Source organism: Nannocystis pusilla, assembly GCF_020073745.1.
Taxonomy (GTDB): domain Bacteria; phylum Myxococcota_A; class Polyangia; order Nannocystales; family Nannocystaceae; genus Nannocystis; species Nannocystis radixulma.
In genome coordinates this window covers 230,216-287,886 of sequence record NZ_JAIRAU010000008.1, presented here as the reverse complement: position 1 = coordinate 287,886, position 57,671 = coordinate 230,216, and the positions used below count along the sequence as shown (strand labels likewise).

The 57,671-nt window shown below is 71.5% G+C and carries 43 protein-coding genes (2 of these 43 running past the window's edge); 22 read left to right on the top strand and 21 right to left on the bottom strand.

Annotated features, from left to right (window positions below; translation table 11 throughout):
* Together K7C98_RS10955 and K7C98_RS10950 are read left to right on the top strand one after the other, a co-directional pair.
* Positions 1-689 carry the 3' portion of a hypothetical protein gene (locus tag K7C98_RS10955; protein WP_224191540.1) on the top strand. Its footprint begins 193 nt before the window's first position, so the window shows 689 of its 882 coding nt (coding positions 194-882); the start codon falls outside the window, past its left edge; it ends in the stop codon at positions 687-689.
* Positions 690-1,122: 433 nt separating this feature from the next.
* Complete coding sequence (locus tag K7C98_RS10950) at positions 1,123-1,287, top strand: hypothetical protein (protein WP_224191539.1); 165 nt, start codon at positions 1,123-1,125, stop codon at positions 1,285-1,287.
* Positions 1,288-1,411: 124 nt separating this feature from the next.
* On the opposite strand, the gene K7C98_RS10945 is transcribed toward K7C98_RS10950, so the two are convergent.
* On the bottom strand, positions 1,412-2,716 hold the full coding sequence (locus tag K7C98_RS10945) for a hypothetical protein (protein WP_224191538.1): 1,305 nt from the start codon (positions 2,714-2,716) through the stop codon (positions 1,412-1,414).
* A 307-nt stretch (positions 2,717-3,023) separates the two neighbouring features.
* Here K7C98_RS10945 and K7C98_RS10940 point away from each other — a divergent pair, with 307 nt between their 5' ends.
* The 3 genes from K7C98_RS10940 to K7C98_RS10930 are packed head-to-tail and all read left to right on the top strand — an operon-like array spanning position 3,024 to position 6,423.
* Positions 3,024-3,506 (top strand): RNA polymerase sigma factor, encoded by a 483-nt coding sequence (locus K7C98_RS10940; RefSeq protein ID WP_224191592.1) that lies wholly within the window; start codon positions 3,024-3,026, stop codon positions 3,504-3,506.
* A complete protein-coding gene (locus K7C98_RS10935; RefSeq protein WP_224191537.1) occupies positions 3,503-4,291 on the top strand; it encodes a hypothetical protein in 789 nt (262 codons plus the stop codon). Before K7C98_RS10940 ends, K7C98_RS10935 begins: the two co-directional genes overlap by 4 nt.
* Positions 4,288-6,423, top strand: a complete 2,136-nt coding sequence (locus K7C98_RS10930) for a caspase family protein (RefSeq protein WP_224191536.1) — start codon at positions 4,288-4,290, stop codon at positions 6,421-6,423. Before K7C98_RS10935 ends, K7C98_RS10930 begins: the two co-directional genes overlap by 4 nt.
* Positions 6,424-6,464: 41 nt before the next feature.
* Here K7C98_RS10930 and K7C98_RS10925 read toward each other — a convergent pair whose 3' ends face one another.
* Both K7C98_RS10925 and K7C98_RS10920 read right to left on the bottom strand, forming a co-directional pair.
* Positions 6,465-7,166, bottom strand: coding sequence for a hypothetical protein (locus tag K7C98_RS10925; RefSeq protein WP_224191535.1), 702 nt, complete (start codon positions 7,164-7,166; stop codon positions 6,465-6,467).
* Positions 7,167-7,445: 279 nt separating this feature from the next.
* The gene (locus K7C98_RS10920) at positions 7,446-9,140 is read right to left on the bottom strand and encodes an IgGFc-binding protein (protein ID WP_224191534.1); all 1,695 of its coding nucleotides are present in this window, start codon (positions 9,138-9,140) and stop codon (positions 7,446-7,448) included.
* A 458-nt stretch (positions 9,141-9,598) separates the two neighbouring features.
* Here K7C98_RS10920 and K7C98_RS10915 point away from each other — a divergent pair, with 458 nt between their 5' ends.
* The 3 genes from K7C98_RS10915 (at position 9,599) to K7C98_RS10905 (ending at position 14,037) form a co-directional block, all read left to right on the top strand.
* A complete protein-coding gene (locus K7C98_RS10915; RefSeq protein WP_224191533.1) occupies positions 9,599-10,729 on the top strand; it encodes a VOC family protein in 1,131 nt (376 codons plus the stop codon).
* A gap of 249 nt (positions 10,730-10,978) precedes the next feature.
* Positions 10,979-12,370 (top strand): DUF2156 domain-containing protein, encoded by a 1,392-nt coding sequence (locus K7C98_RS10910; protein WP_224191532.1) that lies wholly within the window; start codon positions 10,979-10,981, stop codon positions 12,368-12,370.
* A gap of 161 nt (positions 12,371-12,531) precedes the next feature.
* Positions 12,532-14,037: a DUF488 family protein gene (locus K7C98_RS10905; RefSeq protein ID WP_224191531.1), complete on the top strand. Its 1,506-nt coding sequence runs from the start codon at positions 12,532-12,534 to the stop codon at positions 14,035-14,037.
* A 713-nt stretch (positions 14,038-14,750) separates the two neighbouring features.
* On the opposite strand, the gene K7C98_RS10900 is transcribed toward K7C98_RS10905, so the two are convergent.
* Positions 14,751-15,317, bottom strand: coding sequence for a hypothetical protein (locus tag K7C98_RS10900; protein WP_224191530.1), 567 nt, complete (start codon positions 15,315-15,317; stop codon positions 14,751-14,753).
* A 14-nt stretch (positions 15,318-15,331) separates the two neighbouring features.
* Positions 15,332-16,216, bottom strand: a complete 885-nt coding sequence (locus K7C98_RS10895) for a hypothetical protein (RefSeq protein ID WP_224191529.1) — start codon at positions 16,214-16,216, stop codon at positions 15,332-15,334.
* 873 nt (positions 16,217-17,089) lie between these two features.
* Between K7C98_RS10895 and K7C98_RS10890 the strand changes: the two genes are divergently transcribed.
* A complete protein-coding gene (locus tag K7C98_RS10890; protein WP_224191528.1) occupies positions 17,090-18,235 on the top strand; it encodes a hypothetical protein in 1,146 nt (381 codons plus the stop codon).
* A 312-nt stretch (positions 18,236-18,547) separates the two neighbouring features.
* On the opposite strand, the gene K7C98_RS10885 is transcribed toward K7C98_RS10890, so the two are convergent.
* The 3 genes from K7C98_RS10885 to K7C98_RS10875 are packed head-to-tail and all read right to left on the bottom strand — an operon-like array spanning position 18,548 to position 21,478.
* Positions 18,548-19,972: a GH3 auxin-responsive promoter family protein gene (locus K7C98_RS10885; RefSeq protein WP_224191527.1), complete on the bottom strand. Its 1,425-nt coding sequence runs from the start codon at positions 19,970-19,972 to the stop codon at positions 18,548-18,550.
* Between the two features lie 10 nt (positions 19,973-19,982).
* Positions 19,983-20,978, bottom strand: coding sequence for a helix-turn-helix domain-containing protein (locus K7C98_RS10880; RefSeq protein ID WP_224191526.1), 996 nt, complete (start codon positions 20,976-20,978; stop codon positions 19,983-19,985).
* Positions 20,975-21,478, bottom strand: coding sequence for a hypothetical protein (locus K7C98_RS10875; RefSeq protein WP_224191525.1), 504 nt, complete (start codon positions 21,476-21,478; stop codon positions 20,975-20,977). Before K7C98_RS10875 ends, K7C98_RS10880 begins: the two co-directional genes overlap by 4 nt.
* 85 nt (positions 21,479-21,563) lie before the next feature.
* On the opposite strand from K7C98_RS10875, the gene gshB reads away from it, so the two are divergent.
* Positions 21,564-22,538 carry a glutathione synthase gene (gshB, locus tag K7C98_RS10870; RefSeq protein WP_224191524.1) on the top strand — a complete coding sequence of 325 codons (975 nt, stop codon included), beginning with the start codon at positions 21,564-21,566 and terminating at the stop codon, positions 22,536-22,538.
* A gap of 41 nt (positions 22,539-22,579) precedes the next feature.
* Positions 22,580-23,389, top strand: a complete 810-nt coding sequence (locus tag K7C98_RS10865; RefSeq protein ID WP_224191523.1) for a sigma factor-like helix-turn-helix DNA-binding protein — start codon at positions 22,580-22,582, stop codon at positions 23,387-23,389.
* Positions 23,390-23,531: 142 nt separating this feature from the next.
* Here K7C98_RS10865 and K7C98_RS10860 read toward each other — a convergent pair whose 3' ends face one another.
* Positions 23,532-24,716 carry an alpha/beta fold hydrolase gene (locus K7C98_RS10860; RefSeq protein WP_224191522.1) on the bottom strand — a complete coding sequence of 395 codons (1,185 nt, stop codon included), beginning with the start codon at positions 24,714-24,716 and terminating at the stop codon, positions 23,532-23,534.
* A 110-nt stretch (positions 24,717-24,826) separates the two neighbouring features.
* Here K7C98_RS10860 and K7C98_RS10855 point away from each other — a divergent pair, with 110 nt between their 5' ends.
* The gene (locus tag K7C98_RS10855; protein ID WP_224191521.1) at positions 24,827-25,594 is read left to right on the top strand and encodes a helix-turn-helix domain-containing protein; all 768 of its coding nucleotides are present in this window, start codon (positions 24,827-24,829) and stop codon (positions 25,592-25,594) included.
* A 98-nt stretch (positions 25,595-25,692) separates the two neighbouring features.
* Positions 25,693-25,842 carry a hypothetical protein gene (locus K7C98_RS10850; protein WP_224191520.1) on the top strand — a complete coding sequence of 50 codons (150 nt, stop codon included), beginning with the start codon at positions 25,693-25,695 and terminating at the stop codon, positions 25,840-25,842.
* A gap of 1 nt (position 25,843) precedes the next feature.
* On the opposite strand, the gene K7C98_RS10845 is transcribed toward K7C98_RS10850, so the two are convergent.
* Positions 25,844-26,401 carry a dihydrofolate reductase family protein gene (locus K7C98_RS10845; protein ID WP_224191519.1) on the bottom strand — a complete coding sequence of 186 codons (558 nt, stop codon included), beginning with the start codon at positions 26,399-26,401 and terminating at the stop codon, positions 25,844-25,846.
* Between the two features lie 543 nt (positions 26,402-26,944).
* Between K7C98_RS10845 and K7C98_RS10840 the strand changes: the two genes are divergently transcribed.
* Positions 26,945-27,610, top strand: a complete 666-nt coding sequence (locus K7C98_RS10840) for a hypothetical protein (protein WP_224191518.1) — start codon at positions 26,945-26,947, stop codon at positions 27,608-27,610.
* Positions 27,611-27,688: 78 nt separating this feature from the next.
* On the opposite strand, the gene K7C98_RS10835 is transcribed toward K7C98_RS10840, so the two are convergent.
* Entirely contained in the window at positions 27,689-28,315 is a 627-nt protein-coding gene (locus K7C98_RS10835) for an RNA polymerase sigma factor (protein ID WP_224191517.1), read from the bottom strand.
* 496 nt (positions 28,316-28,811) lie between these two features.
* Here K7C98_RS10835 and K7C98_RS10830 point away from each other — a divergent pair, with 496 nt between their 5' ends.
* The 3 genes from K7C98_RS10830 (at position 28,812) to K7C98_RS10820 (ending at position 36,002) form a co-directional block, all read left to right on the top strand.
* A complete protein-coding gene (locus K7C98_RS10830) occupies positions 28,812-31,661 on the top strand; it encodes a serine/threonine-protein kinase (protein ID WP_224191516.1) in 2,850 nt (949 codons plus the stop codon).
* Positions 31,658-34,567: a serine/threonine-protein kinase gene (locus K7C98_RS10825; RefSeq protein WP_224191515.1), complete on the top strand. Its 2,910-nt coding sequence runs from the start codon at positions 31,658-31,660 to the stop codon at positions 34,565-34,567. The genes K7C98_RS10830 and K7C98_RS10825 overlap by 4 nt, the downstream gene beginning before the upstream one ends.
* Positions 34,568-34,787: 220 nt before the next feature.
* Entirely contained in the window at positions 34,788-36,002 is a 1,215-nt protein-coding gene (locus tag K7C98_RS10820; protein ID WP_224191514.1) for a GAF domain-containing sensor histidine kinase, read from the top strand.
* A gap of 226 nt (positions 36,003-36,228) precedes the next feature.
* Here K7C98_RS10820 and K7C98_RS10815 read toward each other — a convergent pair whose 3' ends face one another.
* Entirely contained in the window at positions 36,229-37,491 is a 1,263-nt protein-coding gene (locus K7C98_RS10815) for a sensor histidine kinase (RefSeq protein ID WP_224191513.1), read from the bottom strand.
* A 125-nt stretch (positions 37,492-37,616) separates the two neighbouring features.
* Entirely contained in the window at positions 37,617-39,083 is a 1,467-nt protein-coding gene (locus K7C98_RS10810; RefSeq protein ID WP_224191591.1) for a helix-turn-helix domain-containing protein, read from the bottom strand.
* A gap of 114 nt (positions 39,084-39,197) precedes the next feature.
* On the opposite strand from K7C98_RS10810, the gene aceB reads away from it, so the two are divergent.
* The 3 genes from aceB to K7C98_RS10795 all read left to right on the top strand — a co-directional run bounded on the left by aceB (position 39,198) and on the right by K7C98_RS10795 (position 42,716).
* The gene (gene aceB, locus K7C98_RS10805; RefSeq protein WP_224191512.1) at positions 39,198-40,808 is read left to right on the top strand and encodes a malate synthase A; all 1,611 of its coding nucleotides are present in this window, start codon (positions 39,198-39,200) and stop codon (positions 40,806-40,808) included.
* Positions 40,809-41,023: 215 nt separating this feature from the next.
* On the top strand, positions 41,024-42,301 hold the full coding sequence (gene aceA, locus K7C98_RS10800) for an isocitrate lyase (RefSeq protein ID WP_224191511.1): 1,278 nt from the start codon (positions 41,024-41,026) through the stop codon (positions 42,299-42,301).
* Between the two features lie 208 nt (positions 42,302-42,509).
* Positions 42,510-42,716 (top strand): helix-turn-helix domain-containing protein, encoded by a 207-nt coding sequence (locus K7C98_RS10795; RefSeq protein ID WP_224191510.1) that lies wholly within the window; start codon positions 42,510-42,512, stop codon positions 42,714-42,716.
* Between the two features lie 189 nt (positions 42,717-42,905).
* Here K7C98_RS10795 and K7C98_RS10790 read toward each other — a convergent pair whose 3' ends face one another.
* The 3 genes from K7C98_RS10790 to K7C98_RS10780 form a co-directional block, all read right to left on the bottom strand.
* A complete protein-coding gene (locus K7C98_RS10790) occupies positions 42,906-44,348 on the bottom strand; it encodes a DUF4215 domain-containing protein (protein ID WP_224191509.1) in 1,443 nt (480 codons plus the stop codon).
* A gap of 255 nt (positions 44,349-44,603) precedes the next feature.
* A complete protein-coding gene (locus K7C98_RS10785) occupies positions 44,604-45,890 on the bottom strand; it encodes a hypothetical protein (RefSeq protein WP_224191508.1) in 1,287 nt (428 codons plus the stop codon).
* A 192-nt stretch (positions 45,891-46,082) separates the two neighbouring features.
* Positions 46,083-48,593: a thiamine pyrophosphate-requiring protein gene (locus K7C98_RS10780; protein WP_224191507.1), complete on the bottom strand. Its 2,511-nt coding sequence runs from the start codon at positions 48,591-48,593 to the stop codon at positions 46,083-46,085.
* Between the two features lie 102 nt (positions 48,594-48,695).
* Here K7C98_RS10780 and K7C98_RS10775 point away from each other — a divergent pair, with 102 nt between their 5' ends.
* A complete protein-coding gene (locus K7C98_RS10775; RefSeq protein WP_224191506.1) occupies positions 48,696-51,464 on the top strand; it encodes a serine/threonine-protein kinase in 2,769 nt (922 codons plus the stop codon).
* A gap of 31 nt (positions 51,465-51,495) precedes the next feature.
* The gene (locus K7C98_RS10770; protein WP_224191505.1) at positions 51,496-52,458 is read left to right on the top strand and encodes an ADYC domain-containing protein; all 963 of its coding nucleotides are present in this window, start codon (positions 51,496-51,498) and stop codon (positions 52,456-52,458) included.
* Positions 52,459-52,524: 66 nt separating this feature from the next.
* Here K7C98_RS10770 and K7C98_RS10765 read toward each other — a convergent pair whose 3' ends face one another.
* The 5 genes from K7C98_RS10765 to K7C98_RS10745 form a co-directional block, all read right to left on the bottom strand.
* Positions 52,525-53,619: a ring-opening amidohydrolase gene (locus tag K7C98_RS10765; protein WP_224191504.1), complete on the bottom strand. Its 1,095-nt coding sequence runs from the start codon at positions 53,617-53,619 to the stop codon at positions 52,525-52,527.
* Positions 53,619-54,188, bottom strand: coding sequence for an ureidoglycolate lyase (locus tag K7C98_RS10760; RefSeq protein WP_224191503.1), 570 nt, complete (start codon positions 54,186-54,188; stop codon positions 53,619-53,621). Before K7C98_RS10760 ends, K7C98_RS10765 begins: the two co-directional genes overlap by 1 nt.
* Positions 54,189-55,006: 818 nt before the next feature.
* Positions 55,007-55,669 (bottom strand): DUF4142 domain-containing protein, encoded by a 663-nt coding sequence (locus K7C98_RS10755; protein ID WP_224191502.1) that lies wholly within the window; start codon positions 55,667-55,669, stop codon positions 55,007-55,009.
* Positions 55,670-55,865: 196 nt separating this feature from the next.
* The gene (locus K7C98_RS10750; protein WP_224191501.1) at positions 55,866-56,741 is read right to left on the bottom strand and encodes an ADYC domain-containing protein; all 876 of its coding nucleotides are present in this window, start codon (positions 56,739-56,741) and stop codon (positions 55,866-55,868) included.
* 289 nt (positions 56,742-57,030) lie between these two features.
* Positions 57,031-57,671: the 3' portion of an ADYC domain-containing protein gene (locus tag K7C98_RS10745; protein ID WP_224191500.1), read on the bottom strand. 292 nt of this gene lie beyond the right edge of the window; the window shows 641 of its 933 coding nt (coding positions 293-933); its start codon lies off the right edge, out of view; the stop codon is at positions 57,031-57,033.

Here is a 57,671-nt window from a genome sequence, read left to right as displayed (position 1 = left end):
GCAGCGTGCTGCGCGGGACGATCCTCGAGCTGCACCCCGAGCGCGAGGTCATCATCGCCCTGGCCAGCGGCACGCGGATCATCGCCTGGCACGAGCTCTCGTGGGCCCAGTTCGCCGGCGCGGCGGCGGTCGGCCCCGAGGCATCCACCGCCGGTCCTTCAGGACAGGTCGCTCAGGACAGCAACGGCGCGCCCGCGGCGGACGAGCCGGCGCCGGGCCCGAGCCGGCCGCGGATCTTCATCGAGCTCGAGCGCCCGGCCGACGTCCACCTGTTCGAGGGCACGCCGCCGGAGCTGCGGAACAGCCGCAGCACGCCGGCGTACTCGGCCTCGCGGTCGGTCTGTCGCGCGCCGTGCGGCAAGGTCATCGACGGCAGCGCGGGCTACCCGTTCTTCATCGGCGGCGAGAGGGTCGCCTCGTCGCGGCAGTTCATTTTAAAGGATATGGAAGGCGAGTACGTCGCGCGCGTCAAGCCGGGGCGCCGCGGCCTGCTGTTCGGCGGGGTGTTGCTGGCGGGCTACGGCACCGCCGGCACGCTGGCGGGCGGCGGGCTGCTGGCGGTCGGGCGCGGCGACACTCTGCGCACGGCCGGGGCGACGGCGCTCGGCGTCGGCCTGGCGCTGCTGGCGGCCGGCGTGACGATGGCGATCCACGGGACCACGCGCGTCCGCCTCGAGCGCCGGCGCTGAGGCGCGAATCATCGCACGGGCGCTGCCCTCGGCTCGCAGGAGCGATCGTCGCGCGGCGGCCGCGGCGACGACTGCCGTCATTCACCGAGCGCATGGGCGGGCGCCCGGGCCGCCCTGATGAGGCGGGTGCATCGCCGGCGAGTGCCCCGATAGCGTGTGCGCTCGACCTCTGCCGATCCGGCCCGCTCGCCCGCGAGGTCGTATGCCGGATCTGTCCGTCAGCGACGAACCGCGAGCCGGTCCGCTCCGCCAGCCGGGCTCCCGGTCGTTTCGCCGGAGAAGCGCCTGTGCTTGGGGTCAACGGTGTGGCACCCGATCGGGCTTACACACGAAGGGCGCTGCACGACGCATCGCCATACGAAACGAAGGGATGACTTCCATGCACAAGAGCTTTTGTACCCTCGCAGGAATCGCGCTGGCAATCGGCGCAGTGATGTCCGTGGCTCACGCCGCCCCCCCGGCTCCCATTCGCCGCTGCCCGAGCGGTTGGGACCTGTCCAGGGCCCAGAGGCAGGCGGAGAGGGACGCCGACTTCAACCAGGACCGCTTCGTCTGCGTGAAGAACGAGAACGTCAAGGACAACACTCTCCCGCTCTGACGAGCCGCGACAACCTCGCAGAGGGAAAGTGCACGTGAGGACATGTCCTCACGGACATGAAGTTGAACCGCCGGAGCTCGTCGTCCGCCGATGTGTCGGCGGGCGACGAGCGGCGCGTCGAGGGTCACTTCGGCGGCACGACGAACAGGCCGGCCAGGCACATCTCGTTCTGCGTGCCCCAGCCGGGCGTGATCGGCTCCTTGTCGGCGCGGGTGTCGTACTGGCAGGTGACCTTGAGGCGCGAGCTCCGGTCGATGACCGGCAGCTCGTCGTAGAAGTAGTAGAACTGCCAGCCGAAGTCCCAGCGCTGGACGTCGCCGAGGCACTGATCGTCGGTGTCGGTCACGAGGGACGCGCGCCACTTGGTGCCGCGCTCGTGCATGTGCGGGAAGATCCCGTGGAGCTCGATCCGGTCGAGGCCGAGCTCGTCGAACAGCCACTCGCCGATGGCGACCTCCCACTCGTAGCGCGCGTCGGCCTGGCCGGCGGCGATCGAGGCGGGCTTCTCGTCGAACAGCGAGTCGATGAACAGGTCGACGAGCATGAACATGCCCTCGCGCTCGACCTCGTCGGCGAGGCGGAGGCGCACCTGCGTGCTGTCGGACTCGGTGTTGCCGGGGCCGTCGTGGAGGTTGTAGTGCAGCTGCACGACGACGACCTCGCTCTTGCGCAGGCGCACGCCGGTGCCCTCGGGGAATTCGACGGCGCCCATGCCCGGGGCCCAGGTGACGGGCTGCTGCGCGACGGCCACGCCGTCGCCGGCCGCGCTGAAGCAGGGCCAGCCGTCGCGGTCGGGCGACTCGGCGTCGAGCTTCTCGATGACCTCGCGGTTGGTGCTGCCGTCGCCGATCCACGACTCGGCGTCGAGGTCGACCGGCATGGCGATGACGTGGTGCACGAGCTTGGGGTTGCCGGCGGTGATCTCGTAGCCGGTGATGAACCGGTCGCGGTCGAGGCCGGGCTCGATGAGGAAGCAGCGGTACTCGTCGAAGGCGGTGAGCGGGCCGCCCTGGGCCTCGGGCACGAATTCGGGGGTCTGCAGGTCGAGGCCGGACTCGAGCGTCGGCAGGGCCATCGGCGCGAGGTCGTCGCGCGGCTCGCCCTCGGGCGCGTCCGCGTCGGCCCACGCGGCGATGGTGTCGATCTGCTCCTGCGTGAGCGCCAGCGAGTCGCGGAATTCGCCGCAGCTGTCGTCGGAGGTCATGAGCCACGGCGGCATGGTGCGCGCCGCCACCGCGGCGGCGCTGGCCTGGGCCCACGTGCGCGCGTCCTCGTAGTTGTCGAGGCGGAACGGCGCGATCCCCCCCTCGGTGTGACAACCGACGCAGCTGTTGAAGAAGATGGGCGCGACGTGCTGCCAATAAGTAGTCTCGGTCTCGTCGGCAGGCGGCGGCTCCTCGTCCTTGCACGCGCTCGCGAGCAGGAGCAACGCCGGGGTGAGTTTCCGGAGGTCTCGAAGCATACGCGCTGGAACACCGCGACCCGGAAGAAGTGTCACCGCGCGCGGCGCCCTTGCGAGGCGGTGTGCGCCTGGACGATCATCCGGCCATGCCGCGCGCCGCGATCGGAGTCGACGGGCTGTCCTGCGCGGACGCCCGGACGGTCCGCGGGGGCCGCCCCGAGGGGCCCGGCGCGGCATCGCGCGTGAGGCCTCGGCGCGGCGCAAAAAAAATTCGCCGATGCAGTGACGGGCGGAGCCGCGGGCGGTGTTGGAGGGTCGAGGCGAGCGGGGGCTGATGGCCATCGACGTCCAGGAGACCTACAAGCGCCACGGACCGATGGTCCTGCGCCGCTGCCGGAGCTTGCTGCACGACGAGCAGCAGGCGGTGGATGCCATGCACGATGTCTTCGTACAGCTTCTGGTGCACCGCGAGCGCCTGGTCGACAAGGGCGCGTGCAGCCTATTGTGGCGGATCGCCACCAACGTGTGCCTCAACAAGATCCGCTCGCGGCGGCGGCGGCCCGAGGACCCGCAGTCGGAGCTGCTGGCGGAGATCGCCGCGCACGACGACGCCGAGTCGCGCGGCGTGGCCCGCGTGGTGCTCGACAGGTTGTTCGCGCGCGAGCCGGTGTCGACCGGGACGATGGCGGTGATGCACCTCGTCGACGGGATGACGCTCGAGGAGGTCGCCGAGAGCGTCGGCCTCTCGGTCTCCGGGGTCCGCAAGCGGCTCCGGACGCTGCGCGCCGGCGTGATGGCGCGAGAGGGGGCCGCATGAGCGAGACGGGCACGAGGAAGCGACCGGCGCTGCATGTCGAGGAGATCGCGGCGGGCGAGCGCGCCGGCGCGCTCGACGAGGCCGAGCTGGCGGCGATCCGGGCCTCGAACGCGGCGATCCTGGCGGCGCACCCGGCCGCGGCGGTGGCCGCCGAGGTCGGGCGCCGCGCGGGCCAGCGGATGGCCGAGCGGCGGGCGCGGCGGCAGCGGATGGCGTGGTACGGCGCGCCGACGCTGGCGGCGGCGGCGGCGGCGACGGTCGTGCTGATGCGCCAGGGCCCGGAGGTGACGACCACGCCGGAGCCGTCTGTCTTCGGGGACATGTCCCCGGGGGAATCCAAGGACGGCGTGCGGATCAAGGGGTTGGCGTCGCACCTGGTGCTGCACCGCCAGGTCGGCGAGACGGCCGAGCTGCTGCGCGCGCCGGCGCGGGCCGGGGCCGGAGATGTCCTTCAGGTCAGCTACGTCGCGGCCGGGGCCAGGCACGGGGTGGTCGCGTCGCTCGACGGGGCCGGCGTCGTGACGCTGCACTTCCCGGCCGAGGCCGGCGGCTCGACGGCGCTGCAGCAGAGCGGGGCGGTCCGGCTGGCGCAATCGTACGAGCTCGACGCGGCGCCGCGGTTCGAGCGCTTCGTGTTCGTGACCGCCGAGGCGCCGATCGACGCGTCGCGGGTGGTGGCGGCTTTGAAGATGCTGGCGCCGTTCGCCGACGCCACCACGCGCCCGCTGGCGTTGCCGGCGGGCTGGGCCCAGTCGTCGTTTTTGGTCGAGAAGGTGGTGCCATGATCACGTCGCTCACGCTGGCCGCGGTCGCCCTGAGCACCGCGCTGGGCCTGGCTCCCCGCGAACCGGCCCACGACGACGCGGCCGCGGTCCCGGTCCCGGTGGTGCAGACGCGGCGGGTGGCCCTGATCGTCGGCGCCAACGACGGCGGGCCCGGGCGCGTCAAGCTGCGCTACGCCGGCAGCGACGCCAAGGCGCTGTCGCGGGTGCTGGCCGAGGTCGGCGGCATCGAGCGCCGCGACGCGTTCGTGCTGATCGACCCGAGCCCGACGCAGCTCCTCGACGGGTTCCGCTGGGCGCAAGATCGGGTGCAGAAGGCCCGGGCGAGCGGCGAGCGGGTGCAATTCCTGTTCTATTATTCGGGGCACGCCGACGACCGCGGGGTCCACCTGGGGACGTCGCAGATCGACTATCCCAGGCTGCGCGCGCTGATCCACGGGGTCGACGCGCAGGTGCGGCTCGGCCTGCTCGACTCGTGCTCGTCGGGCGCGTTCGTGCGGAGCAAGGGCGGGAAGATGCGGCCGCCGCTGAGCACCGGCGACGCCAACATCCAGGGCCACGCGTTCTTGACCTCGAGCTCGGCCGAGGAGGCGGCGCAGGAGTCGGACCGGATCGGCGGGTCGTACTTCACGCATTACCTGGTGTCGGGCCTGCGCGGCGCGGCCGACGTCAACCGCGACCGCCGGGTCACGCTGCACGAGGCCTATCGCTTCGCGTTCGACGAGACGCTGGCCGGCACCGAGACGACCCTCGGGCGCGCGCAGCACCCGGTGTACGACATTCAATTGGTCGGCACCGGCGACCTGGTGATGACCGACCTGCGCGAGACGACGGCGACGCTCGAGATTCACCCGACCGTCGGCGGGCGCGTGTACGTGCGCGACAGCGACGGGCGGCTGGCGGCCGAATTGTACAAGGGCGTCGGCGCGGGCGCGGTGTCGCTGGCGCTCGAGCCCGGGCGCTATTCGGTGGTGATCGACGACGGCGCGACGATGTGGCGCGGCACCGTCGACGTGCGGCCGGGGGTGCAGAACGAATTGACGCGCTCGGCGCTGTCGCAGGTCGGCACCGAGATGACGACCATGCGCGGCAGCGAGGTGCCGATCGACCCGTCGCAGTACCGCAAGATCCCGGTCCAGTTCGGGTTCGTGTACCCGCTGACGACCAACAAGATCGAGCGCGAGCGCAAGGTCATCAACCGCTTCAGCCTCAACCTGATCCTCGGGCGCGCGGCGATGATCGACGGGGTCGAGGTGTCGAGCGGCGGCAACTGGGTCGACGAGAACGTGCGCGGCGTCCAGCTGTCGCCGGGCGCCAACTACGTCGGCGGCGACGTGCACGGCTTCCAGTCGACCGCCGGCGTCAACGTCGTCGGCGGCAGCATGCGCGGCGTTCAGGGCGCGGCCGGCGTCAACGTCGTCGGCGGCGACGCCTCCGGGGTGCAGGCGGTCGCCGGCGTCAACGTGGTGCGCGGGCACATGCGCGGGATCCAGGCGGCCGGCGGCGTCAACTGGGCCCGCTCGATCGCCGGCGCGCAGATCGCCCCGATCAGCGTCACCCGCGATGTCCGAGGCGCGCAGGTCGGCGTCGTCGGCGTGGCGGCCGGCAAGGTCAGCGGGGCGCAGGTCGGCGTGATCAACTACGCCGACGAGGCCGACGCGCAGGTCGGCGTCCTCAACATCACCCGCAAGGGCGGTATCTACGCCGACATCTGGACCTCGGACATCGCGGCGATCAACCTCGCGGTCAAGTTCCGCGCCAAGTACACCTATTCGTTCCTGGCCGTCGGCCTGCACCCGGCCGGCCAGGGCCGCGGCTTCATGTCGGGCGTCGGCTTCGGCGGGCACATCCCGATCAAGCAGCGCTTCTACCTCGACGTCGACCTCGCCACCTACTGGGCGCAGCCGCAGTTCAGGTTCCGCAACAACCCGTCGCTCATCAACTCCCTGCGGGTGATGTTCGGCTGGCAGGAGAACCGCCGGTTCGCCGTGTGGGGCGGCCCGACCCTCAACATGGACATCGACTTCGAGGGCGGGCGCCAGCGCATGGGCTACGGCTGGGTGGTCCAGCGCGTGCCGATCGAGGCGCACGAGCTGCGGATGTGGCCCGGCTTCGTGGTCGGCGTCTCGCTGTGATCGTAAGATGAACGCGAGGACATGCGCGAAAGGTCGTGTCCTCAACCCGGCGGTTGGTTCGGCGCCTCCTCGCACACGGGGGCGGGGACGACGTCGGCGTGGACCGCGGAGATCTGGCAATGCAGCTCGAGGCTGCCGGTCTTGAGGCAGCCGGCGAAGGGGCCGCACGGCGGCTCGCCGAGGGTGAACAGCTCGTCGTCGACGACGGCCTGGACGCAGGCGGCGAAGTGGGCGACGAGGTAATTTTTATAGTGCGTGAGCGACTCGATCACGCGGGCCTTGCAGCCGGCGAGGCCGCCGCAGGGGGCGGTCGTCGCGGGGTCGGCGAGCAGCTCGTCGAACCGCGCGATCGCGCCGAGGCAGGCCCCGTGGGCGCAGTCGCTCTTGCAGGTCGCCTTCAGGGCCTCGGCCGACGCTCCCGCCTCGCAGCAGGCTCCCACCTCGTCGTCCCCGGGGAAGACCACCGGCTCGATCGTCTGCTTGACCGGGTGGCCGCAGGCGAGCTTGCACTGGTCGTAGTAGAAGTAAGATTCGGCGAGCTGGCCCTCGCACTGCACGAGCGTGCCCGGGCCGCCGCCATCGGCGAACTGTGGCGCCGCGCACGGACCGATGCTCTCCCCCCCGGGCGCAGTCAACGTGCCGGCGCTCGCGCCGGATCGATCGACCTCGGGCCCGAGGCCGCAGGCCGCCGCCCCGAGCGCGAGGGCGAGACAGAGTGCGAAGGGTGCTCGTGTCCACGACATCGATCTAACGACCCAACATAATCGACGACGGCCGGCGAGCACGTCGCCTACACCACGCCGCGATCCACCGGCGCTCCCGCGAGGCGCGGGGCGGATCTGCTCGCGGCGCGCCCTGCGGAGCGGAGCCGCTGCGGGACCGCCCGCGCGGTCCATGCGTGGGCAAAGGCCCCCGCGTCGCCGGCCGGGAGGGCGCCGAATTCGGGTGGAAGCCCGTCTCGCGGAGCAGGATGCCCGCGACACGATGCACATGACCGAAAGGTCATGTGCAAGCAATGGCGATCACATCGGCGGCTCGTCGGGCGGGACCCACAGCGACTTGAAGTTGAGGCCGCCGGGGTAGCCGTAGGAGGTGGCCCAATCGAGGCCGGCGACCATCACGCCGATCGGAGCGTCGGCGCTGATGAAGTGGGCCCCGTCGACGCAGGTGCCCTCGCCGGTGTTGTCGTCGAGCTCGACGTAGCCGACCTCGTAGTTGGTGCCGGCGATCGCGGTGAAGTGATCGGGGGTGACCACGCCGACGCAGTCGAGCTCGACGGTGGTGCCGGCCTCGCGCATGATGATGGCGAAGTCGCGGGGGTACGAGGTGTCGGTGAGGAACGGGAGCTGCGTCATCCACTGCTCGATCGGCGGCACCTGGATCATGTAGGGGTCGCCGGTCGGGCCCTGGCTGCAGTTGCTGGGGTTGCCGGTCTGCGTGATCACGTTGTAGCAGCCGGTCATGAACTGCATGAGCATGAACGGCTGATCGCCGGTGGCGACGAAGCTCTCGGTGCTGGCGAATTCGACGATCTGGCCGGCCTGGGTGATGTTGATCGACCCGCCGACGCCGGGCTGCGGCGGCTGCAATTGCACGGTGCTGCCCGCGACCGCGCCGACGATCCGCCAGCGCACTTCCTCCGGGGCGGGGTTGATCTCGGGCACGCGCTGCGGGTGGCGGGCGCCGACGTAGCTGGTGCCCCACGAGGCCAGCGGCACCATCTGCTCCTCGAGGTGGTCGCAGGCGTACCACGGGCTGCCGGGGATCAGCACGCAGTCGGTGCCGGAGAACACGGCCACCGGCTTGTCGGAGCCGATGAAGAAGGCGCTGGTGTCGCTGTTGGGGACGAAGGTCCAGGCGTCGAAGGCGTCGAGGGCGGCGTCGCCGGTGGTGGTGGTGATCGTCGTGCCGTCCTCGACCGCGACGACGACCGCCCACTTGTTCCACATCGACGGGTACGAGGCCGCGAAGTGCGAGGTCGCCAGCGCCTGGCGCGGCAGCAGCAGGCTGGCCTCGGCGACGTGCGACGGGCCGCCGCCGACCGGGTTGATCTGCATCGCCGTGACCGGGACCGTCGACGTCACGCGGAACGCCGCCGCGGGGGTGAGGCCGCTGACGCCGACCATGTGGTCGCCCGGGATCACGCCGCCAGCCCCGTTGATCTTGATCAGCTGGCTGTGCTTGGGCGCGACCTCGAACTGCGTGACCACGCGCAGGGTGCCGCCGGGCCCGCGCAGGTCCTCGATCGTGACCATGGCTGGCCCTTCGGACATGTTACCGACGCTGATGCCGTAGGCCAGCTCGTTGGACTGCAGCATCGGCAGGTCGACGGCCCAGAACTCGCAGCCGACGCTGGTCGCGGGATGCATGGCGATGTTGTCGCAGGTCAGCGGCAGCGGCACCGGGTCGTCGGTGTCGCCGCCGCCGAAGTCGGGCGGGCCGCCGATGTCGAGCTTGGGCTGGTGGTCGGTGGTGACGACGCTGTCGGTCGTGGTGGGCGCGCCCTCGGTGCCGGTGCCCGACTCGCTGGCGCTCGAGTCGGTGCCGGTCTCGCTGGTCGGCGAGGCGGTGGTCGGCAGGGTCGGGTCGGTGTTTCCGGCCGAGGTGATGGACGTCTCGGTGCCCGAGTCGGCGCGGCCGCCGGGGCCGCTGCAGCCGGCGAGGGCGAGCGCGAGGGAGCCGAACGAGATGAGCGGACGCGGCGAGCTGCGCAACAAGGAGGAGCCTCCACGGTCACGCTACGTGCCGGCGTGCGCGCGCGTCAAGCCGGACAACTGCGCGCGAGCGCTGCGCGTGCAGGTGTCCGCATCGCCGCGCGATCGCCACGGTCGCGCGGTCGCGTGTGGAGACCTGCAGGGCGCTGCGGCGCGCGGTCGCGCTGTGCATCGGGGCGGTCCTGGATCTCGCGCGCCGCGAGCATGATCGCGGATCGGTGGGTAGCACGTGCATTCATGATATGTCTCAAAGAACATATCATGGCAGCGGAGCCGCGGCTCCGGACTGGGTGATCGCGAGCGGTGGAGATGGATCCAACACTCAGGACAATCGCCGCTGTCGAGTGGGAAATTCTACCCCCAGCATCTGGGGTCGAGAGGCGAATATCAGGCGAAAATCGTGAGAACACGGATCAGCTCGCTGGACAATTCCGCACTCGTTTGCCAAGTATCGCCGCCCCATGACCAAGACCCACCCCACAGTCCTGTTCGTCGCGCTCACGCTCCTCCCCCTCGCGTGCAGCAGCTCGCCCAAGACCGACACCGCGACGCCGGAGCCGACCGCGTCGGCCCCGCCGACGCCCGCACCCGAGCCGCCGAAGCCGGAGGTCAAGCCGATCCCCGAGGGCTTCTTCGCCGTGACGCCGCAGATCGTCGTCAAGGGCGTCGACGAGGCCGTCGACTTCTACGTCAAGAACCTCGGCGCCAGCAAGGTGCTGGCGATCCCCGGCGAGGGCGGCAAGTCGATCCACGCCGAGGTCAAGATCGGTGACTCGATCCTGATGATCGACGAGGAAGGCAACGACATGAAGGGCCCGCTGACGCTCGGCGGCTCGCCGACGGCGCTGCTCATCTACTCGCCCGACGTCGACGCCACCGTCGCCGCGCTGGCCGCCGCCGGCGCGAAGGTGACGATGCCGGCCGAGGACCAGTTCTGGGGCGACCGCTGGGCCGAGGTCACCGACCCGTTCGGCCACCGCTGGGAGATCGCCACGCACGTCGAGGACCTGACGCCCGAGCAGATGGCGGAGCGGGCCAAGATCGCGCTGGCGCCGAGCAAGAAGAAGCCGAAGAAGGGCGCCGCGCCGGCGTGGAAGAAGATCGAGGGCACGCCCGCGACCGAGAAGGTCGCCAAGGACTACCACACGATCACGCCGAGCTTCGTGGTGGCCGACGCCAACGCGGCGATCGAGTTCTACAAGAACGCGTTCGGGGCGACCGAGAAGTCGCGCATGCTGGCGCTCGACGGCAAGAAGGTCATGCACGCGGAGATCGTGATCGGCGACAGCACGCTGATGCTGTCCGACGCGTTCCCCGAGATGGGCAGCAAGTCGATCGCCGACTACAACGGCACGCCGATGTCGTTCCACCACTACGTGACCGACGCCGACGCCGTGTTCGCCAAGGCGACGGCGGCCGGCGCCACGGCGCTCATGCCGGTCGGCGACATGTTCTGGGGCGACCGCTACGGCATGGTCGCCGACCCCTCCGGCATGGCGTGGGGCATCGCCACGCACAAGGAGGACGTCACGCCCGAGCAGATGGCCGAGCGCATGCAGGCCGAGATGGCCAAGCAGAAGCCGACCTCCTGAGGCCCCTCGCTGCTCCGACTCCGGCGCGCCGGCCCTCGCGGGCGGCGCGCCGAGGTCTTTGGTGACAGAGACTTTCGGGACATGTCCTCTTGGGCATGTCGTCCCGACCGTCCGCGTCAGACGGGCTCATGATCGGGGCTCCGTCAAGCGCACTCGACTTCGGGTCGCGCCGTGTCTGGCGCCGACCGGGAGAGCGTCCCTGCGCCACGCCAGGCAGCGCGGCGCCGGGGAAGTCGTAGACTCCTGGCGATGTCCGACGCTCCCACCGGTCCCGGCGCGACGCAGCGGCGTGTGCTGCAGCTGGTGGAGCGGCACGGCTGGAACGTGACTGCGTTCCAGACCTTCGGCGCGGAGTTCACCTACTTCTTCCACGGGGACGGCTGCGTGGCCTATGTCGATACCGGGTCGGCGTGGGTGGCGGCCGGGGCCCCGATCGCGCCGACCGACGAGCTCGCCGCGATCGCCGACGCGTTCGTGCGTGCGGCCCGGGAGGCGCGCCGTCGCTGTTGCTTCGTCGCCACCGAGGATCGCTTCCTCGACGCGACGTCGGCCGCCCTGCGTGCGCTGGCGATCGGCGAGCAGCCCGTGTGGGATCCACAGACCTGGCCCGGCACGCTCCGGCGCCACTCCGGGCTGCGCGAGCAGCTGCGCCGCGCGCGGGCGAAGGGGGTGCGGGTGCGCCGGATCGATCCGGCCGAGCTCGACGCCGGTCCGCTCGCGGACGCGGCGGCGGAGCTGACCCGGCGGTGGCTCGCCACGCGCGCGATGCCGCCGATGCGGTTCCTCGTCGGCCTCGGCCCGTTCACGTTCCCGGAGCTGCGGCGGTGCTTCGTGGCCGAGCGCGACGGCCACGTCGTCGGCGTCGCCCACGTGATCCCGGTCCCGCGCCGCCGCGGGTGGTTCGTCGAGCACCTGCTGCGTGACCCGCAGGCGCCGAACGGGACCGTCGAGGTCCTCGTGGACGCGGTCATGCGCCGGGCGACGGAGGAGGGCTGCTCGTGGCTCACTCTCGGGACCGCGCCGCTGGCCGGCGCGGTCCCCCGGCCGTTGCGCTTCGCTCGCAGCCGCCTGCGCTTTCTCTACGACTTCGAGGGCCTGCAGCGCTTCAAGGCCAAGCTGCGGCCGGCCGAGTGGTGCCCGACGTTCTTGTCGTATCCGCCGTCGCAGGGCGTCATCGTCACGTTCGTCGACGTGCTCGCGGCGTTCGTGCCGGGCGGGCTCCTGCGCTTCGGCGCCCGCTGCCTCGCGCGCGGGCCGTCGGTGGTGCTGGTCGGGCTCGGGGCGCTGTTGGTGCCGTGGATTGTCCTCATGGCGAGCGCGTCGACCGAGCAGTGGTTCGCCGGCCGTGCGGGCGTGAAATGGGCGTGGGTCGGCTTCGACGTGCTCCTGCTGGTCGGCCTCGTCGTCCTGCAGCGGCGTCGCTCGCCGCGGCTCGCCACCGTGCTCGCGCTGGCCGTCACGGTCGACGCGCTCGTGACCCCCGTCGAGGCCGTGGTGTGGAACCTGCGGCAGATCCGCGGCTGGGTCGACGGCCTCGTGATCGCCGTGGCGTGCATCGGGCCGGCGCTGGCCGCCATCGTGCTGTGGGGTACGCGAGCCCGGCTCGTACGAATGGCGCGCGAGCCAGCCCGGGTGCGATAGGTGCTGTCGCCCGGTGCGCGATTGCGCACCCTGCGCCGATTCGCTGCGGCGAATCGTGGGATGGCGCGCCGCTCCCCGTGAACGGCTGCACGGCCGGGTGTGCCGGCGTCGGGCGCTGCTTCGGTTCATTAAAACTCGGGCCAGGAGTGATGCCTGCGAGTGTGAGCAATCGCTGGAGAGGCGTCCAGATCTACACGATCGGCCACTCGACGCGGACCCTCGACGAGCTGGTCGCGCTGCTGTGCTCGTTCGACGTCGCCGTGCTCGCGGACATCCGCACGGTCCCTCGCTCGCGGCACAACCCGCAATTCAACGGCGACACGCTGCCGGCGGCCCTTCGCCGCCGGCGCCTGAAATACGTGCACCTCCCGCACCTCGGCGGCCTGCGCCGTCCCAACAAGGACGCGACGAACAGCGCGTGGCGCAATCGGAGCTTCAAGGGGTTCGCCGATTATATGCAGACCGACGAATTCGCGGACGGGCTGGCCGAGCTCCGCGCCTGGGCGGCGAAGGGTCGGGTCGCGTTGATGTGCGCGGAGGCGGTGCCGTGGCGTTGCCACCGCTCGCTCGTCGCCGACGCGCTCACGGCTCGGGGCGCGCGGGTCGAGCACATCACCGGGCTGTCGCGCTCGTCTCCGCATCGCATGACCGCCTTCGCGGTGGTCGAGGGCGGGCGGGTGACCTACCCGGGCGACGGCGACGGCGGCGAGTCGCTCGCCACGTCCGCTCCGTTCCACCTCGAGGCGACGGTCCGGGTGCTGCAGCGCCGGCCGAGCAATCGCGTCGACGTGTGGGACGACGGCCGCTACCGGCGGGTGCTCCGGATCGCCGACCGGCTCGTGTTGGTCGAGGTCGAGGATCGCGGCACGGTCGACGCGCCCGACCTGCGCTGCGTGGTGGTCCACGGCGAGGTCTCGCGGGCGGCGCATCCGCAGCTCGCGGCCACCTTGCGCAAGGTGCTCGGCCTCGACGTCGATCCCGCTCCGCTGCTGCGGCTCACCACCGCCGATCGCAAGCTCCGCCCCACCGCCCTGGCGCTGCGGGGGATGCGACCGCCGCGCTTCGCGGAGTGGTTCGAGGTGTTCGCCAACGTCGTGCCGTTTCAGCAGGTGAGCCTCGACGCCGGCGCCGCGGTCGTCGCCCGGCTCGTCGAGCGCCTCGGCGAATCCATCGCGCACGGCGGTCGCCGCTTTCACGCCTTCCCGACCGCGGCGGCGGTCGCCTCGGCGCGCCTCACGACATTGCGGGCGTGTGGTTTGAGTGCGCGCAAGGCCGAGGTGCTGCGCCGGCTGGCCCGGGCGATCGCCTCCGGCGAGCTGGCGGAGGCGACGATCGCCGGCCTGGCCACGCCCGACGCGCTCGCGGCCCTCGCCGAGCTGCCCGGCATCGGCCCGTGGAGCGCGGCCCTGGTGCTGCTGCGCGGCCTCGGCCGCCTCGACGTGTTTCCGCCGGGCGATGTCGGGGTGGCCCGCGGGCTGCGCCCGCTGATGGGCCTCGCCGCGGACGCTCCGCTGGACGTCGAGGGCTTCGGCGATCGCCGCGGCTACCTGTACTTCTGCGCGCTCGGCGGCGACATGCTGGCGCGGGGTCTCATTCACGCGGCGCCGGCCTTGAAGCGCTCGACGAGCAGGCGCTCTGCGAGCAGGATCTACCGGGGCCGGGTCTGAGCAGCGCGGCGCGCCGGGGCATCACGCTCCGCGAGGGCGCGTGCTAGTAGAGGTGCGCGCCGCGCTGCGTTGCAACCCGTTGCGAGACCCAGAGCGGGCTCGGGAGGGCAGGAGGGCTTACCGATCCACTCGCAGAACGCCGACGTGAGCCAGGAAACGAGGGGGCCGGAGATCGGGGCGTTTTGCGAGTGGTCGTGGGATTTGGGCCAATATGTGGACGAGGTCTTGAGCGGCGGATGAACGCCCGCGTTCGGGCGGAGCGAGCAAGTCCTCGAGGTCGACTGCCGCGCGTTCGGTCCAGCGGGCCCGCATCCGCCCGCGCCCCGCGCCTGGTCGCCGAGATCGAGGCCGATCAAGAGCGCGAGCGCAACCGCGCCGACGAGCGCGACGAGGACGCAGCGCGCGAGCGGGGTTAACCCGCTTTTCGTGTCGCTAACTGGCCAGTTATCAGCTCCATTGGATCGAGCCCGCGGCCTACCTCCGCGACCTGCTCTGTCTGCTCCCGCCCTGGCCGCTCCCGCCCTGGCCGCTCCCGCCCTGGCCGCGGCGCCGCGTCCTCGAGCTCGCCCGGCCTTCTGGCAGGAGACTCTCAACAGGTGACGCTCAGCAGCGCTTGGCCACCAACGTCTTCCACCGCATGTCGCTCGGGAAGCATACGAGCGAGGTGTAGCCGAACAGCGGCTCAAACGGGAAGGCAGCTCGCCGGGGGTACATCAGAATGCGGCGAGTCCGGCGAACACACCAAAGTGCGGAAAGGCAAGCCCCGAGAGAATTGCGACCACCCGAGCTTCGCCGCCGACTACGCCCTTCACCCGTCCAGGTCGCCGAACTCCGAGCACCACGCCAAGGCGCACCTCGGCCTCAAGGGCATTCGGCGTGCTTCGCCACATCAGGAGCCCGCCACTAAATTGGTAGTACAGCCGATCGCCGGGACCCCCATGACCGAGCGCTGCGAGATGATGGCGATGGTACAGGATACCGTAATCACCACCCCAACTGAAAAACGCCGTCGCGCGCTCGGCCCCACCCAGGCTCAAGCTCGGCGCATATCCGAGGGCGGTCTTCCAGCGACGACCGAGCCGGCCCGTGCGCGGCCGCAGGGACGAGCCCACAAAGAGGGTCACCTCCCCGCTGGGCACTCCCGACAGCGTGCTCCATTGCAAGCCAAACAGAGCAGCCAGGACGAGATGACGCTCTCCCTTGTCCTGGGCAGCTGGCCCCTCCCTCATCGCAGGAGCAGTATGGAACAATAGCAAGCTGAGGGAAAGACCGAGCAGCATGGAGCGCCATGCTACTAGTTCGGAATACTCCGCAGCGAAAGATGGATCGTGCCCATAGATGAAAGATTATACGTGAGATTCAGCACGATGGCACCGCTCGAGGTCCGACTACCAACGATCTGCGTGATCGGCGCCGGAATGGTCTCGTGGCCGCTGGAGATCGGCATTCCATCCAGAGTGAGCGACCGATACCAGGCCTGGCCATTCATCTCCGCGGTCGGGAAGACGAGCGAGCCGCGCGTGTTGTAGTAAACGCCGGAGAACGGCTCGAGCGCCTGGAATCCCACCCCCCCAAGCGTGAACAGACCTCCATTGCCAGTGGCATCGGCATAGGCTCCGGAGAGATTCGTAGTGGGCGTCACGAGCGTGTGGATGACGATGTCACACGTCGTCGTATTGCAGTTGGACAACGAGTGTCCGATCAATCCGCGGAACTCGCCGATGCTCGCGGTCATGCCCTCCGGGGTCGTGAATGACACACCTCCCACGAACGGATCCTTGTCACCATCCTGCACCACGATCGGTTCGCCGTCGCATGTCATGTCCGGATCCGATCCCACCTTGGCAGGATGCTCCAAGGTGTCGTTCGTGTACGACATTCCGGACGCATCCGTCCAGGCTCCGTCTGACAGCACGCAGTCGACCAACTCCAGTACATCGCAGTCGGGTTCGGTGCACGCGTCCTTTACGAGGGTGTTGAAGTCGTTACACAAGGTTTCACAATCGCTCGCAGCGTCGTCTTCATCAATCGCGTTCGCTACGCACACGGAGTACTGCGGCTTCGCCATGTCCAGCTCCACCACAGAAGTCCAGCAGGCGTCGTACTGTGCGTCTTCGGGATGATCGAGGAGGTTGCGATTGTATTTATCACCACCGTAAGCATAGAGGTCGGGGTCCACGTCCGCGCACTTTTCCCGGGACCTGCGACTACAATAGTAGTCGCCGGGCCCGCCCCCGGTGTCCCCGGTCGTCGGAGTGCCGGATTCGCTACCTCCAGTGCCGTCGGTAGCCCCCGCACTGGCGCTGCCTGCGCTGGCGCTGCCCGCGCTCGCGCTCGCGCTCGCGCTCGCGCTCGCGCTATCGTTATCGTCTGAGTCACCGCATACGTATCCCTCAACCTCGCTGACCGCGGAACCACCGTAGACCATAAAGCCGTTGTACAGGGTTCCCACAAGATGGTTGCAATCGGACTGTGTGACGGTCGACTCATCCGGACTGAAGTTTTGGTCGTGGTCAATGTCGTCATACCAACTTTGTGAACAGTAGTCTTCAATGTCCGGTAGCGGACAGGTCTTCGGCATTTTGGTGCAGTACTACTTAGTAGTGTGCTCCACGGTGTTCACACATTTGAATAGGTACTTCTGGCCGTACAGACTTGCGCCGGGAGGACAGGCCGCAAGGAAGCCGAGCAATGCCCCGCTAGCTGGAATGACGAGCGGTGCCGACAGCGCTCGTTTTGACGCGATCGCCGCGACAACACGCAGAGCAGTGCGATAAACACGAACAGTACACTCACGAACGGTACACGAGTCTTGCATGGAATGCTAAATTCCATGCAGTCACCCGGAGGTCAAGACATGTCCGATGTGACAAGCATCATATTCCTGCGGCTTCCACGCAAGACTCCGCGGACATGGTTGTCCGCTCTCGGGGCAGACTCCGGGCCGAAAGAATGGTGCGCAAACTCATCTCAGACAGGTCTCGTGGAAGGCCCAGGGTCATTCATGCTCACAGATTCGGGGCCAAGACTGCGATAACGTACAAGTGAGCGTATGAAGCACGAACGGGCAGATCGAGAAGGCTGGCGCCGGGGGCCGGAAGGGCTTCCCCCGACGCGTCGATGGACGCCCGCCCTTACCGTAGTTGCCGGGGCGTTTCTCTCTCAGGCGGCGTGCCTGCCTCAGTTTGAGCAGATTGAGGGTGAGCGGGTCCTCTATGAGCACAGCGCGAGTCTTCAGGCGTGCGCGGGCAATGTTGACCACATGGACGCGGCCGTAGCACTGACGGAGACAATGCTGGGAGTTCGTGCCCCGGCTCCTCTGCGCTATTCATGGCTCGCCAAGGAAGACATCCCGAGATCGCGCCGGAAGTGGGTGGCTCAAGGGCTCGAAGGCGAGGGCCTCGGGCTTCACGCATGGGCCCTCGCGCCCGCCGAAGTCCACGAACTTGTGCATCTGGTCGCACAGGGTGACAACGCCCCACCCTTTTTTCTTGAAGGGCTGGCCGTGGCCCTCTCCGGCTTCGATGATAATCCGACACTAGGTGGCTTGCTGGGGGATAGCGATCCGAGGCCGAACATGGCAGCATCCAGCACGATCGAGGTCGACTATCTTACGGCGGGCCGCTTCGTAAAGTTCTTGCTGTTGCGCCACGGCCCTAACCCCTTCATGCGCTTCTACCACATGGGGTATCCGCCGCATACAATGCGCAAAATCCGCGCTAATTTTGCCCGGGCTTACGGGAGATCCCTCGATGATGAAGTCGACGAATACCGTGTGAGCCAGACGGCTTCGTGTGATTCGATTCGGCACGACGTCGTACCGTTCGCATGCCTCGGACCTGTCGTCGCGCGGGAGGGCAACGCCTGGACCATCGACGCCGACATGGATTGCGACTCCACTCATTTTGTGGGCGGGGTGGCGCACGAGCGCCTGGAGGGATGGATGGACTATACGGTGAACATTGATGTTCCCGGACGGCACTACGTACAGGTCGAAACAGCAGACTCCGAGGTCGAGCCAGAGATCAACTTTGGACCCTGCTTCGCGTGCCCCGAGAGTTTTTCGGGCAATTTTGATCCCGACGACAGCCAGGTCCCGAGGCAACTCGCAGCCGGACTCCACTACATTCGCGTGCATGCCTTCGACTCGTCGGTGAGGGTGACAATCCGACGCATCGCGTCCCAGCCTCAGGGGTAGCTGTCAAGGGTCGGCCTCATCACTCATGCTCAGCATGATCGAGAGAGTGCGTGGTGCCGTGGGAAGCGAGGCTCGATGGGCACGGGCAGTCGACGGCGCCGAGCAAACGCTCGGCGAAGAAGCGATGTGCACACGGGCTGGTGACAAGAGCCTGCCGACGCCACTTCCGTCGCAACCGGCGAGGTCGCGCGCGCGGTGGCGGGTCGGCGACGGGTCGCTCGACTTCGGGATACGGCTTGGGTCCGCTACTCACAAACGACATGTCCGAGAAGCCATGAGACCTCGGCTCGAGGACATGCGCGAAGAGCCAGGTCAGCTCGGCAGCACGCGCACGACCGCCCCGGCGACCTTGTGATCGAGCCGGCGGGCGGCGAGGTCCCACTCGGCCTTGAACGCCCCGTGAGGCACGAGCTCGATCCGCGGCGGGCGCAGCAGGCGTTGCGCGCGGAGGTGGGCGTAGGCGGGGCTGCGGCGGGCCAGGTCGTCGTCGATCGAGCGGCCGAGGCGGGCGCGGAAGTCGGCCCGGGCCACGCCCTGGACCTCGACCTGGACGTGCAGTCCGGTCGCGCGCAGCGGCTGGCGGACGCCGGACACGTCGGCGGAGCCGAGCTCGGTGTCGACGAAGTGGTTGGGGCGCGAGTCGGCGGGCGACGGGGCGTCGGCCACGCTCTGGGGGTCGGGGCCGACGGTCGCGGCGACCAGCGCGGGGTCCTCCGGGCGGAACGCCGCGCGCACGCTGGCGGCCAGCTCGGCGCCGGGCAGCGACAGGCCGGCGAGCGGGACCGCGGGGTCGGGCGCGGGCAGGCGGACCACGCGGGGGCGGGGGAACGGCACCAGCGCGGTCGGCGGGTCGAAGCCGACCACGCGCACGAACTCGCCGGTGCGGAGCCGCAGGCAACCTGTCCCCGAGGACACCACGAGCTCGTAGCGGTCGCCGACGATCGCGTGCTCGGGCCACAGCGCGGGCGCCTCGGCCGAGCCGCGGCGCTCGTCGGCGGGCGGCAGCAGCTCGACGATCGCGCTCGCCAGGGCGAGGGTGAAGCTGCGGGCCGGCGGGCGCAGCGAGGGCAGCCCGAGCCGGCCGGCGCGCGGGTCGATCCACCCGGCGGCGTGCAGCTCGGCGCGGGCGCGCAGGCGCAGGCGCACGTCGAAGCTGGCGAGCAGCAGGCGCAGGCCGGGCAGGCGCCGCTCGAGCGGTCCGCGGGCCTGCTCCTCGAGGCAGGCGAACGCGGCCGCGCTCGGGCTGAGCAGCAGGCCCGGCTCGAACGCGGCCAGGCGCTCGAGCGCGTGGGCCGGGTCGTCGAGCGCGTGCAGCCGCAGCACCTCGGCCCCGAGCGCGGCGAGGTCGTCCTCGGCGATCGCGTCGACTGCGGGGTCGGCCCGCCGGGCCTGCAGCAGGCCGGCGCGCAGGGGGGTCTCTCCGGACATGCCCGATCCGACATGTTCGGAGAGCCATGTCCTCCAGACCATGACGACCTCGTCGCGCTCGGCCGCGGCGCCGGCGTCGGCCGGGTCGGCGCCTCCAGGGCCGGAGGGGGCCAGGTCGAGGAGCGAGTCGACGCGGGCGGCGTGGGCGCGGGCGTCGAGGAGGGGGACCTGGGCGCGCAGGTCGGGCAGGCCGGCGAGGCGGTGCAGGCCGAACGTGCGGCCGAGCTCACCGCCGCCGAGCTGGTCGACGAGGCGCTCGAGGCAGCGCTCGCGTCCCGGTGCGCGCAGCGGCCGCGGCGTGTCGGACATGGCGCTCCGGTCAGCCCGTGCCGAGCTCGCGGCGGAGGGCGGCGACGACGCGGGTGGCGTGCTGGCGGCGCTCGCGGAGCGACCCGGCCTGCTGGGCGACGGCGAGGCCGTCGACGCCGGCGATGAAGCGCTCGAGGTGGGCGAGCGCCTGGCCCTTGCCGCCGACGGCCAGCAGCGCGCGGGCGAGGCCGTAGTGGCCCTCGAGCGAGTCGGGCACGGCGCGCAGCAGCTGGCGGTAGCCGGCGATCGCCGTCTCGGGGTCACCTGACCGAAGGGCCAGGGCGGCGAGGTTGGCCTGGGCCTCGTGCTGGCCGGGGTCGCAGCGCAGCGCCTGGTCGAAGTGGTCGCGGGCGCCGTCGAGGTCGCCGACGGCGGCCAGCAGCGCGCCGAGGTTGGTGTAGGCCGCGGCGAACTCGGGGTCGAGGTCGAGGGCGCGGTCGTAGGCCTCGCGGGCCTCGGTGAACGCGGGGTCGTCGGGGTCGTCGCCGGTCCACGCGGCCTCCCGGTCGCAGGCGTACAGGAACCACTCGTAGGCGCTGCGCTCGGGCGCCGGGCCTTGCGGGCGCGGCATCGCCAGCACCTGCGCGACCTCCTGGTGGAGCGCCTGCACCTCGAGGTCGAGCAGCACCTGGCCGGTCGCGGCCTCGAAGCTGTGGGTGTGGTCCTCGACGACCACGCGCTCGTGTTCGCAGCGGACGCGCAGGCGGGCCAGCGGTTGGTCGACCTCGGGCAGCTTGACGCGCAGCGAGTCGAGGCTGCGGCGCACGCGTTGCAGCGGCATGCCGGCGCCGAGCAGCTCGCGCGCGACCTTGATGGCGATGAGGTCGCGGAAGCTGTAGAAGGTGCGCCCGCGGACGCGGATCGACGGGCAGATGAAGCCGGTCTGGGCCCAGTAGCGCAGCCGGCTCTCCGGCAGCTCGAACAGCCGCGACACGTCGCGCACGGCGTAGGCCGACTGCGCCGACGTCTCGGCGTCGGCGATGCTGGTCTCGTTCGTCTCGCTCATCGGTTGCTCGCCTCGCGTGTCGCCCCCAGCGATACCATGGCATCGCCGTCGATGAAGATGCGCGTCCCCTCGCTGCGCACGTGATGATCGATCTCCACGTGCAGCTGCGCGGCCGGCACACCCGCGAGCCGCGCCAGCTCCGGCCGCGCCAGCGTGATCAGCTTGTGCCGCACGCGCGCGCTGCCCAGCATCAACTCCGCCAGCTTGTCCGCGGTCGCCACGTCGGCCGGCTCGCAGAAGTGGGCGGCGCAGCGCCGGAGGTCGATCGTCACCATCACCGTGGCGTAGAACCGCTGGCCCGGCGCGCGGCGCCCGCGGCCGAGCTCGGGGCCCGCCTCGATCACGTGCTCGCCGTACTTGAACAGCAGCTCGAGGGCGCTGGGGGCGAGGACCTCGCGGACCTCTCGCCGGATGAGCTGGACCTTCTGGACCTTCGCCCAGCCCGGTTCGGGCAATTGCGCCTTGGGCGCGGCGGAAGCTCGGGGTCGTCGGGCGGCCATGGGTCTACTAGTATGCTCATGTAGGATAACATCCTCCAAATTTCAGGCGGGCGCGGGACCGCCCGCGAACGAGTATCCTGCGGCCATGCCGACCGCCAAGCATGCCCGTGGGGACGTGCTGTTCGTCCTCGACCCGCTGGAGACGATCCACCCGAAGAAGGACAGCTCGTACTTGATGATCGCCGAGGCGCTGCGGCGAGGTTACCAGCCGTGGTCGGTCGAATTGCCGGGGCTGCTGCTCCGCGGGGCCGAGGCGGTGGCGCGGGCCTATCCTCTTGGGTTGCATGAACCCGGCGCGCCGCTCGCCCCGACCGGCGACCCGCAGGTGCGCAGCCTGGCGAGCTTCCGCGTGGTGGTGATGCGCAAGGACCCGCCGGTCGACCCCGACTTCGTGACGGCGACCTGGTGCCTCGACCGCGCGGTGAGCCACACGCTCGTGATCAACCAGCCGCAAGGGCTGCGTGACCTGAGCGAGAAGCTGGCGATCCTCGATTTCCCGGAGTTCATCCCGCGGACGTTCTTGCTGAGAAATCTTGGTGATCTGCGTGACGCTCTCGACGAACTCGGCGGGCAGATGATCATCAAGCCGGTGTTCGGATTCGGCGGACGCGAGGTGCTGATCGCCCGCGAGGGCGACCCCAACCTCAGCACGCTGTTCGAGCTGGCGACCCGCGACGGTTCGACCTGGACGATCGCGCAGGAGTTCGTGCCGGCGGCCAAGAACGGTGACAAGCGGATCTTGCTGGTCGACGGCGAGCCGATCGGGGCGGTGATGCGGGTGCCGGCCGAGGGCGAGCTGCGCAACAACTTCCACGCCGGCGGCAGCGCGGCGCTGACCCAGCTGACCGCCCGCGACCGGGAGATCTGCGCGCGCCTGGGGCCCTTCCTCCGCGAGCGCGGGCAGTTCTTCGTCGGTATCGATGTCCTCGGCGAGTTCCTCACCGAGATCAATGTGACCAGCCCGACGGGGATGCAGGAGATCAATCGCCTCGGCGGGCTGACCGGCGAGGAGACCATGCAGGCGAGGTTCTGGGCCGCCCTCGAGCCGCGGCTGCGCTAGCACCGCCGCACGACCCAAGCCGCGCGAATGATGCTAGATTGGTGTCCCCCCTTCCGATGACCAGCCCGACCGAGCTCGCGTCCCTGGTGCGCGCCGCGATCCCGCGCCTCTACGCATTCGCGTACGTGATGTGCGGCGCGCGCGAAGGGGCTTTCGTACATGTCCGAGAGGCCATCCGCAACGTCGACGTCGAGGCGCTGACCGGCGCCGCGCGCCCCGCGGACTGGCTGCTCGGCCGCCTCGCGCGCGGCATCGAGGACGCGCTCGGGCGCAAGGCCGACCACAGCTTCGTGATCCTCGACAACCTGCTGCGCAGCGACGAGACCCAGCCGATCGACCCCGGCAAGTCGCCGATCGATGGCGATCTGTCGCGCGTGCCGGTGCTGCTGTGGGAGCTCAAGCGCACCTGCCTGGCCTCGGTGCTCGGGGCGCTGCCGCCGGGCGTGCGCGTGTCGTTCGTCGTCACCGACCTGCTCGGCTTCCCGCCCGCCGCCGCCGCCGAACTGCTGGGGATCAAGGAGAGCGCCTTCCGCGTCCGCCTCACCCGCGCGCGCCGCCGCCTCGAAGACTACCTGGCCCCCCGCTGCGGCCACATCGACCGCCACAACCCCTGCTATTGCGAGGGCCGCCTGACCCTGGCCCTCGAGACAGATTTCGTCAAGCTCCCGCCCCACACCGCCGACATCCCGGCCGCCGCCTACAACGACGAGCCCGAACACCGCGACATCGCCGAGCTGTACCGCACCCTGCCGCCCGTGCAGCTCACCCCGGAGCAGACCGACGCCCTCGTGGCCGCCGCGCTCGGCGACGAGGCCGTCGCGGCTCCGGAAGAATCGCCGACAGAAGAGTGAGACGTGCGCCGGACGTCGCCCGGCGACGCGGAGCACGAGCCGTCGAGCGGGCGGGGAATCTCAGCCCACGCGGAGGCCGAGGAGCCGCCAGGCCTGCACACGGACACCGCCGCACTGTTCATGAAGTTCGACGCCCTGCGGCTCACCCGCGGATGAACGCGAGCAGGTCGCGGTTCACGCGATCGATGTGTGTGATGAACAGCCCGTGCGGCGCCCCTTCATAAACCTCGAGGCGCGCGCCGGCGATGCCGGCCGCCGTGCGACGGCCGAGCGCGAGCGGCGTGGACACGTCGCGGTCGCCGTGGAGGATCAGCGTCGGGCGATCGATCGCCGCGAGGTCGGGGCGCTGGTCGGAGAACGCCACCGCACGCTGCGTGGCGATCGCCACGTCGACGGGCGTACTCAGCAGTTCGGACACCAGCCATGAGCGCATCGCCGCCGACGTCTCGGGGACGAAGAACGGCGCCTCGTTCTCGGCGGCCCAGCGCGGGAAGTCGCGCGCCCAGCCCGCAAACACCGCCTCGAACACGACGTCGGGGATCCCCTCGAGGTTGTCGGGGAGCCGGCGCAGCACCGGCGTCAGCGGCCCGAGCAGGGCGATCCGTGCGACGCGCGACGAGCCGTGGCGGGCGACGTAGCGCAGGATCTCCGCGCAGCCGAGCGAGTGACCGATCAACGTCACGCCGCGCAGGTCGAGGTGCGCGAGCACGGCCGCGAGGTCGTCGGCCAGCGTGTCGAGCTCGTAGCCCGCGGTCGCCGGGCTCGAGCGCCCGTGACCGCGGCGATCGAAGGTGACGCAGCGCAGGCCGGCCGCGCGCAGGGCATGCACCTGGTACTGCCACATCGAGCTCGACAGCCCCCAGCTGTGCACGAACACGGCCGCCGGGCCGTCGCCGCCGCTGTCACGATAGAACAGGGTCTCGCCGTCGGGCAGCGTCACGGTGTTGCCGCGCGGCCGGGGCGGCAGCGCGTCGAGGAAGCCGGTGACGCTGGCGAACCGGCCGTCGGGCGCGACCGTAGCGAAGTCGGTGCCGCCGGCGACCGCCGGCCCGCCCGCGGGCGCGAGCGACCACGCGAAGCGCAGGTTGTCGCCGTGGCGGTCGGCGGCGCCGCGCGGCACGAACGCGAAGCCGGGGAACTTCGCCTGGATCGCGCCGATCATCGCGTCGATGCCGACGTGCCCCTCGCTCGCGGCGAGCGGATCGACGTAGCGCGCGTCGGCGGTGAAGGTCGCGGCGATCAGCGCGGCGCGCCGGGCGTCGTCGCGCTCGTTCCAGGCGGCGAGGTAGCGGTCGACGAGGTGCTGGGGCTCGGTGGTCGTGGTCATGCACCGAGGTTGGGCCCGCGCCGCCGTCGGGTCGATTACCTGCGGGGTAACGATCGGATTACCCGCGAGGTAATGGAGCGCCGGCGCGGGACGACTACACTCGCCGGGCCATGCAGAGTCCAACCCGGCCGATCGGCACCCTCCTGCGGCAGTGGCGCGAGCAACGGCACATGAGCCAGCTGGCGCTCGCCGCCACGGCCAACATCTCGACCAAGCACGTCAGCTTCCTCGAGTCCGGACGCGCCACGCCGAGCCGCGACATGGTGCTCAAGCTCGCCGACGTCCTGTCGATCCCGCTGCGTGCCCGCAACGCGCTGCTGCTCGCCGCCGGGCACGCGCCGATGTACTCACAGCACCCGCTCGACGCGCCCGAGCTGGCGAGCGCGCGCCGGGCGATCGACCTGCTGCTCGCGGGTCACGAGCCATACCCGGCGATAGCGATCGATCGCCACTGGAACCTCGTCGCGGCCAACCGCGCGTTCGCGCCCCTCGTCAGCGACCTGCCGGCGCGCCTGCGCGAGCCGCCGATGAACGTGCTGCGCGCGAGCCTGGCGCCCGACGGGCTGTGGCCGCGGATCGTCAACGCCGCGGAGTGGCGCGCGCACGTCCTGCAGCGCCTGCAGCAGCAGATCGACGCGAGCGCCGATCCGGTGCTCGTCGCGCTGCGCGCCGAGCTCGGCGGCGATCAGGCGGTCGCCGGCCACGGGACCGATCTCGTCGCGACGCTGCGCCTGCGCATCGGCGACGCCGTGCTGTCGTTCCTCAGCACGACGACCATCTTCGGCAGTCCCGTCGACGTCACGCTGTCGGAGCTCGCTATCGAGTCGTTCTTCCCCGCCGACCCTGCGACCGCGGAGGCGCTGCGTCACGGACAATAGGGCATGATGCGGGAGATCCAGCAGCGAACGCTTCGGCGAATGTTCCTGGTATTGTCGCAGGCGCCGACGCCTGAGACCTGCTCGAGAGCGTGGGGCCGGTGACACGAATCGACTGGCGAGCCACGGGCCACGCCGATCTGGATGCTCCGCTCGAGGAGGTCCGCTTGCCCGTCCCGAACCCATCCGCGGCGAAAGCCGGCGGCTTCGACGCGCTGGCCCGCGAGCTGGGCGCGATGGGGCTGCTCTGAGTCATGGCGCGCGCCGGTAGTGCATGGCGACCGCGCCGCTGCGGAGCGGCTTCGCCGAGACCAGCTCGAGCCGTCGCGTGCTGGGCAGCCCGCTCTGGTACAGGGTGGGGCCGTGGCCGGCGATCCTGGGGTGGACGAGGAACTTGTACTCGTCGATCAGATCCAGCCGGTCCAGCTCGGTCGCGAGCTTGCCGCTACCGAGGAGCACGCCGGCCGGGGTCGCGTCCTTGAGCCTCTGCACGCCCGTTTGCAGGTCGCCGGCGATGTGGTGGCTGTTGGTCCACGGGAAGTCCTTTCGCGTCGACGACACCACGTACTTGGGCTTGGCCTCCAGCTTGACCGCCCACTCGCGCATCGCCGGCGGCGCCTCCTCGTCGCCGCGGGCGACCGCCGGCCAGTAGCTCTCCATCATCTCGTAGGTGACGCGGCCCCACAGCATCGCCCCGCCCTCGTCCAGGAGGCGGGTGAAGAAGGCGTGTGTCTCGTCGTCGGCGATTCCCTCCTGGTGGTCGACGCAGCCGTCCAGGGTGACGTTGATGCTGAAGGTCAAGAGTCCCATGCGGCGAGTCTAAGCCATACACTCCTGGCGATGGAACGGCAGGCCGTCGCAGAACTTGTCGCCGAGGATGTACGCCAGGAGCGAAGATGTCGCTCGCGCGCGCGGCAGGATCATCCGTGCGCCCGGCGGCCTCGCCGTCGATCCGCTTGGCCGTCCCGAGACGGAACTGCTTGGGTGTCCCCGATGGCGAGCGCCTACCCGTAGCGGTCTGCGAGCGGCAGCCGCGGGCCCATGGAGCACCGGCGGGCGGCGCGAGGTCGGCGGCGCGCGATGCCCACGAATCCCCGCAGCTGCAACGCTCGGCGAGCGCAGTGTGACAGCGGTCGCTGCAATTTACGCGAGGCTCCCTACAATTCTTGCTCATCTCTTCGGCCGCGTCCCTCGCCTGAGCGCGGCTCTTCCAGCGTTATCCGTTGCTCTGCGGCGGCGGCTGCTTTGGGTTGCCCGCGCCACGCGCGGCGGGCCGGCGCGCAGAATCATTGAGAGTGAGGGGGCCTTGGATTCGCAAGATATTGCGCCGTACCGGCCCCTGCCGCCGCAGCGGTGGGCTTCCTGCCGACGAGTCAATTCTGGCATCATGCGGCGCTCACGCCCATCTCCATCGTTTTCTGGGTCGGCGCCGCCGTCGTCTTCACCTTCTTCGACTTCTTCGCCCTGGTGTGGTGGCAGCAGTCACTCGTGTGGATGGTGTTCTGGTGGGTCTGGGCCGGATTGGTGGAGCGATATACCAGGAGATACCTGGCTCGCCGGCGTATGCGTGCGCTTGCAGGTCCACGTACGGACCCACCGGAGGGCCTCGAGGATGCGACCGTCGTGGCTCCTCCGAGCGGGCTGACGCCCGTCCCGGAACCGCCCGATCTGCCGTCGCACGCTTATGCGCCGTCACGAACGCCGGGGTCGAGGCTGGTGTTGGTACAGCGGGTCGAGTCCTGGGATCTCGCGTACGAAAGGCTGTTCGGACGCGGCGCAGGAGCGGCCCAGTTCGCGTTCAACCTCGCGTTCGGGCTGGCGATCTTCTACCCGAGCTGGATCGTCAAGCTGCTGGGAATTCTGTCGCTGCTTGGCGCTGCGCGTTGCGTCGGATCGTGGGAACGCCGGTCACTCGGACGCGAGCAAGGAGCGCTCCCACCGAGCTCCCGGCCCGGACGGCCGACGAACCCGTCGTCATCGGGCACAGGCGCCGCTGAACCGCCGGGGAGGCGGGCGTGACAGCACTCGCCGGCCGCGGCGCTCACTCCGTGGTGAATTTATAAGAGATGTCCTGGGGGACAGGTTCGTGCCGAGAACTCACTCGTCCGCGCTGCCGAGCACCTGCACGCGCAGCTGGGCGGCCCACGCGTCGAGGTTGGCGAGCGTGCTGCGGAGGAGCACGGCCGAGGTGCTGAGCTCGCGCAGGCGCTCCTCGAGCAGCTCGCGGCCGCGGCGGAGGCGGGTCTTGGCGGTGCCGACGGGGATCGACAGCACCTCGGCCAGCTCGGCCGCGGTGATGCCCTCCCAGTAGTGCAGCTCGAGCACCACCTGGTAGTCGACCGGCAGCCGCCGCAGCCCCTCGAGCAGCAGGCGCTGCTCCTGGCGGGCCGCGACCGCGCTGATCGGCGACGACAGCTGATGCGCCGAGTCTGCCTCGAAGTCGACGCGGGCCTCGGCGCGCCGCACCTCGCGGTAGTGCTTGCACAGCATCTTGTAGGCGATCGAAAACAGGTAGCTGCGGAAGGCCGCCTCGTGGCGGAACCGTTCGCGGCCCTCGAGGCAGGCCAGGAAGGTCCGCTGGATCAGGTCCGGCCCGGCCTCGCCCACCTTGTTGCGGAAGAAGCGCGCGATCGCGGCGTAGTGGCGCGAGAACAGGCGCTTTCCGGCCTCCCGATCGCCGCCGCGCCAGGCGTCCACGAGCGCGGTGTCGCTGTCCTCCACCACCGCGGGCGATGTTAACAGACGGAGCAGGGAGGGCGCTGACCGGTCACCGGGGCGATCCTGTCGAGGCTGCCGGCACGCGGTGGACGCCGGACAGCGACGACGGGGATCCGCCACGGCCGCGGCGCAGCGAGCGGGGTCCGAGCGCCCGGTCGGGCTGGCCGATCTGCGCCCCGCCGGTTCGCGGTGCAGCGAGCGGGCAAGGCCGGTTCGGCCGCGACGGCGCCGGCCGGGCTGGCCGATCGCCCGCGGTCGACAACAATCGTCGCTGGCACGTCGCGGAGCTCAGGAAGATCGGCGCGCTCTTGCGCGTACACTCGCGCGTGCCGGGCAGATTATCCGCGAATGCGGACTTCCTCTGTGAGGATCACCCCCGTCACCATCCTCGGGGTCTGCCGTAGCGAAGAAAGTTCCCGCGGGCCGCGATCCACGAGCCCTCGACCGGGACAGCACCCTGAAAGCGGCCGCCATGCCAGCGCTTCGTGACCGAATCCGCGCGTTGTCGTCCTCCTCGTCGGGGGAGCAGACGCTGCAGAACACGCCGGCGGGCGCCACCCCTGACGCGCGCAACGTCGACCCGAACGCGCCGACGCTGATCCCGATCGCCCCGGCCGACACGCGGGCGGTGGCCCGTCCGCCGCGCATGGAGGAGATGCCGCCGCCGGCCAAGATCGGCCGCTTCATCGTCCTGCGCGAGCTCGGGCGCGGCGGGACCGGGGTGGTCTACGCCGCCTTCGACGAGCAGCTCGACCGCAAGGTCGCGGTCAAGCTGCTGCACTCCGAGACCCGCGAGGACGTCGCGCGCGCCCGCCTGATGCGCGAGGCGCAGGCGATGGCCCGGGTGTCGCACGCCAACATCGTCGGCGTCCACGAGGTCGGGACGTTCGGCCGCCAGGTCTACGTGGCGATGGAGTTCGTCCACGGGATGACCCTTCATACATGGCTCAAAAGACAGCGCCGGAGCTTCGCCGAGATCGCGGCGATGTTCGTCCAGGCCGGCGCGGGCTTGCAGGCGGCGCACGAGGCCGGGCTGGTCCACCGCGACTTCAAGCCGGCCAACGTGATGGTCGGCAGCGACGGGCGCGCGCGCGTGCTCGACTTCGGCCTGGCCCGCGCCGAGCTCGAGGCCGGGCCGGCACCTGGCCTCGGGGACATGCGGCCGGCCGCGGAGCACGCGTCCGCGGTCGCCAACCTGCGCTCGCTCGACGCCTCGATCACCGTCACCGGGGTGATGCTCGGCACGCCGGCGTACATGTCGCCCGAGCAGTTCCTCGGCGGCCGCGTCGACGCCCGCGCCGACCAGTTCGCGTTCTGCGTCGCCCTGTTCGAGGCGGCCTACCGCGAGCGCCCGTTCAAGGGCGACACCCTGGCCGAGCTGATGTCGAGCGTGCTGGCCGGCCAGGTCCGCGACGTGCCGGCGCCCCCAGGGGTGCCGCGGGCGGTCCGCGCCCTCTTGCTGCGCGGCCTGGCCCGCGACCCGGACGGCCGCTGGCCGAGCATGCGCCCGCTGCTGGCCGAGCTGGCCCGGTTCGCCCGCCCGCCGGCGCGCCGCACCTGGACGATCGCCGCCGGCGTCGCCGCGGTGCTGCTCGGCGGCGGCGTCGGCATGGCCTATCAGACAGGTGCGTTCGACGGCCCGTGCAGCGGCGCCGACGCCCGCCTGGCGGCGGTGTGGAACGACGAGGTCGAGGGCCGCCTCGCCGAGGTCGCGCGGACCTCGGGGGTGGCCCAGGCCGAGGCGGCATGGGCGCGCGCGGCCGCCGAGTTCGACGCCTACGGCGCCGAGTGGGTGGGCGCCTACGGCGAGGCGTGCCGGCAGGAGTCGGCCGAGCAGCTCGACCTGCGCATGACCTGCCTCGCCGAGCGGCGCGACCGCCTGGCCGCGGCGATCGACATGTTCGAGCACCCCGACGACCAATTGGTCGCCCGCGCCGACGAGCTGACGGCCAGCCTGCCGCGCATCGACGCCTGCAGCAACGAGAAGTACCTGCGGGCGAAGGTGCGGCCGCCGGAGGACGGCGAGGTCAACGAGCTCGTCACCGCGGCCCGCTCCGAGCTCGGCCGCGCCGAGACGCTCGAGCTCGGCGGCCGCTTCGGCGAGGCGCTGGAGGTCCTGAAGGCGGTCGAGGCCGGCGCGGCCAAGGCCGGCTACCAGCCGCTGCAGGCCGAGCTGGCGTTCCGCCGCGGCTCGGTCCACGAGAACGACGGCGCCTACCTCGACGCCCGCGCGGCCTTCGAGGACGCGTTCTTCCACGCGATCGCGTCGAACCACCAGGAGATCGCGATCGACGCCGCGATCCGCCTGGCCTACGTGGTCGGCCGCCGCCTCCACGACGCGTTCGCCAGCCGCGACTGGCTGCAGCACGCCGAGATCTACGCGGCCCGCCACGGCGACCCGATCCGCCGCGCCCGCGCGCTGACGGTCCGCGGCGCGATCGCCAACCTGGTGAACGAGCACAAGGAGGCCCGCAAGGCCCTCACCGAGGCGATGCGCCTGTTCCACGAGGCGGGCCAGAAAGACGGGATCGAGTTCGCCCGCGCGCTCCGCTTCTACGGCGACTACCTCGCCAACACCGGCGAGTACAAGAACGGCATCCGCACGCAGGAGCGGGCGCTCGCGCTGATGCGCGCCAAGCTCGGCCCGCACCACCCGGACGTGGCGATGGTCCACAACAGCCTCGGCCTGGTGCTGCGCATGGACAAGCAGTACGAGCGCGCGCTGCAGGTGTTCCGGGAGGCGCTCGACGCCGCGGTCGACCTCGAGAACCAGCGCAATCACATCTACATGACCCTGTGGGCCAACACCGCCTTCACCCACGAGTCGATGCACCACCCCGAGCTGGCCGAGGAGCCGATGCGCGAGGCGCTCGCCGTGCTCGAGCGGTCGAGCGACCGCCTGCTCGGCGACACCTACGACATGCACAACACCCTGGCGATGCTGCTGCGCAAGACGGGCCGCGCCGAGGAGGCCGAGGCCGAGCTCACCGCCACGCTCGCGCGCGCCGAGAAGAGCTGGGGCACCGGCGACCCGCGGCTGTCGCAGGTGCTGCTCAACCTCGCCGAGCTCAACGTGCTCACCGGCCGGCCCGCGCCGGCGGTCGCCCAGGCCGAGCGGGCGCTCGCGCTGAGCCAGCGCGACCCCAACCCGAACAACGAGCACTGGCACTACTACGCGATGTGGCACCTGGCGCAGGCGCTCGCGGGCACCGGCGAGGTCGACCGCGCGCTCGCGCTGGCCCGCCAGGCCCGCGAGTTCGCGGTCCTCCGGCCCAAGGACCCCAAGCAGTGGGTGATGGAGATCGACCAATTCCTGACGCTGCACGCGGCCAGGCGCGGAGGCCTGCGATGAACCCGTCGCTCCCCCCGACGATCGCGCCCGAGGCCCTGCGCCCGCAGGTCGAGGGCGACTTCGCCAACGAGCGCGTCAAGCAGCAGATCATGGCGAGCCTGTTCGACGAGCCGCTCGCGCCGGCCAAGATCGGCCGCTTCACCGTGCTGCGCGAGCTCGGCCGCGGCGGCACCGGGGTGGTCTACGCCGCCTACGACGAGGAGCTCGAGCGCAAGGTCGCGGTCAAGCTGCTCCACCCCGAGGCGACCGCCGACTCCCCGGTCGAGGCGCGCACCCGCCTGCTCCGCGAGGCGCAGGCGATGGCCCGCCTGTCGCACCCCAACATCGTCAGCGTCCACGAGGTCGGCACCCACCAGGAGCAGGTCTACGTCGCCATGGAGTTCGTCCACGGCGTGACCATGAGTACCTGGCTCAAGAGACAGCAGCGGTCGTGGCGCGAGGTCGTCGACGTGTTCCGCCAGGCGGCCTCGGGCCTGGCCGCCGCCCACGAGGCCGGCCTGGTCCACCGCGACTTCAAGCCGCAGAACGCGATGGTCGGCGACGACGGCCGCGTCCGCGTGCTCGACTTCGGCCTGGCCCGCGCCGAGGGCGACCCGCAGCTGTTCGCCGACCTCGAGCGGACCCGCGACGCCGCGCTCTCGGGCTCGTCGGCGGCCGCCGCCCTGCGCCCCCTCGACGCCTCGCTGACGATCACCGGCTCGCTGATCGGCACGCCGGCGTACATGGCCCCGGAGCAGTTCCGCGGCGACAAGGCCGACGCCCGCTCCGACCAGTTCGCCCTGTGCGTCGCCCTCTACGAGGCGCTGTTCCGCGGCCGCCCGTTCCCCGGCGACAGCCTGGCCGAATTGATGCGGGCCGTCCTCGCCGGCCAGCTGCGCGAGCCCGGCGGCGCCAAGGTCCCGCGCGCGCTGCGAGCCGCGGTCATGCGCGGCCTGCAGACCCGACCCGAGCACCGCTACCCGTCGATGGACGCCTTCATCGCCGCGATCGACCGCGTGGTCGAGCCCCGCCGCGGCGCGTGGCTCGCCGCCGCCGGCCTGACCGCGGCGCTCGGCGTCGGCTTTGGCCTGTCCTATCAGGCAGGTGTCAACGGACAGGTCTGTGAGGACAGGGCCGCGCAGGAGATGGCGGCGGTGTGGGGCCCGGCCCGCTTCGAGGCGATCGGCGCGTCGCTGCGCGCGCTCGACCCGGCGATAGGTCCGTCGTGGGAGGCGGCGCGCCGGCAGTACGACGCCTACGCCGCGGTCTGGACCGAGGTCGCCGCCGACGCGTGCGTGGCCGCCGAGGTGCGGCACGAGCAGTCGCCGGCGCTGTACCGCCTGCGCCGCGCCTGCCTGGCCGACCGCCTGAGCAGCTTCGCCGCCGCGCTCGACCTGTTCGTCCAGCCCGACGTGGCCGTCGGCGTGCACGCGACCGACCTCGTCGCCGGGCTCGAGTCGCCGCTGTCGTGCGCCGACCCGGCCGAGCTGCAGCGCCGCGCGCCGCCGCCCGACGACCCCGAGCAGGCGCGCGCCCTGGCCGAGCAGCACGCCGTCATCGCCCGCGCCGAGGCGCTCCGCAACGCCGGCAAGTTCCCCGACGCCCTCGCCGTGCTCGACGCGCTGCAGCTGCCGCAAGACCAGCAGACGCTGCGCGCCGACTACGAGCTGACCCGCGGCCGCGTGCTCGCCGGCTCCGGCAAGCCGAAGGAGGCGCTGCTGTCCCTCCAGACAGCTTACTTCGCGGCCCTCGAGGCGGCCCACGACCGCGGGGCGATCGCCGCGGCGGTCGAGCTGGTGCGCGTCACCGGCGTGCACCTGGCCGACTTCACCACCGCCGAGCGGTGGGTCCGCCACGCCGAGGCCCTGCTGGCCCGCGGCGGCCCGCTCGACCAGCGCGCCGCCCTGGCCGACGCCCAGGGCCAGGTCGCGCTGGCCACCGGCCGCTACGCCGAGGCCCACACCCACTTCGAGCGCGCGCTCGGCATGCACGACCACGCCGACATCGAGGACCTGGCCGAGACGAGCGCGCTGTTCCGCCTCGCCTCCGACGCGGCCACCAGCCTCGGCCTGCTCGACAGGGCCGAGCAGCACGTCGACCGCGCCCTGACGACCCTGCGCGACCGCCTGTGCGACCCGGGCATGACGATCGCCTCGGCCGCCGACTACAAGACGCTGGTCGCGGGCCGCCGCGCCGAGCCCGAGTTCACCGGCTGCTGCGAGCGCCACCCCGACTTCGCCGCGACCCTGCGCGTCGCCGGCATGCTGGCGCTGCGCCACGGCGACGGCGACGCCGCCCTGGCGATCTTCGAGCGCGCGCAGCAGGGCATCGTCGACCTCGTGCCCGACGGCAGCCACCTCTCGCTGCAGCTGACCACCGGCGCCGTCGAGGCGCTGATGCAGCGCGGCGACCTCACGCGCGCCGAGGCGGCGATCCGCCGGGCGCTCGCCGGCGCCAACCAGGAGAGCATCGGCCTGCCGGTCGACGCCCGCCCGCTGCACCCCGAGCTGTTCCGTCTGCGCGTGTGGCTGGCGCAGGTGCTGCAGCGCCAGGGCGATCTCGCCGCCGCCGAGGCGGAGATCCGCGCGACGGTGATCGACGCCGAGCGCGCCTGGGGCGAGGACGAGCCCTACATCGCCAGCGCCCTCGAGGTCCTCGCCGGGATCCTCGGCGCCGCCGGCCACACCGCCGAGGCCGTCACCGTCGCCGAGCGCGCATACACCGTCGCCGGCGCCCGCGGCGACCGGGTGCAGCCGTCGCTCCGCTACACCAGCGCGTTCCGCCTGGCCCGCACCCTCGCCGGCGCCGGCGAGAGCGAGCGCGCCGAACACCTGGCCGAGGAGGCCCGCGCCCTGGCCGCCGCCGCCAGCGACGTCCGCACCGTCGCCACCGTCGACGCCTGGCTGGTCGAGCGCCGGAGCGGCTGATCGTTCGGACATGTCCTGGCGGACATCTTCGGACGGCTGTCCGTGAGGCCCGCGATCGGCCTGTCCTCACGGACAGGTCGGACGCCTGTCCGTGAGGACATGCTCCAGACGAGCTGCAAACCCGCTCCGGCCCGCCCCGAAGCGCAGGCGCAGACGGCGCGACGCGCGGCCGCGGCGAACGTTGTTGCTGCGATCGGCGGGCGTGGCCTACGCTCAAACCATGAAGGTCGCACCGCTCCCGGACGACGAGGCCCAGCGACTGGCCGCGCTGCGCGGCTACGGCGTCCTCGACAGCGAGCCCGAGGCCGACTTCGACGAGCTGACGCGGTTCGCCTCCGAGCTGTGCGGCACCCCGATCGCGCTCGTCAGCCTGGTCGACGCCGGGCGGCAGTGGTTCAAGTCGCGGGTCGGGCTCGACGCCGCCGAGACGCCGCGCGACGTGGCGTTCTGCGCCCACGCGATCTTGCAGCGCGGGGTGTTCGAGGTCGAGGACGCGAGCGCCGACCCGCGCTTCGCCGACAACCCGCTGGTGGCCGCCGCGCCGAGCATCCGCTTCTACGCCGGGGCGCCGCTGGTCAACGCCGACGGCTTCCCGCTCGGCACGCTGTGCGTGATCGACCGCGTGCCCCGCAGCCTCGACGCGCTGCAGCGCCACGGCCTCGAGGTGCTCGGGCGCCAGGTCATCGCCCAGCTCGAGCTGCGCCGCAAGCTCGCCGACCTCGCGCGCGCGCGCGACCAGGCGCTCGCCGGCGTGCGCGCCAAGGACGTGTTCCTCGCCACCATGGGCCACGAGCTGCGGACCCCGCTCGGCGGGATCCTCGGCCTCAGCGAGCTCCTGCTCGAGGGCCCCGCCGGCGGCCAGGACGGCGTCGCCGACGACCTCCGCGCGATCCAGCGCGCCGGCTCGCACCTGCTCGAGGTCGTCGAAGACATCCTCGGCCTCGCCCAGCTCGAGCTCGACCAGCCGCGCCTGCGCCCGCGCCGGTTCGACCTCGACGAGCTGCTCGCCGACGTCGAGGCGACCGTGCGCCCGCTGCTGCGCGGCCGCGCCGTCGCGCTCAACGTCGGTCGCAGCCCCACGCCGGTGGAGGCCGACCCGACCCGCGTGCGCCAGATCGTCTACAACCTGGTCGCCAACGCGATCCGCTTCACCGAGCGCGGCTCGGTCGACGTCACCGTCGCGCGCGAGGGCGACACGCTCGCCGTGCGCGTGCGCGACACCGGCGTCGGCATCCCCCGCGAGAAGCTGGCCCTGCTGTTCCGCGACTTCTCCCAGGTCCACGGCGACCACGAGGCCGAGCTGCGCGGCACCGGCCTCGGCCTGGCGATCAGCCGCCGCTACGCCCGCCTGATGGGCGGCGACATCGTCGCCGAGAGCGAGCCCGGCCGCGGCTCGACCTTCACCCTGACCCTGCCGCTCGCGCCCGCGACCTGAGGCGTCCCTGTCTGCTCTTCGAGGCATGCTCTCGGGAACATGTTCCTGAGGGCATGGACGATCAGACATGACTATTCAAGCATGCTCTTAAGAGCTGCCCGTCACGGGCCCGCGCTGCGGTTCGCGTCGAGCCCGGCCAGCCGCGCCGCGATCGCCGGGGTCGGCGGCGCGAACGCGCGGGCCAGCCGCTCCCAGCGTAGGCTCGCATGCGCCGACTATAGCCCGGTCAGCGATCCGTCTCGTCGTCCTGCCCGGCCTCGCGCAGCGGCAGGGCCAGGCAGAAGCAGGCGCCGGACGTCTCGAGGTCCTCGAGTGTCAGCGTCCCGCCGTGCGCCTGGGCGATGCTGCGCGCGAGGTACAGGCCGAGGCCGAGGCCGGGAGAGGCGGGCCCCGTGCTGAAGCGTTCGAACAGCCTGGGCACCAGCTCCGGGGCGACGCCGGGGCCGGCGTCGTGGACGCGGACGGTGACCCACTCGCCGTCCTCGCGGTGCTCCCAGGCGACCGAGATCGTGGTGCCCGATCCCCCCGGCGCGTGCTTGCCGGCGTTGTGCAGCAGGTTCTCGAGCACCTGGCGGATCGCGTCGGGGTCGGCCTCGACCGGGGCGCTCGCCGCCGCCTCCACCTGGACAGGGTGCTCCGGCGTGCTCAGGAGGGCCGCGGTCTCGCCGACGAGGCGCGCGAGGTCGATCGGCTCCGGCTTCAGCAGGAACAGGCCGCGCTCGATGCGTTCGACGTCGAGGAGGTTGGTGATCACCCGCTCGAGCCGCTCGAGCGACGCCTGGAATTTCTTCAGGTCGCCGAGGTCGCGGTCGCGGCCGTCTCGCTCGGCCCGCATCAACAACGCGAACAGGCGGGTCGTGAGGGGCGCGAGGTGGTTGCGCAGGTCGTGGGCGACGACCGCCACCAGCTCCTCGGCCGTCCGCTGGCGCGCGCGCTGGGCGGCGGACTCGGTCGCTTCCTGGACGATCTCGGCGCGGTGGGTCACGACGCCGACCCAGCCGGCCACCGCGACCAGGAACGGCAGGTCGGCCGGCTCGTACTTGTCCGGCGCGAGCGAGGCGACCTGGAGGACGCCGCGCCGTTGCCCGCGCACGTCGAGCGGGACGGCGATCGTCGAGCGGATCTGCAGCGCGTCGCGGATCCCCGGCAGCTCCTCGCCGTCGCCCGCGACGTCGTTGCACGCGTGAGGCTCGCCGCCGCGGAACACCGCGACCGTGCGGCCGCCGTTGGCGAGCGGGAGGCGGTCGAGCCCGAGCGCCTTCTGCCGCCGGCCCGTCGCCGTGTCGCTGGTCCCGACCGCGACCAGCGTGCTGCTCGCGGCCTCCAACAGGAAGGTGTCCACCTTGTCGCTCTCGAGCACCGAGCCGACGAGGTTGCTCACCGACTTCAGCGTGTCCTCGACGGTGGTCGCGGGCAGCGCCAGCAGGCGCGTCAGGGTGTCGAACAGAAGTTCCTGCCGGTGACCCCCGAGGGAGGGATGCAGCGCCATGGAGGCCCTCTCCGTAGGCGATCCTCCGCGCGGCGCAACAGCCCGCAGCGACCTCGGCCGGCCGCCGGCGAGTGGCCGCCCGATGCCGCGCCCGGCGCGGTCGACCTCGCTGCCGCTCGCGCCGCTCACTCGCCCGGCGGCGGCGCGTAGAGCGAGAGCCCGCGGTAGTTCGGGTCGACGCGCAGCGGCACCTTCAAGGAGGGCAGCGCCCGCTGCTCGCAGGCCGTGCGCTCGCACAGGCGGCAGGTGACGCCGACGGGCGTCACCTGCCCCGGGCTGTGCAGGTCGATGCCGTCGGAGTAGACGAGGCGCGGCCCGTGCTCGACGGCGCAGCCGAGCCCGATCGCCTGCACCGGCTGCTGCGCGTGGTAGCCCCCGGAGTCCTTCTGGATCGTGCGGGCGATGCAGAAGAAGCTGGCGCCCTCGGGCATGCGCGAGACCTGCACGCGGATCATGTTGGGGGTCTGGAACGCGCTGAAGATGTTCCAGCGCGGGCACACGCCGGCGTAGCGGGCGAAGCGGATCCCGCTGGCGGAGAAGCGCTTGGAGATGTTGCCGGCGACGTCGATGCGGACCATGTGGAACGGCACGCCCTCCTGGCCCGGGCGGCGCAGCGTCGTCAGGCGGTGGCAGGTCTGCTCGAAGCCGACGCCGAAGCGGCGGCCGAGCACGTCGATGTCGTAGCGCAGCTCCTCGGCGGCGCGGAGGAACTCGGCGTAGGGCATCCACACGGCGGCGGCGAAGTAGTTGGCGAGCGCGACGCGGGCCAGCGCGCGGCTCTCCGCGCTGGTGAGGAGCGGGTCGCGGCCGAGGCCGTCGAGCACGTCGGCGTGGGCGATGAGCGCGACCTGGGCCGCCAGCTGGAACAGGCGTGAGCGCGTCGGCAGCAGCTCCGACAGCGCGAGCACGCGACTGCGCGGGTCGAACCGCCGCAGCGCGGCGCCGGGCTGGCCGCTGCGGGCGATCTCCACCCGCACGTCGCAGGCGCGCGCGAGGTGACGGACCAGCGCGCCGAAGCGGTCGAGCTCGCCGAGCCCGGCCTCGCGCCGCAGCTGCTCCGCCCGCTCCTCGAGCGCCGGGAAGTAATTCATGTGCTGCTGCAACAGGTCGCTGACCTCCTCGCTCGGCAGCGACGAGCGCGACGCGCCGCCCGCGTCGTCGCCCGCCTCGAGTCGCGACGACAGCGCGTCGGTCGCGACCTGCGCCCCGCGATAGGCCCGGTACAACTGCAGCACCGCCCGCGCCGCCGCCGGGCTGGCCGACGCCACCTCGCGCACCTCCGTGTTCGTCAGCGGCGCGTCCTCGAACAGCGGGTCGGAGAACACCTCGAGCAGGTCGTGCACGAGGCGGGCGTCATCCTCGCCGGCGAACGACGCCAGGTCGACCTCGAGCACCCGCGCCAGCTTGATCAGCAGCGGCGCCGGCAGGGCCCGCTTGTCGTGCTCGAGCAGGTTCAAATACGAGGGCGAGACATCGAGCCGCTGCGCCAGCTCGGCCTGCGAGAGGCCGGCGCAGCGGCGCAGGGTCCGGATCTTCGCGCCGAAGCGCGGGGTGTCGCGGGCCTCGGAGGCGGTCTTCTTGGCGGCTGCCATTGACACGATTTACAGCATGACAGCCATGCGTTGACAGCGCTAGAATGCCGTTTCAACCCTTACAGCGCCGTTCGTTTGAGAGATAGGCCGACCCGGTATATTGTCACGGCGTCGATGCAGCGGCTCTCCACTCCCCCCGGTGTCACTCTGCGCGGCCAGCGCGTCGGCGGCGATTCTGCCGTCCTGAGCCATGAAGCCCTCGTCTTCGTGGCCGAGCTGCAGCGGCGGTTCGGCCCGCGGTTCGCCGGAGAATTGGCGGCCCGGCAGGCCCGTCAGTCCCGCCTCGACCAGGGAGAGAGGCTCGATTTCGCGCCCGAGACGCGAGACCTGCGCGAGGCCGCGTGGACCTGCTCACCTGTCCCCGAGGACATCCAGGACCGGCGCGTCGAGATCACCGGCCCGGTCGACCGCAAGATGATCATCAACGCCCTGAACTCCGGCGCGCGCGTGTTCATGGCCGACTTCGAGGACTCGACCGCGCCGACGCTCGTCAACCTGGTCGAGGGCCAGCGCAACCTGATCGACGCGGTGCGGCGGGAGATCCGGCTCGAGTCCGGCGGCAAATCGTATGAGCTGGCCGAAGAGACAGCCGCGCTGTTCGTCCGCCCGCGCGGGATCCACCTGCCCGAGGCGCACGTGCTCGTCGACGACGCGCCGGCGCGCGGCTGCCTGGTCGACTTCGGCCTCTACGCCTTTCACAACGCCGCCGAGCGGCTGCGCCGCGGCCTCGGCACGTACCTCTACCTGCCCAAGCTCGAGAGCGCCGCCGAGGCGCGCGTGTGGGCCGACGTGCTGCGCGCCGGCGAGGAGCGCCTCGGCCTGCCGACCGGCACGATCCGCGCCACCGTGCTGATCGAGACCCTGCCGGCCGCGTTTCAGATGCACGAGATCCTCCACGCCCTGCGCGAACACTCGGCCGGGCTCAACTGCGGCCGCTGGGACTACATCTTCAGCTTCATCAAGCGCCGCCAGGCCGACAGCGCCGCGGTGCTGCCCGACCGCGCGCTCGTCACCATGGACCGCGGCTTCCTCCGCGCCTACTCGCAGCTGCTGATCCAGACCTGCCACCGCCGCGGCGTGCACGCGATCGGCGGCATGGCCGCCTACATCCCCGTGAAGCACGACGCGGCCCGCAACGCCGAGGCGCTCGCCAGGGTCCGCGCCGACAAGGAGCGCGAGGTGCGAGACGGCCACGACGGCACCTGGGTCGCGCACCCCGGCCTCGTGCCGATCGCCCGCGAGGTGTTCGACGCCCACATGCCCGGGCCGCACCAGATCGCCCGCAGCCGCGACGACGTCCAGGTCGCCGCCGCCGACCTGCTGGCCGTGCCCTACGGCCCGCGCACCGCCGAGGGCCTGCGCCGCAACATCGCCGTCGGCCTGCAGTACATCGAGGCCTGGCTGCGCGGCGTCGGCTGCGTGCCGCTCTACGACCTGATGGAGGACGCCGCGACCGCCGAGATCTCGCGCGCGCAGGTGTGGCAGTGGCTCAAGCACTCGGCCACCCTCGACGACGGCGCCGCGCTCGACCTCCCGCGCGTGCGCGCGGCGATCGAGGCGGTGGCGGCGGAGCTCCGCGCCGAGGTCGGCGAGGCCCGCTTCGCCGCCGGCCGCTTCGCCGCCGCCCGCGCGCTGTTCGAGCGCCTCGTCGCCGCCGAACGCTGCGAAGAATTCTTGACGCTGCCGGCCTACGAGGCGCTCCTCGCCGAGGAGACGGCGACATGACCTTCAAGACATCCGAGCCCGACAGCGGCGCTAGATGACCTTCGAGACAGGTGAGCGCCAGCAGCGGCGCGACATGACCTTCGAGACAGCGCCGCTCGCGGCCGCCGTTCGACCGGACCATTGACGACCTTCGCGCGCGCGCCGGCGCGGCGCGACCTGTTCACAAAAAGATCGCGACAGCTTCGGCGACGCCACCGCCGAGGAAGAGGACAGCCATGGAAATCGTGCACCCGCAATCGAGCCCGATCCTTCGCCCTTACAGCCGCGCCGACGTCGAGCGCCTGCGCGGCTCGTTCACCATCCGCCACACCCTCGCCGAGCTCGGCGCCGCGCGGCTGCGCGAGCTCCTGGCCGGCCGCCCGTTCGTGCCCGCGCTCGGGGCGATGACCGGCAACATGGCGGTGCAGCACGTCAAGGCCGGCCTCGAGGCGATCTACGTCTCGGGCTGGCAGGTGGCGGCCGACGCCAACCTGGCCGGCCAGACCTACCCCGACCAGAGCCTCTACCCGTGCAACAGCGTGCCGGCGCTGGTCGAGCGGATCAACCAGGCGCTGCTGCGCGCCGACCAGATCGAGACCGCCGAGAGCGGGCAGGCGCGGCGCTACTGGCTGGCGCCGATCGTCGCCGACGCCGAGGCCGGCTTCGGCGGACCGCTGCACGCCTACGAGCTGACGAAGGCGATGATCGCCGCCGGCGCGGCGGCGGTGCACTTCGAGGACCAGCTGGCGTCGGAGAAGAAGTGCGGCCACCTCGGCGGCAAGGTGCTGGTGCCGACCAGCCAGTTCGTGCGCACGCTGACGGCGGCGCGCCTGGCCGCCGACGTGCTCGACGTGCCGACCCTGATCGTCGCGCGCACCGACGCCGACGCGGCCAAGCTCATCACCTCCGACGTCGACCCGCGCGACCGCGAGTTCATCACCTCGGCCGAGCGCACGCCCGAGGGCTTCTTCCGGATCCGCGGCGGCATCGAGGCCGCGATCGCCCGCGCCCGCGCCTACGCGCCGCACGCCGACCTGGTGTGGTGCGAGACCTCGACCCCCGACCTCGACCAGGCGCGCCGCTTCGCCGAGGCCGTGCTCGCCGAGCACCCCGGCAAGTGGCTGGCCTACAACTGCTCGCCGTCGTTCAACTGGAAGAAACACCTCGGCGAATCGGCCCTCCGCAGCTTCCAGCGCGAGCTCGGAGCGATGGGCTACAAGTTCCAGTTCGTCACGCTGGCCGGCTTCCACGCCATGAACCACGGCGTGTTCGAGCTGGCCCGCCGCTACCGCGACGAGGGCATGGCCGCCTACGCCGCGCTGCAGGAGGCCGAGTTCGCCGCCGAGGTCCACGGCTACACGGCGACCCGCCACCAGCGCGAGGTCGGCACCGGCTACTTCGACGCGGTCGCCGAGATCATCTCCGGCGGCACCACCTCGACCCTCGCGCTCGAGGGCAGCACCGAGGCCCAGCAATTCCACGACCACGCCAAGCCGCGCGCGATCGCGTCGTGACGGAATAAGCGAGGTTTTCACAAGGACATGCTCGAAAGAGCATGTGCCTGGATCATGCATTCATGAGGGGCCGAGCCACCACGGCAGCCGGCCAGCCGGCCGCGGGATCGGTGGCCCCGCGGTCAGGAGGCGGGCCAGCGGCCTTTCGAGCGTTATTCAACCGGGGCTGATCCGCGCTGGAACAAGCGCGTGTCGTACAAGCCTTGGCATGCAACAACAACTCGTCCTCGAAGACTTCAACCTCGGCGCCGCCGAGCGTCGCCTCTGCACCACCGCCCTCGAGCGGGCCGGCAACATCGTCGGCGCCGCAAAGCTGCTCGGCATCACCCGCCACGCGATGAAGCGCCGCATCATCAAGCTGGGTATCGACTGGCCGCGGGCCCGCCTGGTGGGGTCGACGAGCGCGAGCAGCTAGCCAGTGCGGCGATCGGGCCATTGCGAGCAGCCCTCGCCAGTTGTCCGCCACGCCGGCTGTGTTGCTCGTCGATCACATATTCGCCGGACAGGCCCCCTCCTCGCGCCTTGCCCGCCTGTCGGAGCCCGGCGCGAGGACGACTCGAAATGACCCGGTAGCGAGCAGATAGCTCGGGAGACGCACTCACTCCTACTGCTGGAAGCAATAGATCGGCGCGAGGAAGGACGGGTGGATGCAGGCGCCGCCGGAGCACCACTGCGTCCAGCCGTTGTCGACGCGGGTGGCGAAGCCCCAGTTCGAGCCGCCGGCGCCGCCCGTCCAGTTGGCGCAGTTGCCCTGCGAATTGATCTGAGTGCCGGCGGGCGTCGTGTTGGTCCAGACCGTCGCCTCGTTGGCGCCGCAGAAGCTGGTGGTGGACACCGGGCCGCCGAGCTCGGTGACCGTGATCGCCCCGAGGAGGTTGCCGTCGGTCAGGTCGGCCCAGTTGTTGGCGACCTTGACCCCGTTGGGCAGCACGTAGGGCACCGTCGATTTGGTCATGCGCGTCGACGGCGAGCCGGTGTCGTCGCTGAGCCAGGCCATGTACGTGCCCGGCAGCCCGCCCGCGGCCGCGCGGAGGTTGCACTGCGCGTCGGCGCCGGCGAGGCCGCCGAGGTTGCCGCTGTAGGTCGTGCTGGTGACGAACACGATCCGCTGGCCCGACTTGCAGCTGTTGCTGCACGCGTCGTCGTCGACCATGTTGCCGTCGTCGCACTCCTCGACGCCCGCCTGCACCGCCCCGTCGCCGCACTTGGCCGTGACGCAGGTGGCGAGGCACGCGTCGGTGTCGTCGATGTTGCCGTCGTCGCACTCCTCGGCGCCCGCCTGCACCGCCCCGTCGCCGCACTTGGCCGCCTTGCAAGTGGCGAGGCACGCGTCGGTGTCGTCGATGTTGCCGTCGTCGCACTCCTCGGCGCCCGCCTGCACCACCGAGTCGCCGCACTTGGCCGCCACGCAGGTGGCGAGGCACGCGTCGGTGTCGTCGTCGTTGCCGTCGTCGCACTCCTCGGGCGCCTGGACCACCCCGTCGCCGCAGCTGGCCGGCGCGCAGGCGTTCGAGCACTCGTCGTCGTCGACCTGGTCGCCGTCGTCGCACATCTCGCCGGGCCCGACGATGCCGTCGCCGCAGACCGCGTTCTTGCACGCGTTCGTGCACGCGTCGGTGTCCTCCGCGTTGCCGTCGTCGCACTCCTCGACCCCGGCCTGCACGATCGCGTCGCCGCAGCTCGCGTTCGTACACGCGTTCGTGCACGCGTCGGTGTCGTCGTCGTTGCCGTCGTCGCACTCCTCGTCGGCGTCCTGCTGGCCGTCGCCGCACACGGGCGCCGGCCCCGTCGAGGTCTCCGGCTCCGTCGTCGTCGTCGTCGTCGTCGTCGTGCCCGGCTCGCTCGTCGTCTCCGTGGTCGGCCCGCTCGTGCTCGTCGTCGTCGTCGAGTCCGTGCCCGTCTCGGTCGTCACCGTCGTGGTCGGCACGCCCGTGGTCGGCGCGCCGGAGGTCGGCCCGGTGGTGCCGGTCTCCTCTTCCGTGGTGCTGCCGGTCGGCTGCGCCGTCGCGCTCGCCGTGCCGTCGTCGCTACAGCCCGCGAGTCCCATCCACAATCCTATCGCCACCCATCTCGTCCTCGAATCCATTCGGCTCTCCATCGCCTCGATTATCGGGACGTCGGTGGACGCGAACAATGATCGTTGTCGCTCCGACGAATTGCGGATCTGGCATTCACGGCGACGTTTCCGCCGACGACTCCGGCCTACATCCCGTGGAGCGCGACCAGCGACCGGCCTCCCTTCGCGGGAGGTAGCCATGGTCTGCGGCTGTCGACCGCCTCCGAGGAGGGCGTCGCACTCTCCTCAATCGACGCCGACGCGGATCGGCACGGAGTGGGTGACGACGTCCCAGCCATCGGCGTCGACGCCGCCGATGACGACCAGGAACAGGTCGTGCTCACCGGCGGGGAGACCGCCGGCGTTCAAACGCAGGGTGATGCTGCCGTCCCAGCTGACCCAGTCCTGCACCTCGCGCAGCGCGGCGCCGGCGAGGTCGACGCTGTCGCGCAGCTCGACGCGCCTCCAGCCCGTCTCGGCCGTGTTGCCGACGAGGACGCGGCTGTCGTCCGACCAGAGCTCGCGCACTTCCGGCTTCGGCAAGGGATTGTCCACGCCGTCCTCGACCTGGCCGAAGTTGCCGAAGTAGTTCTGCTCGACGAAGTGACGCAGCCGCAGCGACGGGTCGGCGTAGATCCGCTCGGCCTGCCTGTTCTGGCTGATCACCGTCTTCCCGTCCTTGTGCACGCGGGTGATCAGCTTGCCGTCCTCCAGCCCCTCCGTGCCGGTGAAGACCAGGATCTCCAGCAGCGCCCAGCCTCCGTTGCTGTCGGCCGCCTGTCCGCCGTAGTAGACGGACTGGTCGTCCGCCGAGCGGTTGACGAAGGTGAGGACGCCGCCGCCGCCCGCGAACCAGTTGTGCACCTTGATCTCGCAGTCGCCGTCGACCACCGAGTTCTCCCAGTTCACCCGCTCGTGCTTCCACTGGTAGCTCTTCGCGTACGGCATCCCGTCGAGGAGCATCACGTTGCGCACCCAGTGGGCCTTGTAGAAGTACCGCTGCTCCTCGATGGCGAAGCCCGGATCGAAGCGCCGGGTGGCGTTGTAGTGGTCGCTGTCCTCGGGGGTGAACAGCACCTTGCCGCGCTCGGCGTCGATCTCCACGCTGGTGGGCCCGCCCAGGTCGTTGAACGACCAACCGTCGCCGCTCTCCATGCTCTGCCCCGGCGACAGCGACTCGATCTTCCCGTCGGCCCCGCCGAGGAAGGTCTTGATCACGTCGTTGCTGCCGAAGTCGCCCTCGATGGTCACCATGTCGCCGTGGCGGTAGATCACGGGCCCGTCGTCGCCGGTCGACGAGGAGGTCGTCGGACCGTCGTCACCGGTCGACGAGGAGGTCGAACTGCTGCTCTCGCTGCTCGTCGAGGAGGTGGTCGGGCTGCTGCTCTCGCTGCTCGTCGAGGAGGTGGTCGGGCCGCCGTCGGACTCGCTGCTCGCGGCGGTCGGATCGCTGCCGCCTGCCCCGCAGCCGGGCGTTGCGAGCCATGCGAACGCGAGGGCCAGAGCGCGGGGTCGGAGGCGATCGAAGTGCATGATCGTCTTCTACTACACCTTCTTCATGCGGGTGGCCGGAGCCCGGTTTCAAGCGTGCGAGGGCGGTTCGCACGCTTGAGAACGTAGCGAGGGCGCGACGCTGCAGGCGGTGATGGGACGCTTGGCGCGCGTGCGCGCCGACGGCCGCACGCACCCACGCATGAACTTCAGGACATGTCCCGAAGTGAACCTCTACGCGTCGCGCTCGCAGCGGACGTCGAGGAGGACGAAGCGGTCGCCGCCGCGGATCAGCTCGAGGCCGCGGCGGAGCGCGTCGGGCACGGCGTCGGGGCGATCGACGCGCACGCCGACGCCGCCGCAGGCGCTGGCGATCTGGTCGTAGGCGGGGTCGGCCCCGAGGTCGCAGAGGGCGAAGTTGCCGGTGGCCTGGGCGTGGCCGCCGGGGAAGTCGCCGCGGGTCGACTTGCGGATGGTGCTCCAGGCGCAGTCGTTAAACACGACCACGAGGATCGGCAGGCGGTGGGCGGCGGCGGCGTGGAGGGCCGAGAGCGGGGTGTTGAACAGGAAGCTGCCGTCGCCGACGGTGGCGACGATCGTGCGGTCGGGGCGGGCCAGCTTGCCGCCGAGCGCCGCGCCGAGGGCCCAACCGAGGCCGCTGGCGATCGAGTTCTCGAACCAGCTGTCGGGCAGGCGGCGCGGCACCAGCATCGGGTCGAGCGGGTACTCGTTGAAGACGACGACCTCGTCGTCGACGGCCTGGCCGACGCAGCGCGACAGCCAGCGCTTGGTGATCGCGGGCCTGTGGGCGTCGGCGTCGGCGGCCGCGCGGGCGCCGGCGAACGCGACGTCGTGCTCGATGCGGAGGGCGTCGCGGCGGGCGGCGACGCCCTCGGGCGGGTCGGCGTCGAGCAGGCGGGTGAGCAGGCGCAGGCTCTCGGCCGGGTCGCCCGGCAGCGCCAGGTCGCTCGGGAAGCCGCGCAGCGGCAGGTCGGAGAACAGCGGGTCGACGCCGATCTGCACGATCGGCGGCACCTGTCCTTGGGGCAAGGCGACGAACGCGGGGATGAACGGCACCGGGTCCTCGATCGCCAGGATCAGGTCGGCCTGCGGGACCTGCAGCGCGGGGTCGAAGCCGAGGTGGGCCGGGCAGTCGGTGGCGAGGTTGAAGAAGTTGCGCTTGCCGAACTCGACCACGCCGATGCCGTGGCGGGTGGCCAGCTGCCACAGCGCCTCGGGGCCGCCGCGGTAGCGCCCGAGCTCGGCGGTGAGGATGAGCGGCCGCCGGGCGTTGCGGATCGCCTGGGCCACGCGGGCGAGGGCCACCGCGTCGGGCCGGGCCGGCGGGGTCGGGCGCAGGCGCGGGCGCGACGACACGGCGGCGGCGCTGGCCGGGGCGCACAGCACCTCCTTCGGCAGCGTCAGGTAGACCGGGCCGGCGGGGTCGCTGTCGGCGACGGCGAGGGCCCGGTCGACCGCGACCTCGAGGTGCTCGGCGGTCGCCAGGCGGTAGTCCCACTTGGTGAACTCGCGGAAGTAGGCGGCCTGGTCGAAGCTGTCCTGGCCCCATTGCACGAAGTTGGTGCGGTGGCCGGGGACCGTCGCCGCGTCGGTGTAGGGCGTGAGGCCGGCCATGACCAGCATCGGCACGCGCGCGCGGCGGGCGTTGATGATGCCGAGCCCGGAGTTGGCGGTGCCGACGTTGACGTGGGCCATGACCGCAGGGACATGTCCCGAGAGCAAGTTGTAGCCGTGGGCCATGGCGATGGCCGTGTTCTCGTGGGCGGCGGCGACCACCTGCGGGGCGGCGGCGCCGGGCCGGGCCAGGGCCTCGATGAGCGGGGTGAAGTCGGTGCCCGAGTTGCTGAAGAGCACCGGGACGTCGCGGCGGTGCAGCTGGTCGAGCAACGCCTCGGCGACGGTGGCGGCGCCGCTCTGCACCGGGGGGTTGGCCGGCAGCGTCAGCGCCTGCGGGGCGCGGGCGCGGGCGCGGCGGAGGAACGGCACCAGCGCGGCGTTGAAGGCCTCGGCGCGGTCGAGGTTGCAAAAGTGTCCGCCGCCGGAGATGACCCGCAGTTCGGCCATCGGCGTGCGGGCGAGGATGTCGAGCAGCAGCGGGTCGACGGGGGTGATGCGATCGTCGCTGCCGCCGAGCAGCAGCACCGGCACGTCGATGCGCGGCAACAGCTCGCGGTAATCGACGTGCAGCATCGCGTGCCACGATTGCAGGAACACCTGCTTGTCCTTGCCGCCCTCGATGGCGACCGCCGCTTCGATCATCTCGGGCGGCGCGTCCCGCGCGTACAGGTCGGGCATGTCCATCGCGGCGCTCTCGGCCATCGACATGCGGGCGAGCTTGTCCTGCATCCACGCACTTCGGCCCGCCGCCTCTGGTTGAAAACACCATGTGGCCGCAAGTGTGAGTGACTGAACCCGCTCGGGAGCCCGAGAGAAGATCTCCTGGGCCACGACGCCACCCATGGACAGGCCGACGAAATGCGCGCGGTAAAAACCTGCCTCTTCGACCAGGTCGATCGCGTCGTCGGCGAAGTTCTGGATCGAGATCTCCGGTCGATCCGGCGTGAAGCTGCGGGCGTGACCGCGCATGTCGAAGGTCAGCGTGCTGTAGCGCGCGCGCAGGGCTTCGACCTGTGGGCGCCACGAACTGTGGTCGCCCCCGACGGCGTGGAGGAACACGACGAGCTCGTCGCCGCCCTGAGTGAGCGCGGTGTGGATCCGGGGCATAGGTCAACCCAGGGTAATGCGGTAGGCGCAGGTGGGCAAACCATGCGAGGATGGCGCAGCCCGCGAGACGGCTGCGAAACGGCGTTTTTCATGAATCCGGGGATGCACGACACCGCGCTCCAGACCACCGGTCTGGCCGTCGCCCCCCGGTCGGACGTTCCCGCGCTGACGTCGGCGATCGAGCCGTCGACCACGGTCGCGGGCGGCAAGCTCGGCCGCTTCATGATCCTGGAGCCGCTCGGGTCGGGGGCGATGGGGGTGGTCTACACCGCCTACGACGAGACCCTCGACCGCAAGGTCGCGGTCAAGGTCCTGCGCGACACCGGGGCGAGCGCGCAGAGCCGGCTGCTGCGCGAGGCGCAGGCGATGGCGCGCGTGTCGCATCCCAACGTCGTCACCGTGCTCGAGGCCGGTGTGGCCGGCGGCCAGGTCTACGTGGCGATGGAGTTCATCCGCGGGATGACGCTCGCGGCGTGGCTGAAGGCCCAGCCGCGCAGCTGGCAGGAGATCGTCGAGGTGTTCGCGCAGGCCGGGCGCGGGCTGGCGGCGGCGCACGCGGCGGGCCTCGTGCACCGCGACTTCAAGCCCAGCAACGTGATGGTCGACGAGGCCGGGCGGGCGCGGGTGCTCGACTTCGGGCTGGTGCGGGCGGCCACGCCGGAGCTGCCGCGCGCCAAGAACTCGGTGACGGGCAGCATCAACAGCAGCAGCAAGCTCGACATGCAGCTGACGCACGACGACCAGATCGTCGGCACGCCGGCTTACATGGCGCCGGAGCACTGGCGCGGCCTGTCCCCCGAGCCAGCCGCGGACCAGTTCAGCTTCTGCGTCGCGCTGTACGAGGCGCTCTACGACGCGCCGCCGTTCCGCTACGTCGACGTCGCCGAGCTGGTCCACAAGGTGCTGAAGGGCCAGGCGGACGAGCCGCCGCGCAAGCGCGGGCTGCCGGCGTGGCTGGCCCAGGTGGTGATGCGCGGGCTCAAGGCTGCCCCAAAGGACAGGTACCCCGGGATGCCGGCGCTGCTGGCCGCGCTCGACCGCGGGCGGGCGCGCGGGCGCAGGCGCTGGGTGGTGGCCGCAGCGCTGGCGGCGACGGCGGTGGCGACCGGGTCGCTGCTGGCGCGCTCGAACAGCGAGGGCCGCACGTGCACCGGCGCGCCCGAGGAGCTCGCGCGGGTGTGGGGGCAGGCGCGGCGCGACGCCGTGGCCACCGCGCTCGGGGCCGCCGCCCCGGGCTACGCGTCGGTGGTGTGGCCGCGCGTGCAGGAGGAGCTCGACCGCTACGCCGCCGACTGGCGCGCGACCCATCGCGACGCCTGCGTGGCCCACCGCCGCGGCCAGCGCTCGGGCGCGCTGCTCGATCACCAGATGCGCTGCCTCGACCAGCGGCTGCGCGCGCTCGACGAGACCGTCACGACCCTGGCGGCCGCCGACGCCGACGTGGCCCTGCGCGCGCTCGATGTCGCCGGCGACCTGCCGCCGCTCGCGGGCTGTCGCAACCTCGAGGCGCTGGCGTCCGAGCTGCCGCCGCCCGACGACCCCGACAGCGCGGCCAAGATCGCCGAGCTGCGCGGGCAGATGACGCAGGCGCAGGTGCTGGCGCGCTCGGGCCGGCAGCAGGACGCGCTGGCGCTGGCGACCGAGGTGGTCGCGGCCAGCGAGTCGGTCGATTACCCGCCGGTCCGCGCCGAGGCGCTGCTGCTGCGCAGCAAGCTCGACCTGCACCTGACCGAACAGACAGACGAGAAGATCGCCCGGCTGACGCGGGCGATCGGCCTCGGCTTCCAGGCCCGCGTCGACGGCATCGCGGCCGAGGCGATGGCGCTGCGGATCTACGCGCTGGCCCGCCAGGCCGACGAGCCCGAGCGGGCGCTGGCCGACGAGCCGCTGGCGCTGGCGCTGGCCGAGCGCAGCGCGACGCCCGAGGCGCTGCGCGGGCTCGTGCTCAACAACATCGGCACCGCGTACCTGGCCAAGCAAGATCCGGCGCAGGCGCGGCGCTACTTCACCGAGGCGCTGGCGGTGCGCGAGGCGGCGCTCGGCAGCGAGGACCGCGAGGTCGCGTACACGCTGGTCAACCTGGCGCTCGCGAGCGAGCCGGGGCGCGAGCAACAGCGGCTGCTCGAGCGTGCGCTGGCGATCTTCGAGCTCGCGCTGGGGCCGGCGCATCCGGAGACGATCGAGGTCCGCCTGACGGCGGCGCACCTCGTCGACCCCGGGGCCGGGCCGGGGCTCGTGCGCCCCGGCTGCGCCGCGCTCGACCGCTTTCTCACGGGCGACGTGGTCCGGCGCTCCCGCTGCCTCCTTTATCTCGGGCGCCTCGCGCTCGAGCTGGGCGACGACGACGAGGCGGACTTCGCCTTCGTCGCCGGGGCCCAACTCGGCGAGCGGGCCGTCGCGTCCGCGGGCGCCGGGCTGACCGACTTCGAGTACGCGGCGCTGGTCGGCTACGCCGCGCTCAGCACGGGGGCGCACGAGGCCGCGATCCGGCGCATCGAGGCCGCGCTGGTGAAGCTCCCGCAAGCGTGGTGGTCGCGAGGGGATGCCGCGGAGCTGCGGCTGCTCCTCGGGCACAACCTGCTGGCGAGCGGCCAGGCGGCCCGCGCTCGCGACAGCTTCACCGCGTCGATCGGGGATTACGTCGCGGTCATCGAGGCGGAGCCGCATCTGAAGCCCGCGCTGGCGCGGGCGCGTCGGGGGCTGGCGGAGGCCCTGGTGGCGTTGAGCCTCGGCGGGGATGCAGACACCCGGACAAACCTCGCGGCCTCGCTCGAATTTTATCGCGACGCAGGGCCCAGCTTTGCGCGACAGTTGGCCCGTACGGAGCGGCTGATGGCGGAGACCGGGGTCGAGCCCGAGGCCCGTCCGTAAAATGGGCGGCTTACAGAGAGGCGGAAGGGACATGTACAAAAAGACATATCACTGGATCATCGGCGGGGCGCTGGCGCTGGCCGCCGGGTGCGACGGCGACGAGCTCGCGGAGGCGGACGACGACGTCACGCTGCGCCCGTATTCGTGCCCGCACTGGAAGTGCGGCTTCAATTCGGCCGAGGTCAACGGGAGATCGATCCGCGAGCTCAACCTCGACGGCGTGGCCAACGCCGACGGTATGAAGATCACCGGCTTCGTGGCGCCGCTCGGGCTACTCGGCAACTATCAGCTCGACGTCGAGGGCGACGAGCTGATCGCCCGCAACCCCAGCGGCGGCACGCTGCGCGGGGCCCAGCTGATCGGGGCGACGATCCTGGTCCAGAAGCCGGGGCTGTTGTCGCTGCCGGTGCCGATCACGGTGCTGGGCTACCAGGAGATCGACTCGTGGGCCGCGGGCGCGCCGAAGGTCCCGACCTACGCGCTGCTGTACCCCGACGTGGCGGCGCTGCTCGGCGTGCGCAACGTGTGCAGCGGCAGCCTGCTCGACACGCTGGCGAGCGCGGCGACGGTGATCGGCGGCGAGACCTACGACCTCGACGACAAGACGGTGAACGCCGGGCAGAGCCGGTGGCTGACGATCGCCTGCGCCGGCTCGGCGGCGGCGAAGATGCGCCTGCTCGGCTACGGCCCGCAGTCGAGCGCGACCACGCCGGCGCAGCGGCAGGCGACCCTGAAGATGGTCACGGCCGACTACTGCGGCGACGGCGTGAGCTACACCCAGAACGGCACCCAGGTCGACTGGGCCAACGAGAGCGGCACCGTCGCGCCCGACGCGGGCGCCCTCGGCGACGTCGAGGCGGTGTGGAACGAGGGCGGCGCGCTGTGTCTCGGCACCCCGCGGATCGCCGGGACGGTCGTCGACTGTAGCCTGCCGCGGTGCGACCGGCTGTCGGTCGCCGACGGCGAGTGGATCACCTACGCCGTGGCGCTATGATGGCCTTCAAGACATGCCCTTTCGGGCATGTCTCGAAGGATATGGCGTGAGAGACAGTCGGTCGGTTCACGGGGCGCGGGCGATGATCGCCAGCGGCCCGCCGCCGAGCGGGCCGTGGTGCTCGGCGCGGGTGCTGACGTAGACGCAGGGGTCGCCGACGACGCTGGCGAGCACCGCGGCGAGGGCGGCGCGCGAGTGGCGGGTGTCGTCGATGTCGTCGTCGGTCAGCATGGTGTGGCGGCGGCCGCGGATGCTGCCGCGGGGGTCGGCCTCGCTCTTGGCGAACACGCCGACGACGTGGGCGCGCTGCTCGGGGGACAGCTGGCCGCCGGCGACGGGCAGGCCGAGGCGGGCGAGCAGGTCGCGGACGGCGGCGACGTCGAGGATGTCCTGGAGGACAGTGTGGCCGACGACCAGGTCGCCGCCGGCGTGGGCGCTGTTGCCGAACATGAGGATCTCGGTGCGCTGGAGGCCGGGCTTGGCGGAGCACGAGGCGACGCCGGACCACAGCGACCAGTCGTCGCAGACGACGGCGTCGGACAGGTCGCCGCGGGCGACCTCGCCGAGGGCGAGGGCGACGCCGAGGGCGCTGGCGGCCCGCGAGTGGACCATGTCGTTGCGCAGCGGCGCGCCGGCGCGGCGGGCCGCCTGGGCGGCCTCGTGGTCGGCGCGGGGGATCGCGCCCTTCATCTGCACGAGGTGGACGTCGGCCGGGTCGAGGCGGAGCTCGCGGGCCAGCTCGGCGACCGCGCGGGCGGTCTCGACGATCTGCGGCATGCGCCCGATCTCGGCCGGCGTGAACGGTCGGGTGTGAGCTGTCCCGACGACCAGGCGCTTGGGACCAGGTTCTTCAGACCAGGTGCCCGAGCGGGCGAACGCGATCACGTGCGGCGAGACGACCCCCTCGGTGCCGCCCGACAGCGAGAACACCACGCGGTCCTGGACGCGCGGCGGCGGCAGGCCCAGGCGCGGGGCCAGCAGGTCCTCGAGCGCGCGCATCGCGAGGTCGCGGGTGAAGTCGTTGCGGCCGCCGTTGCCCTCGGTCTTGCCGAGGACGCACACGAGCTGGTCGGCGCGGACGACCCCGTCGTCGAGCAGGGCCTGCAGGCCGCGGACGTCGGCGGGGCCCTCGGTGGGCAGCTTGAAGGCGTCGACGCGCATCAGAACAGCACCGCGCGCAGCTGGGCGCCGAGGCGCTTGCGGATGTCGATCTTGAACACGTCGCCGTGGGCCATCTCGGCCGGCTCGCGCATGCTGGCGAGCGCCTCGACGACCTCCTCGGAGTTGGCGGTGAGGACGGTGACGGGGCCCTCGACCGCGAGCGGGAAGTCGTGCCAGGTGCCCTCGTGGATCATGATGCCGTGTCCGGCGGGGACCACGAAGCAGCGCACGTCGTCGAGGTCGGGGGTGTCCATGCCGCGGGCGTGCGTCGGCTTGCCGAGCACCATGGCGAACGGCTGGTCGCCGAGGCCGATGAACAGCTGGGTCATGTTCATGTGGCGTTCGAGCCAGGTGACCTCGGGCGGGCGGCGGTGGATGCGGGCCGAGCGGATGACGGCGCGGCCGTTGCAGCGGAACGCGAAGTTGTGGCCCTCCTCGACCGCGCCCTTGTAGAACGGGATGCCGAGGCCGGCCTGGGGGACTTCGGTGCCGATGAAGAGGCCGTAGTCCGCCACGGCCGCGGCGGACGCGGGGACGACGGGGACCTCGATGTCGCGGACGGCTTGCATGCCCGGCGATGATGCCACGCCGGCCCGCCGCCGGGCAAACCACACGGGCCCGGCCTGGTACCGCAAGGGCAGCATCCAGCCCCGCCGTGGCTCGCTCTCCGCCCGCTCGCTCTCGTCTGCTCGGTGAGCCGTCCGCAGGGGCTCGGTGAGCCCTCGGCAGGGGGCTCGGTGAGCCGTCCGCAGGGGCTCGGTGAGTCGTCCGCAGGGCGCTCGGTGAGCCGTCGGCAGGCGCTCGGTGAGTCGTCGGCAGGGGCTCGGTGAGCGGTCGGCAGGGGCTCGGTGAGTCGTCCGCAGGGCGCTCGGTGAATCGTCGGCAGGGGGCTCGGTGAATCGTCGGCAGGCGCTCGTTGAATCGCCGGCAGGCGCTCGGTGAGCCGTTGGCAGGGGCTCGGTGAGTCGTCGGCAGGGGCTCGGTGAGCCGTCGGCAGGGGCTCGGTGAGCCACCCGCACGGCGATGAGCGGGGCCGGCGACGCTCGCTGCAGGCGGGCGCGGAGCGGCGGAGTGGGACGCAGGCGGGAGGGGCCGCAGGCGACCGCGCGCAGGCGCCATCGTCCGCGAGGCACGAACGAACATGTCCTCGAAGACATATCACCATCGAAGCCCGCGGGCGCCGAGCACGTCGCCTGGGAGGGCCCCGCCGTCGCGAGGGACCCGCTCCGCCGCTCCGTGCCCGCCGTCACCCGGATCTTCACGGCCCCGCGCCTTCGGCCCCGCGCCTTCGGCCCCGCGCCTTCGGTCACGCGTCTTCGGTCACGCGTCTTCGGCCCCGCGTCTTCGACCCCGCGTCTTCGGTCGCGCGTTTCTCTCGGTCAGGCTCCTAGCTCTTCGGCGCGGTGAGGGAGGCCTGGAGCTCCTTGGCCTGGTTGTAGTGCCGCTCGAGGGTCGAGCGGAAGTTGTTGAGCTCGACGCGGAGCTCGGGCATCTGCGCGTGCGGCATCAGCTTGGTGTCGATGAAGTTGATCCACATCGCGTGGGTGTCGACCTGGATGTCGATGTACGTCTTGTCGAACGGGTCGCCCTTCTCGACCTTCTCGAGCACCTCCATCTTCTGCTTGGAGTCGTTCTTGATGTCGTCGCGCAGGCGGCTGTCGGTCTTGCGCAGGCCGAGCCGGTCGCGGGTCTCGCCCTCGCGCGACTTGAAGGCCTCGTGGTCGGTCATCATCAGCGCGGCGTACTCCTTGACGCGGGTGCCCTTGGCCCACTTCTTGGCGAACTCCGCCATCTTGATCTCCTCCTCGTTCATGACGTTGAGGACGCCGAAGATCTCGTCGTCGTTCGTCATGTACTCGGGCGGCGCCTTGACCTTGGCGTCCTCGGGCATCGCGGCGACGGCCACGGCTGCCGGGTCGTCGGTCTTGCCGCTGGTGGCCGGCAGGTCGGTCGAGACCTGGCTCGGGGGGCTGGTGTCGGGGCTCGTGCGCGAGCACGCCGCGGCGAGCACGAGCGTGAGCGTGACCAGGGGAGTCGTGCGGTTGTGCATGGCGCAGGGGTGGGCGCATTCGCGGCGCGGTGCCACGTGCTGTCGATCGCAGGCGCTTCAGCGCGCCGCCCAGCCCGCCTGGCGCGGGCGGGCGGGCCGCGCGGCGCCGGGGTGGACCGATCTGCGCGGGCGCCACCGAGCTCCGGACAATGTCCTCGAGGTCATGTCACGACAATCGGCCTGCTCGCTCGCCCGCTCACCCGGGGACGTAGGTCGCCCACTCGCCGTCGGCCAGCGAGAGGTCTTCGCAGGCCGGGAGGGCGCAGGCCACGTCGGCGTCGGCGAGCCGGGTCGCGTCGAGGCACAGCGCGCCGTCTGGGCCCCAGATCGCCTCGGGGACGCCCCAGGGCCCGGGCGAGACGACCGTGCCGCCGCTGTTCTGCCACTGCAGGGCCACGTGGTTGTGGGTGTAGCCGTCGCCGTCGCCGCAGTAGTCGGCGGTCAGCATCTTGAGCGTGGCCTGGCGCTGCTCCGCGCTGGCGGGGTGGCCCTCGCCGTCGAAGTCGGCGTGCGGGCCGTAGTTCATCAGCCGCAGCTTGGCCGCGGCCGAGCCGGCGCAGGCGATCGTGAACCAGCGGTCGCGCCCGGGCTCGACGGTCTTGGCGTCGAGGTCGTAGGTCTCGCCGGCGAGGACGGTCGCGGCGGTGGCGAATACGTCGAGCAGGTCGCCGGTGCACACGTTGCGGACCCCGAGCAGGGCGTCGAGGTCGGGGTAGAGGAGCGCGTAGGTCGGGACCCTGGCCGCGCCCGCGGCCCAGCTGTCGATCTCCTGATAGCCGGCGATCGTGAGCGGCACGGGGGGCGCGAGCAGGCCCGGCCCGTCGACCAGGAGCGTCGCTCCGATCAATTGAGGGCCGCGCAGGAGCTTTCCCTGGGGGCTGCGCGCGACCCACTCGTCGCCGTCGACGTCGAGCTCGTAACCGCCGAGGAGGCCGGCCGGGGCGACGAAGCCGACGATCCGCAGGCCGTCGTCGTTGGCCAGGCCGTCGAGGTTGAGCTCGCGGATCGCCCGGCCGTTGACCTCGGCGGCGTTGAAGCCGCATTGCCAGGTCGGGCAATTGTAGGGCCGCATCTCGCTGTCCTCACCCGCGAGGTCGGCGCACCCCACGACGAGCGCCGCGGCCGCCGTGAAGAATGTGTGTGGTCGCCTGGATGGTATGATTCCTCCTGTCATATCCCCACTGTGAGGCCCGTCGCGCGGCCGGAGGAAGGCGGTCGACATAATCGTGTTTATGGCGACGCCGCGGCCGACCGGCGCGGATCGAGGCGTGGAGGTGCGAGGCCGCCGCCGCTCTCGACACACGTGAATGAGCGATGCGGCGGCGTCTGATGATAGGCACGTGCCACGCCCCTGGTGACGATCAGTGAGGCACGTAGGTCGACCATTCGCCGAGCGGACCGTCGTAGCTCGAACACGAGGGCAAGGAGCACTCGACGGCGGCGTCGGGCACGCGCGTGGCGTCGAGGCAGACTGCTCCGGCGCCGGTCCAGATCGCCTCGGTGTCGCCGTGGCTGCCCGGCGACACCACCGTGCCGCCGTAGTTCTCCCATTGTACCGCGGTGCCGTTCGCGGTGTAACTGTGACCCGTGCCGCAATAGTCGGCGGTGATCATCTTGATCGTCGCCTGCCGCTGGGCCACGGTCGAGGGGTGGCCGGCCCCGTCGAAGTCGGCGTGCGGGCCGTAGTTCATCAGCCGCAGCTTGGCCGCGGCCGAGCCGGCGCACGCGAGGGTCAGCCAGCGCGGCCTGTTCGGCTGGACGGTCTTGCCGGCGAGGTCATAGGTCTCGCCGCCGATCACCGTCACGGCGGTCGCCAGCGTGTCGAGAAGGTCGCCGTTGCAGACATTACGCACTCCCAACAAAGACGACAGGTCGGGATAGAGCAGCGCGTAGGTCGGGACCTTGGCCGCGCCCTCGGCCCACGAGTCGATCTCCTCATAGCCGAGCACGGTGATCGGGAGCGGCAGCTCGAGCAAGCCGTCCCGTTTGACGAGGATGATCG

Coding starts and splice junctions, on each gene's coding strand:
- K7C98_RS10950 (WP_224191539.1), top strand. CDS start 1,123: ATGTCCGTGGCTCACGCCGCCCCCCCGGCTCCCATTCGCCGCTGCCCG.
- K7C98_RS10940 (WP_224191592.1), top strand. CDS start 3,024: ATGGCCATCGACGTCCAGGAGACCTACAAGCGCCACGGACCGATGGTC.
- K7C98_RS10935 (WP_224191537.1), top strand. CDS start 3,503: ATGAGCGAGACGGGCACGAGGAAGCGACCGGCGCTGCATGTCGAGGAG.
- K7C98_RS10930 (WP_224191536.1), top strand. CDS start 4,288: ATGATCACGTCGCTCACGCTGGCCGCGGTCGCCCTGAGCACCGCGCTG.
- K7C98_RS10925 (WP_224191535.1), bottom strand. CDS start 7,166: ATGTCGTGGACACGAGCACCCTTCGCACTCTGTCTCGCCCTCGCGCTC.
- K7C98_RS10915 (WP_224191533.1), top strand. CDS start 9,599: ATGACCAAGACCCACCCCACAGTCCTGTTCGTCGCGCTCACGCTCCTC.
- K7C98_RS10910 (WP_224191532.1), top strand. CDS start 10,979: ATGTCCGACGCTCCCACCGGTCCCGGCGCGACGCAGCGGCGTGTGCTG.
- K7C98_RS10900 (WP_224191530.1), bottom strand. CDS start 15,317: ATGCTGCTCGGTCTTTCCCTCAGCTTGCTATTGTTCCATACTGCTCCT.
- K7C98_RS10890 (WP_224191528.1), top strand. CDS start 17,090: ATGAAGCACGAACGGGCAGATCGAGAAGGCTGGCGCCGGGGGCCGGAA.
- K7C98_RS10885 (WP_224191527.1), bottom strand. CDS start 19,972: ATGTCCGACACGCCGCGGCCGCTGCGCGCACCGGGACGCGAGCGCTGC.
- K7C98_RS10880 (WP_224191526.1), bottom strand. CDS start 20,978: ATGAGCGAGACGAACGAGACCAGCATCGCCGACGCCGAGACGTCGGCG.
- K7C98_RS10875 (WP_224191525.1), bottom strand. CDS start 21,478: ATGGCCGCCCGACGACCCCGAGCTTCCGCCGCGCCCAAGGCGCAATTG.
- gshB (WP_224191524.1), top strand. CDS start 21,564: ATGCCGACCGCCAAGCATGCCCGTGGGGACGTGCTGTTCGTCCTCGAC.
- K7C98_RS10860 (WP_224191522.1), bottom strand. CDS start 24,716: ATGACCACGACCACCGAGCCCCAGCACCTCGTCGACCGCTACCTCGCC.
- K7C98_RS10855 (WP_224191521.1), top strand. CDS start 24,827: ATGCAGAGTCCAACCCGGCCGATCGGCACCCTCCTGCGGCAGTGGCGC.
- K7C98_RS10845 (WP_224191519.1), bottom strand. CDS start 26,401: ATGGGACTCTTGACCTTCAGCATCAACGTCACCCTGGACGGCTGCGTC.
- K7C98_RS10825 (WP_224191515.1), top strand. CDS start 31,658: ATGAACCCGTCGCTCCCCCCGACGATCGCGCCCGAGGCCCTGCGCCCG.
- K7C98_RS10820 (WP_224191514.1), top strand. CDS start 34,788: ATGAAGGTCGCACCGCTCCCGGACGACGAGGCCCAGCGACTGGCCGCG.
- K7C98_RS10815 (WP_224191513.1), bottom strand. CDS start 37,491: ATGGCGCTGCATCCCTCCCTCGGGGGTCACCGGCAGGAACTTCTGTTC.
- K7C98_RS10810 (WP_224191591.1), bottom strand. CDS start 39,083: ATGGCAGCCGCCAAGAAGACCGCCTCCGAGGCCCGCGACACCCCGCGC.
- aceB (WP_224191512.1), top strand. CDS start 39,198: ATGCAGCGGCTCTCCACTCCCCCCGGTGTCACTCTGCGCGGCCAGCGC.
- aceA (WP_224191511.1), top strand. CDS start 41,024: ATGGAAATCGTGCACCCGCAATCGAGCCCGATCCTTCGCCCTTACAGC.
- K7C98_RS10795 (WP_224191510.1), top strand. CDS start 42,510: ATGCAACAACAACTCGTCCTCGAAGACTTCAACCTCGGCGCCGCCGAG.
- K7C98_RS10790 (WP_224191509.1), bottom strand. CDS start 44,348: ATGGGACTCGCGGGCTGTAGCGACGACGGCACGGCGAGCGCGACGGCG.
- K7C98_RS10785 (WP_224191508.1), bottom strand. CDS start 45,890: ATGCACTTCGATCGCCTCCGACCCCGCGCTCTGGCCCTCGCGTTCGCA.
- K7C98_RS10780 (WP_224191507.1), bottom strand. CDS start 48,593: ATGCCCCGGATCCACACCGCGCTCACTCAGGGCGGCGACGAGCTCGTC.
- K7C98_RS10775 (WP_224191506.1), top strand. CDS start 48,696: ATGCACGACACCGCGCTCCAGACCACCGGTCTGGCCGTCGCCCCCCGG.
- K7C98_RS10770 (WP_224191505.1), top strand. CDS start 51,496: ATGTACAAAAAGACATATCACTGGATCATCGGCGGGGCGCTGGCGCTG.
- K7C98_RS10765 (WP_224191504.1), bottom strand. CDS start 53,619: ATGCGCGTCGACGCCTTCAAGCTGCCCACCGAGGGCCCCGCCGACGTC.
- K7C98_RS10760 (WP_224191503.1), bottom strand. CDS start 54,188: ATGCAAGCCGTCCGCGACATCGAGGTCCCCGTCGTCCCCGCGTCCGCC.
- K7C98_RS10755 (WP_224191502.1), bottom strand. CDS start 55,669: ATGCACAACCGCACGACTCCCCTGGTCACGCTCACGCTCGTGCTCGCC.
- K7C98_RS10750 (WP_224191501.1), bottom strand. CDS start 56,741: ATGCGGCCCTACAATTGCCCGACCTGGCAATGCGGCTTCAACGCCGCC.